The sequence below is a fragment of the Leptospiraceae bacterium genome (genome assembly GCA_024233835.1).
Taxonomy (GTDB): domain Bacteria; phylum Spirochaetota; class Leptospiria; order Leptospirales; family Leptospiraceae; genus JACKPC01.
On the sequence record JACKPC010000002.1, the window covers coordinates 1,123,085 to 1,180,755 of the forward strand.

52 protein-coding genes (1 of these 52 cut by a window edge) are annotated in these 57,671 nt (G+C 35.1%); 30 read left to right on the forward strand and 22 right to left on the reverse strand.

Annotated elements, in window-relative coordinates; translation table 11 throughout:
- Positions 1–56 precede the first annotated feature (56 nt).
- Complete coding sequence (locus H7A25_14215) at positions 57–320, reverse strand: hypothetical protein (protein ID MCP5501058.1); 264 nt, start codon at positions 318–320, stop codon at positions 57–59.
- 230 nt (positions 321–550) lie between these two features.
- Here H7A25_14215 and H7A25_14220 point away from each other — a divergent pair, with 230 nt between their 5' ends.
- The 8 genes from H7A25_14220 (at position 551) to H7A25_14255 (ending at position 13,628) form a co-directional block, all read left to right on the forward strand.
- Positions 551–1,240 (forward strand): Rpn family recombination-promoting nuclease/putative transposase, encoded by a 690-nt coding sequence (locus H7A25_14220; GenBank protein ID MCP5501059.1) that lies wholly within the window; start codon positions 551–553, stop codon positions 1,238–1,240.
- A gap of 372 nt (positions 1,241–1,612) precedes the next feature.
- Positions 1,613–3,127: an IS1182 family transposase gene (locus H7A25_14225; GenBank protein ID MCP5501060.1), complete on the forward strand. Its 1,515-nt coding sequence runs from the start codon at positions 1,613–1,615 to the stop codon at positions 3,125–3,127.
- A gap of 303 nt (positions 3,128–3,430) precedes the next feature.
- Positions 3,431–4,147: an Rpn family recombination-promoting nuclease/putative transposase gene (locus H7A25_14230; GenBank protein MCP5501061.1), complete on the forward strand. Its 717-nt coding sequence runs from the start codon at positions 3,431–3,433 to the stop codon at positions 4,145–4,147.
- Between the two features lie 451 nt (positions 4,148–4,598).
- Complete coding sequence (locus H7A25_14235; GenBank protein ID MCP5501062.1) at positions 4,599–4,913, forward strand: hypothetical protein; 315 nt, start codon at positions 4,599–4,601, stop codon at positions 4,911–4,913.
- Complete coding sequence (locus H7A25_14240; GenBank protein ID MCP5501063.1) at positions 4,913–6,370, forward strand: AAA family ATPase; 1,458 nt, start codon at positions 4,913–4,915, stop codon at positions 6,368–6,370. The genes H7A25_14235 and H7A25_14240 overlap by 1 nt, the downstream gene beginning before the upstream one ends.
- Entirely contained in the window at positions 6,371–7,795 is a 1,425-nt protein-coding gene (locus H7A25_14245; GenBank protein MCP5501064.1) for a hypothetical protein, read from the forward strand. It begins immediately after the preceding gene.
- Positions 7,796–7,797: 2 nt separating this feature from the next.
- The gene (locus tag H7A25_14250; GenBank protein ID MCP5501065.1) at positions 7,798–8,892 is read left to right on the forward strand and encodes an MBL fold metallo-hydrolase; all 1,095 of its coding nucleotides are present in this window, start codon (positions 7,798–7,800) and stop codon (positions 8,890–8,892) included.
- Complete coding sequence (locus tag H7A25_14255) at positions 8,889–13,628, forward strand: ATP-binding protein (GenBank protein ID MCP5501066.1); 4,740 nt, start codon at positions 8,889–8,891, stop codon at positions 13,626–13,628. The genes H7A25_14250 and H7A25_14255 overlap by 4 nt, the downstream gene beginning before the upstream one ends.
- A 16-nt stretch (positions 13,629–13,644) precedes the next feature.
- Here the strand turns inward: H7A25_14255 and H7A25_14260 are convergent, their stop codons facing one another.
- On the reverse strand, positions 13,645–13,977 hold the full coding sequence (locus H7A25_14260) for a helix-turn-helix domain-containing protein (GenBank protein ID MCP5501067.1): 333 nt from the start codon (positions 13,975–13,977) through the stop codon (positions 13,645–13,647).
- Positions 13,978–14,140: 163 nt separating this feature from the next.
- On the opposite strand from H7A25_14260, the gene H7A25_14265 reads away from it, so the two are divergent.
- Genes H7A25_14265 through H7A25_14275 form a run of 3 tightly spaced genes read left to right on the forward strand, consistent with a single transcriptional unit; the run spans position 14,141 to position 15,567 of the window.
- A complete protein-coding gene (locus H7A25_14265) occupies positions 14,141–14,395 on the forward strand; it encodes an addiction module protein (protein MCP5501068.1) in 255 nt (84 codons plus the stop codon).
- On the forward strand, positions 14,379–14,684 hold the full coding sequence (locus H7A25_14270) for a type II toxin-antitoxin system RelE/ParE family toxin (protein MCP5501069.1): 306 nt from the start codon (positions 14,379–14,381) through the stop codon (positions 14,682–14,684). Before H7A25_14265 ends, H7A25_14270 begins: the two co-directional genes overlap by 17 nt.
- Before the next feature lie 16 nt (positions 14,685–14,700).
- On the forward strand, positions 14,701–15,567 hold the full coding sequence (locus H7A25_14275) for a DNA cytosine methyltransferase (protein ID MCP5501070.1): 867 nt from the start codon (positions 14,701–14,703) through the stop codon (positions 15,565–15,567).
- Between the two features lie 135 nt (positions 15,568–15,702).
- Here the strand turns inward: H7A25_14275 and H7A25_14280 are convergent, their stop codons facing one another.
- Both H7A25_14280 and H7A25_14285 read right to left on the reverse strand, forming a co-directional pair.
- Positions 15,703–16,005 (reverse strand): type II toxin-antitoxin system RelE/ParE family toxin, encoded by a 303-nt coding sequence (locus tag H7A25_14280; protein MCP5501071.1) that lies wholly within the window; start codon positions 16,003–16,005, stop codon positions 15,703–15,705.
- Positions 16,006–16,007: 2 nt separating this feature from the next.
- The gene (locus tag H7A25_14285) at positions 16,008–16,241 is read right to left on the reverse strand and encodes a hypothetical protein (protein MCP5501072.1); all 234 of its coding nucleotides are present in this window, start codon (positions 16,239–16,241) and stop codon (positions 16,008–16,010) included.
- Between the two features lie 149 nt (positions 16,242–16,390).
- Here H7A25_14285 and H7A25_14290 point away from each other — a divergent pair, with 149 nt between their 5' ends.
- Positions 16,391–16,720 carry a helix-turn-helix domain-containing protein gene (locus H7A25_14290; GenBank protein MCP5501073.1) on the forward strand — a complete coding sequence of 110 codons (330 nt, stop codon included), beginning with the start codon at positions 16,391–16,393 and terminating at the stop codon, positions 16,718–16,720.
- 103 nt (positions 16,721–16,823) lie between these two features.
- On the opposite strand, the gene H7A25_14295 is transcribed toward H7A25_14290, so the two are convergent.
- Entirely contained in the window at positions 16,824–17,228 is a 405-nt protein-coding gene (locus tag H7A25_14295) for a type II toxin-antitoxin system VapC family toxin (protein MCP5501074.1), read from the reverse strand.
- Positions 17,225–17,497: a hypothetical protein gene (locus tag H7A25_14300; protein MCP5501075.1), complete on the reverse strand. Its 273-nt coding sequence runs from the start codon at positions 17,495–17,497 to the stop codon at positions 17,225–17,227. Before H7A25_14300 ends, H7A25_14295 begins: the two co-directional genes overlap by 4 nt.
- Positions 17,498–17,686: 189 nt before the next feature.
- Here H7A25_14300 and H7A25_14305 point away from each other — a divergent pair, with 189 nt between their 5' ends.
- A complete protein-coding gene (locus H7A25_14305; GenBank protein ID MCP5501076.1) occupies positions 17,687–18,019 on the forward strand; it encodes a helix-turn-helix domain-containing protein in 333 nt (110 codons plus the stop codon).
- Between the two features lie 70 nt (positions 18,020–18,089).
- Here the strand turns inward: H7A25_14305 and H7A25_14310 are convergent, their stop codons facing one another.
- Entirely contained in the window at positions 18,090–18,422 is a 333-nt protein-coding gene (locus tag H7A25_14310; GenBank protein MCP5501077.1) for a helix-turn-helix domain-containing protein, read from the reverse strand.
- Positions 18,423–18,678: 256 nt separating this feature from the next.
- On the opposite strand from H7A25_14310, the gene H7A25_14315 reads away from it, so the two are divergent.
- The 4 genes from H7A25_14315 to H7A25_14330 are packed head-to-tail and all read left to right on the forward strand — an operon-like array spanning position 18,679 to position 19,744.
- Entirely contained in the window at positions 18,679–18,945 is a 267-nt protein-coding gene (locus H7A25_14315; GenBank protein ID MCP5501078.1) for a hypothetical protein, read from the forward strand.
- On the forward strand, positions 18,896–19,222 hold the full coding sequence (locus tag H7A25_14320; protein ID MCP5501079.1) for a type II toxin-antitoxin system RelE/ParE family toxin: 327 nt from the start codon (positions 18,896–18,898) through the stop codon (positions 19,220–19,222). Before H7A25_14315 ends, H7A25_14320 begins: the two co-directional genes overlap by 50 nt.
- A gap of 19 nt (positions 19,223–19,241) precedes the next feature.
- Positions 19,242–19,529, forward strand: a complete 288-nt coding sequence (locus H7A25_14325; GenBank protein ID MCP5501080.1) for a hypothetical protein — start codon at positions 19,242–19,244, stop codon at positions 19,527–19,529.
- On the forward strand, positions 19,526–19,744 hold the full coding sequence (locus tag H7A25_14330) for a hypothetical protein (GenBank protein MCP5501081.1): 219 nt from the start codon (positions 19,526–19,528) through the stop codon (positions 19,742–19,744). The genes H7A25_14325 and H7A25_14330 overlap by 4 nt, the downstream gene beginning before the upstream one ends.
- Before the next feature lie 103 nt (positions 19,745–19,847).
- Here H7A25_14330 and H7A25_14335 read toward each other — a convergent pair whose 3' ends face one another.
- The 9 genes from H7A25_14335 to H7A25_14375 form a co-directional block, all read right to left on the reverse strand.
- Positions 19,848–20,021, reverse strand: coding sequence for a hypothetical protein (locus H7A25_14335; GenBank protein ID MCP5501082.1), 174 nt, complete (start codon positions 20,019–20,021; stop codon positions 19,848–19,850).
- A 24-nt stretch (positions 20,022–20,045) separates the two neighbouring features.
- Positions 20,046–20,363 carry a XisI protein gene (locus H7A25_14340; GenBank protein MCP5501083.1) on the reverse strand — a complete coding sequence of 106 codons (318 nt, stop codon included), beginning with the start codon at positions 20,361–20,363 and terminating at the stop codon, positions 20,046–20,048.
- A complete protein-coding gene (locus H7A25_14345) occupies positions 20,351–20,728 on the reverse strand; it encodes a fatty-acid oxidation protein subunit alpha (protein ID MCP5501084.1) in 378 nt (125 codons plus the stop codon). Before H7A25_14345 ends, H7A25_14340 begins: the two co-directional genes overlap by 13 nt.
- 83 nt (positions 20,729–20,811) lie before the next feature.
- The gene (locus tag H7A25_14350) at positions 20,812–21,849 is read right to left on the reverse strand and encodes a transposase (GenBank protein ID MCP5501085.1); all 1,038 of its coding nucleotides are present in this window, start codon (positions 21,847–21,849) and stop codon (positions 20,812–20,814) included.
- Between the two features lie 169 nt (positions 21,850–22,018).
- A complete protein-coding gene (locus H7A25_14355) occupies positions 22,019–26,086 on the reverse strand; it encodes a caspase family protein (GenBank protein ID MCP5501086.1) in 4,068 nt (1,355 codons plus the stop codon).
- A gap of 206 nt (positions 26,087–26,292) precedes the next feature.
- Complete coding sequence (locus tag H7A25_14360) at positions 26,293–27,216, reverse strand: methyltransferase domain-containing protein (GenBank protein MCP5501087.1); 924 nt, start codon at positions 27,214–27,216, stop codon at positions 26,293–26,295.
- 28 nt (positions 27,217–27,244) lie between these two features.
- Positions 27,245–29,467, reverse strand: coding sequence for a M48 family metalloprotease (locus H7A25_14365; GenBank protein ID MCP5501088.1), 2,223 nt, complete (start codon positions 29,465–29,467; stop codon positions 27,245–27,247).
- Positions 29,468–29,674: 207 nt separating this feature from the next.
- Entirely contained in the window at positions 29,675–31,342 is a 1,668-nt protein-coding gene (locus H7A25_14370; protein ID MCP5501089.1) for a tetratricopeptide repeat protein, read from the reverse strand.
- Positions 31,343–31,438: 96 nt separating this feature from the next.
- The gene (locus tag H7A25_14375; protein MCP5501090.1) at positions 31,439–36,745 is read right to left on the reverse strand and encodes a tetratricopeptide repeat protein; all 5,307 of its coding nucleotides are present in this window, start codon (positions 36,743–36,745) and stop codon (positions 31,439–31,441) included.
- Between the two features lie 243 nt (positions 36,746–36,988).
- Between H7A25_14375 and H7A25_14380 the strand changes: the two genes are divergently transcribed.
- From H7A25_14380 to H7A25_14390, 3 genes are all read left to right on the forward strand, one after another.
- Positions 36,989–38,731, forward strand: a complete 1,743-nt coding sequence (locus H7A25_14380; protein MCP5501091.1) for an AAA family ATPase — start codon at positions 36,989–36,991, stop codon at positions 38,729–38,731.
- A gap of 108 nt (positions 38,732–38,839) precedes the next feature.
- Positions 38,840–39,367, forward strand: coding sequence for a hypothetical protein (locus H7A25_14385; GenBank protein MCP5501092.1), 528 nt, complete (start codon positions 38,840–38,842; stop codon positions 39,365–39,367).
- Positions 39,368–39,465: 98 nt separating this feature from the next.
- Positions 39,466–40,521, forward strand: coding sequence for an SH3 domain-containing protein (locus H7A25_14390; GenBank protein MCP5501093.1), 1,056 nt, complete (start codon positions 39,466–39,468; stop codon positions 40,519–40,521).
- An 80-nt stretch (positions 40,522–40,601) separates the two neighbouring features.
- Here H7A25_14390 and H7A25_14395 read toward each other — a convergent pair whose 3' ends face one another.
- From H7A25_14395 to H7A25_14410, 4 genes are all read right to left on the reverse strand, one after another.
- The gene (locus tag H7A25_14395; GenBank protein MCP5501094.1) at positions 40,602–41,204 is read right to left on the reverse strand and encodes a hypothetical protein; all 603 of its coding nucleotides are present in this window, start codon (positions 41,202–41,204) and stop codon (positions 40,602–40,604) included.
- 148 nt (positions 41,205–41,352) lie between these two features.
- Positions 41,353–42,174, reverse strand: coding sequence for a hypothetical protein (locus H7A25_14400; GenBank protein MCP5501095.1), 822 nt, complete (start codon positions 42,172–42,174; stop codon positions 41,353–41,355).
- Positions 42,175–42,387: 213 nt separating this feature from the next.
- Positions 42,388–43,887, reverse strand: coding sequence for an outer membrane protein transport protein (locus tag H7A25_14405; GenBank protein MCP5501096.1), 1,500 nt, complete (start codon positions 43,885–43,887; stop codon positions 42,388–42,390).
- Positions 43,888–44,058: 171 nt separating this feature from the next.
- The gene (locus H7A25_14410; GenBank protein ID MCP5501097.1) at positions 44,059–47,319 is read right to left on the reverse strand and encodes a response regulator; all 3,261 of its coding nucleotides are present in this window, start codon (positions 47,317–47,319) and stop codon (positions 44,059–44,061) included.
- A gap of 237 nt (positions 47,320–47,556) precedes the next feature.
- Between H7A25_14410 and H7A25_14415 the strand changes: the two genes are divergently transcribed.
- The 6 genes from H7A25_14415 to H7A25_14440 all read left to right on the forward strand — a co-directional run bounded on the left by H7A25_14415 (position 47,557) and on the right by H7A25_14440 (position 51,085).
- The gene (locus H7A25_14415; GenBank protein MCP5501098.1) at positions 47,557–47,943 is read left to right on the forward strand and encodes a TRL-like family protein; all 387 of its coding nucleotides are present in this window, start codon (positions 47,557–47,559) and stop codon (positions 47,941–47,943) included.
- A gap of 2 nt (positions 47,944–47,945) precedes the next feature.
- A complete protein-coding gene (locus H7A25_14420; protein MCP5501099.1) occupies positions 47,946–48,263 on the forward strand; it encodes a TRL-like family protein in 318 nt (105 codons plus the stop codon).
- Between the two features lie 12 nt (positions 48,264–48,275).
- Positions 48,276–48,716 carry a hypothetical protein gene (locus H7A25_14425; protein MCP5501100.1) on the forward strand — a complete coding sequence of 147 codons (441 nt, stop codon included), beginning with the start codon at positions 48,276–48,278 and terminating at the stop codon, positions 48,714–48,716.
- Between the two features lie 406 nt (positions 48,717–49,122).
- Positions 49,123–49,371 carry a helix-turn-helix transcriptional regulator gene (locus H7A25_14430; GenBank protein MCP5501101.1) on the forward strand — a complete coding sequence of 83 codons (249 nt, stop codon included), beginning with the start codon at positions 49,123–49,125 and terminating at the stop codon, positions 49,369–49,371.
- A gap of 212 nt (positions 49,372–49,583) precedes the next feature.
- On the forward strand, positions 49,584–50,489 hold the full coding sequence (locus H7A25_14435) for a UbiA family prenyltransferase (GenBank protein MCP5501102.1): 906 nt from the start codon (positions 49,584–49,586) through the stop codon (positions 50,487–50,489).
- A complete protein-coding gene (locus H7A25_14440) occupies positions 50,486–51,085 on the forward strand; it encodes a UbiX family flavin prenyltransferase (GenBank protein ID MCP5501103.1) in 600 nt (199 codons plus the stop codon). The genes H7A25_14435 and H7A25_14440 overlap by 4 nt, the downstream gene beginning before the upstream one ends.
- Here H7A25_14440 and H7A25_14445 read toward each other — a convergent pair.
- The gene (locus tag H7A25_14445) at positions 51,082–51,768 is read right to left on the reverse strand and encodes a hypothetical protein (GenBank protein MCP5501104.1); all 687 of its coding nucleotides are present in this window, start codon (positions 51,766–51,768) and stop codon (positions 51,082–51,084) included. The genes H7A25_14440 and H7A25_14445 overlap by 4 nt on opposite strands.
- Before the next feature lie 156 nt (positions 51,769–51,924).
- On the opposite strand from H7A25_14445, the gene H7A25_14450 reads away from it, so the two are divergent.
- The 3 genes from H7A25_14450 to H7A25_14460 all read left to right on the forward strand — a co-directional run bounded on the left by H7A25_14450 (position 51,925) and on the right by H7A25_14460 (position 53,745).
- Positions 51,925–52,638 (forward strand): GerMN domain-containing protein, encoded by a 714-nt coding sequence (locus H7A25_14450; GenBank protein MCP5501105.1) that lies wholly within the window; start codon positions 51,925–51,927, stop codon positions 52,636–52,638.
- Positions 52,639–52,748: 110 nt separating this feature from the next.
- A complete protein-coding gene (locus H7A25_14455; GenBank protein ID MCP5501106.1) occupies positions 52,749–53,219 on the forward strand; it encodes a hypothetical protein in 471 nt (156 codons plus the stop codon).
- A gap of 121 nt (positions 53,220–53,340) precedes the next feature.
- Positions 53,341–53,745, forward strand: coding sequence for a helix-turn-helix transcriptional regulator (locus H7A25_14460; GenBank protein MCP5501107.1), 405 nt, complete (start codon positions 53,341–53,343; stop codon positions 53,743–53,745).
- 55 nt (positions 53,746–53,800) lie between these two features.
- On the opposite strand, the gene clpB is transcribed toward H7A25_14460, so the two are convergent.
- Positions 53,801–56,389 carry an ATP-dependent chaperone ClpB gene (gene clpB / locus H7A25_14465; protein ID MCP5501108.1) on the reverse strand — a complete coding sequence of 863 codons (2,589 nt, stop codon included), beginning with the start codon at positions 56,387–56,389 and terminating at the stop codon, positions 53,801–53,803.
- Between the two features lie 397 nt (positions 56,390–56,786).
- Here clpB and H7A25_14470 point away from each other — a divergent pair, with 397 nt between their 5' ends.
- A protein-coding gene (locus tag H7A25_14470) for an Rpn family recombination-promoting nuclease/putative transposase (GenBank protein ID MCP5501109.1) crosses the window boundary here: on the forward strand, positions 56,787–57,671 show its 5' portion. 90 nt of this gene lie beyond the right edge of the window; only the first 885 of its 975 coding nucleotides appear in the window; it begins with the start codon at positions 56,787–56,789; its stop codon lies off the right edge, out of view.

Here is a 57,671-nt window from a genome sequence, read left to right on the forward strand (position 1 = left end):
TACTGCATTCCTCCTGTGAATGTAGAACGAACCCTGTCTAATCGAAACTCCGGAAATTACAAAAACTTTGACAGCATTGTCTTTGTAAATAAGCGACGTATAACCCTGAGAACGATTCTAAAGGCTCTCTTAGCGTATTTCGACTGACCGGGTTGCTGTCCTTTAGCTTCAGTGAGGGAAAACCCATCAGTCCGTATGGGTATATATTCAGAAACTAAATGTGTAGAATGAAAGTGACCTACCACATCGAGACCGTTAAAGGGAAGCAATCGTTTGATTAGATCCATTATATATAGTATTTTCGTATACAAAGTTTTCATATATTAACCTTTTATTATATTTCACTGTGTTTTCCTTAGCCCACAACTTAAGTCGTAGGTTAAGGAAAGAAGAAATACATTTTCTGTTTTTCTTTTTTTTAAATCAAGTAAAAAAAGAAGATAAAGAATTTAGAATATTCATTTTTTTTAAATAATTAGGGAAAATATCCACTTTTCTCTTCTAACTCAGCCGGACACCCCGAAGCACGCTATGCTTCGGCGCGCTTTGCTTGCTCAGCAACCGCATCCGGCCGGGAAAAAAATATTCGGACTTAAAACCGGTTTATTCCGTTTCTTTTTTGAATTTCAAGCTTCTGGAAACAGAAAACTACCATTCCATTTTCCGGGTTCTGGAAACATCAGGTAGAGAAATTGCCTTGACGAAAGACCTTGAAATCCACATTTTAGAACTAAAGAAATTCCTGAATACATCCGGAACTCAGGAGTCTAATTTAGAAGATTGGATATATCTCATCCAAAAAGCCGAGAAATTAAAGGAAGAGGACGTGAAAAAGCTCAAAATCAAAAACCCCGTGATTCGTGAGGCTGTGGAAGCTCTTCAGGATATTTCTCTCGACAGAAAAACAAGAAATTACTACGAAATGCGCCTGAAAACAGAAAGAGACCATGAAGCCACTATCGAGTATGCTTTCGAGGAAGGACTCAAAAAAGGAGTGGAACAGGGAATTCAGGAAGGAAAAGAACAGGAGCGCCTGCTGGCAGAGAAAGAGATAGAGAAGGCACAGCGCCTTGCGAGTATTCGTGAAAAACGAGCCGAGCATAAAAAAGCCCTCAGGACTGCGATAAATTTAAAGAAAATGAATCTTTCCATTCAGGTGATTTCCACTGCTACCGAACTCCCGGAAGCCTATCTGGAAAAGTTTTTTATGCTTCGATCTCGCTATTCAGCCGGACGGTGAATCATCCGGCTGGGATAACGCTTTATATCTCATTGCAAGCTGGTAGTTTAGAAAAGGGCTTTAGCCCGATAAGAAAGGGTTTTCTTATATACAAAATGCATTTCAAGAACAGTCTATTAGATAAGTCTTATGATTTATGTCGTTTCCCGAGGGCGTGGGTTTAACCACGTCATCGGGTGAAAAGAACGGTCTGAATAGGAATGGTCGCGACCATTCCTTACCAATCGCTAATATCTAAACAGCCGGACGCTGTGCTTCAACTTACGCTCACAGACTGTGTGAAAAGTCTCGTTATTGAATATTTTTTGTTTGTCAGGAATGTAATGTATATAGAAAATTTCCTTATAACGATAAAGAGTTATAGGTGCAGCTATGAATTATATACAAGGAACTTCTCGAGAACAGATAGTATTATACAGTGAATGTTTGGATAACGTCATAAAAGAAGATAGTCCGGTAAGGGTTATTGATGCCTATGTTGATAATCTCGATCTTAAAAAATTAGGTTTTAAAATTCCAAAGTTAGAAACAGGTAAACCACCATATAATCCACATGATTTACTAAAAATATATTTATACGGATATATAGAACGAATCCGAAGTAGCAGAAAATTAGAGAAGGAATGTAATAGAAACCAGGAACTTAGGTGGTTAACAAAGAATCTCGCCCCGGATTTTAAGACAATAGCTGATTTTCGAAAAAATAATAAAGATGGAATAAAAAATATCTTCAAAGAGTTTTTATTCTTTTGCAAGAAAATGAATCTACTAACTCTTTCAATAGTTGGAATTGATGGAACGAAGCTAAGAGCACAGAACGGACAAAATAATGTATTTAAAAGAGAGCGTATTGAAAATATCGAGCAAAATATAAAATCCAAAATACAGGAATATTTGGAGGAATTAGAATTGAATGATATTTCCGAAGCAAATGAACTAAATCTTAAAGATGGAGATGAAGCCAGGGATGTATTAAATAAACTAAAAAGACTAACGAAATACAATGATAAAGTGAAAGGGATTCGGGAATTATTTGAAAACGACCCGGAACTACAGGTCTATTTTGCTAACGACACAGATTCAAGATTTCAAAGTGACAAAGGAAAAATTCGTCCTGGATATAATGCCCAAACTGCAGTGGATAATACAAATAAGTTGATTATTGCAAATGATGTATCGCAAAAGTCAAATGACCTGGAACAAATGACTCCTATGATTGAAAAAGTCCAGTCGATAAAAGAAGAACTTAAAATAGAAAATGAGACAAATGCAGTAATGGATTCCGGATATTTTAGTGAAAAAGAAATAATGAATAATAAAGATAAATCGGGGATAAATATTATAGTACCAGATACCAAATCTGCACTGGATAGTAATAATAAGCGTGAATGTAAAAGTAATCCTGATAAACTTCCTGCAAAAGGATATGAAATCCAGGATTTTGTTTATGATAAAGAGCGGGATATATACGTATGTCCGGCAGGAAAAGAATTAAATAGACAAAATGAAAATCCAAGACAGACGTCATACGGGATTTATGTAAATGAGTATAAATGTAAGGAATGTAAAGATTGTTTTCATAGAGCAAAATGTACCAATAGTAAAACTGGACGAACTATTCGGGTCTCGATAAACCGAGAGACAATGGATGATTTTAAAAAAGAGATGGGGAACGAGGAAAATAAAAAGCTAATTCGTAAACGTAAGGAGATTGTGGAACACCCATTTGGCACTATAAAGAGAAATTTGGGGTTCACTTACTTTATACAAAAAGGAATTAGAAGCGTTCAGGCCGAATTTAGTTTCATATGTTTTGCTTATAATTTTAAAAGAGTCATAAATATTCTGGGAATAAGGGCTTTTATAGATGCTGTAAATGCAAAATAGTAGGAATAATAGATTTTTATTTGATGGATAGCAATGAATTTTCTCTCTTTTATGACTTATAGTAAATTTATTTACTAAAAACCAATTTGGAATGATTGGTTTTTAGTTTTTTTAGTAAGAACCGAGTTCGTCAATATCTACAGGTTTTTTTTTGCTCACTTTTCACACAGTCTGTCAGCAACCACATCCGGCTGGGGAAAAAATCCAAAAAGTATCCCAAAAGTCCAGTTTGGCTTTCCATTTCATTGAAAATTTTTGTTCCATTTGTGCATTTTCAAACCCTTTATAGTAGGAGATCATAAAATGAAACAGAAAGATACGGAAAAACAGAACGGGCTTTTACCTTTATATAGCGATATCGTATTTAAGATATTTTGCATAAAGAAACCTCATCTCTTAGCAAGACTTTTAGATGCCGTTCTCGGATTTAAAGGAAGCGATAGAATCGAAAGTTTACAAATACTCAACCCGGAAATAGCCTTGACGAAAGATCTGGAAATCCATATAATAGAACTACCCAAATTTCTGAAACAGGTAGAAAAACTGGATACCGAACTGGAAAACTGGTTGTATTTCCTTGGAAAAGCCGAGCATTTGCAGGAAAAAGAGATGAAAGAGTTACAAGAAAGAAACCCGGTCATGGAAGAAGCAATAGAAGCTTTGAAAGATATTTCCCTCGACGATAAGACCAGGGCTTATTACGAGATGCGCTTGAAATCGGAACGGGATTTTATGGCGATGAGGCATTATGCCTACCATGAAGGACTCAAAAAAGGAAAGGAAGAAGGAATTCAGGAGAGCAGTGAAAAAGAACGCTTTCTAACTCAAGAGATAGAGAAGACGCAGCGCCTTGTGAGTATTCGTGAAAAAAGAGCTGAGCATAAAAGTAAACTCAGGACTGCGATAAATTTAAAGAAAATGAATCTTTCCATTCAGGCGATTTCTATTGCTACAGAACTTCCCGAAACTTATCTGGAGAAGTTTTTTTTACTTCGATCTCGCTATTCAGCCGAACGCTAAACCATCCGGCTGGGATAACGCTTTATATCTCATTGCAAGCTGGTAGTTTAGAAAAGGGCTTTAGCCCGATAAGAAAGGGTTTTCTTATATACAAAATGCATTTCAAGAACAGTCTATTAGATAAGTCTTATAATTTATGTCGTTTCCCGAGGGCGTGGGTTTAACCACGTCATCGGGTGAAAAGAACGGTCTGAATAGGAATGGTCGCGACCATTCCTTACGATAACAGCTATACCTCGTATTTTTAGATTATCATAATATTAGAAGAAACATTCTCTTAACCCCACGTTTCTACGGGGGTTGGAGAATAATAGCATTCCCCCAGGGCGGTCGTTTACGGCTGCCCGGCATTGAAAGCATGACTTTCCAAAAGAAAAACAAGCTCTGGAACCATTACTAATTCCTAATCCCTAAACCCTATTCTGTCCCGGCCATCTGCTATACTATTCCCGTGAATCTAAAAATATCCTACCTCTATCGAGACTCCGGAAACTACAAGACTTTCGGCACTGCTGTCTTTACAAACCAGCGGTGCATAGCCCTGAAAACGGTTTTAGAAGCCCTCAGAGCGCGTTTACTGGACGGAGAATGGTTTTATCCGGAAATGTTTGAACTCCCTACTCTTTTTGGGGAATTTTTTAGTCCTTTGGATGACCCAGGCTGGCATGAGTTTGAAAGCCTCGAAGAAACGGAGGAAGAAGCAAATTATGGAGATATTTGTTTTTTGATGGAAAAAATGGGGGATGGTAAGATAGGGTGGAAGTAATGGAAGCCTTACTTAATTTGATATTCAAAAATACTACAGAAAACTGGACGCTTGAAGCCAAAGAAGCGATTCATTCGGTATTTGGTAGTGGTAGCGGACGATACCCGGAAACAAATCAAAAACTATTCAGTCTTCGTAATCCAGAAAGTAAAGCGATGAAAGTCCCTTTCACGGCTCTGATTCATCCCTCGAATCCCGATTCGGGAGGATACGGTGGAATGAGTCTTGTTTTTTTCCCAGTTGAAGGAAGTAAGCCCTTGGTTGCTTTTGTAGTTGGAACTCAAGGAATTAGTCCTGATGAAATGATTTTAGGAAAGCCAGGACATAAGAGAAAGTTAAACGCTATCTGTTCGTTTTTAAATCAAAAGGCCAAGACTCAGGATAGACTTGTCGCTTGGAATAAGTTTGACCCTTTACGTATTGATATAGATTCTAAGCCTATTTTAAAAGAATACCCAGAATATCAGGATATTTTTTCCACTTACGGAAATGTAATTTATGCTTTCTTTGTTCCAAGGGATGATAAAAAATTTAACGAAGAAGCAATCAAGCTCTTTCTGGATTTTTATATGGAAGAACGTGGTGGTTCCGTTCTTAAAAACGTTTCTAAAGAGTTCATAGATTTAAAGTCACAATACTTGAATCACCTTTTTGTACAGTATACGGAAAAAGATATTTATAATATTCTAAAAAACAGAAGATTTTTAATTCTGCAAGGACCACCCGGAACAGGAAAAACGCGTTTAGGAAATCATCTTTTGAAAAATTTTTTCTCTGGGAATGGAGAAGTTTTTCAATTTCATGCAAATGTCAGCTATGAGAATTTCATTGGAGGCCTTTTTCCTGAACCCAAAAGCTCAGAGATGGGATTTCAATTCCGTCCTAAAAAAGGTGCTCTTTTAGAAGCAATTGAAAAAGCAAACCAAAACCCAAAAAAAGATTATCTTCTTTATATAGATGAAATCAACCGTGCTGATTTATCGAAAGTTTTAGGAGAGGCTATTTATCTTTTTGAAGAGAAAGACATTCAGGATAGAGAAGTAAAACTGAACTATGATTTTGCCGGTTCTATAGGAACGAATTTAAAAATACCTGAAAATTTTTATCTATTAGGAAGTATGAATACTGCGGATAAGAGCATTGCTTCCATTGACTTAGCCATCAGAAGACGATTTGGTTTTATAGATATTTGGCCTGATTTGTCTGTAGTGCAAAACGAACTTATGCGAAAGTTCTTTAACGAGTTAATTGAAATTTTTTTGGATTTTGCTAATGAAGATAGCTTTTCGATTATTCCAGGTCATTCCTATTTTCTGGAAACGAAAAACCCAATTTCCTTTTTAAAGATGAATCTTTTACCTCTTTTACAGGAATATAGAGCCCAAGGTTTAGTTTTGAGTTTTGTAGATAAGTTAGATTCTTATATGCAAAAAATTGCAAATTTAAAAGAAGCTTAGATGCATCCTCTACAAATTAGAAGCTCAACTATTGAACTCGAAGACTCAAGTCAAAGTTTTATAGATGCAGAGTTTTTAATTTCTGGAAGAAAACCCAGAGATATAAATGCTCTGAGTGGTAGATTAGCTGAGCAGTTCATCCGTTTTAATCTACAAAATTTTCAAAGGCTAAATCTTGTTTCTGATATAACTCAAAGAAATAATCAAGTTCTTATAAAACTAAAAACACAAAATTTCATAGGAGCGATTCCCTTATTTTCACCAACTACTTATGCCTATGACTATTCTCTTATAATCAAACCTCGATTTGGTTGGGCGGGAATGGGAAGTCTATTATCAGAAATGGGTTGGAAAGTGTTGCCGGAAATGCTCAAGCTTCCACAGCTTCCTCATTCGGAAAAGAAAATACCTCCCTGGGTGCTTTCTTCCGTGATTCTGTTTCGGATAAGAAATCTCTTACGAGAAATACATAAAAACTTTCAGTTTCAAACCCAAGAAACGAGTGTTCCCAAAGGTAAAATCCTCTGGAATCAATATATAGAGAAAAATGTAGTTAGAGGAAATTGGCTATCTATTCCCTGTAGATTTCCTGAACTTTCCGAAGATGAGAAATTAAAAGGAAATATACATTATATTCTTTTACAGCATTTACATAGTTTGCAGTCTCAATTAGGAGCAGGTATTTTCTTACATAGACTCATTGAAGAATGTAAGCTTTTGCTTACCTATGTGCGAGATACGCAAGCCAGTCTACACAATGAATATTATAAAAAGTTTATGCGTAACGTTTTTACGAAGAGTAAAAACATAGAAGAAGGAATTGAAGCCATTGATTGGACAGTTCAACAAAAGGGACTTGCTGGGCTCGGAGAAACCTCTGGACTGCCTTGGATTTTGAACATGGAAAGCTTCTTTGAGGCTTGGATTGAAAGTATAGCAGAAGCAATTTGCTTAAAAACCGGCTATCGCCTAAAATCAGGTCGCAAAAGAGAAACTATCACTTCAATTAAATGGGAACCTTCCTATCGTGGTTCACAGAAGTTTCTATTGCCTGACGTTGTATTAAGAAAAGAAAATAAAGTAATCATCATTGATGCAAAATATAAAGAGCATTGGATTGAGTTGAATCAAAAATCATGGAATTCTATAGATAAGGAGATACAAGAAAGACATAGGGAAGACCTTTTGCAGGTTCTGGCCTATTCGAGTTTACAATCGTCGGAAGAGCTTACTTGTATACTCATCTATCCTTGTGAATATGCTTTTTATAAAAGCTTAAAAGAAAAAGAAGAACACTACATCAAAGCCGAAATTTATGCTGAGTATAGAAAGATTCAGATTTATCTTTTAGCCGCACCTTTAAGCATGGGGATTGGTGAGATAAGTAAGGATGTGGTGGAGATAATAAAAAAGGAAACACAATAATTATGAATGTTAACTTAGATTTTTTACAAGCTGGATCAGGAGACTCATTTCTATTGAGTTTTTATGATAGCAATCATAAATATAATATTTTAATTGATTCAGGTACAAAAGGAATTTATGAACTAAGTTTAAAACATAGACTAAAAGCACTTTGTGAGAAAAAAGAAGTTATTGATTTATTGATTATTACTCATATAGATATAGATCATATTGGTGGTATTTTAAAATATGCAGAAAGAAATATGATGGACGGTAAATTTATTAAAAAACTTATTTTTAATTCAGGAGAAATTATCTCAAAACATTTTAACTCGAATATTGACCCTTCTCGTGAAACAAAAATTAATATTGAATCGACAGCTTCTCAAGTAATAAATACAAATTATAAACATGGAATAACTTTTGAAAAAGTATTAAGAGATTGTTTATCCAACCAATGGTATCAAGAACTAATTATCCAAGGAAAGGATATTGATTTAGGCAATGCTAAATTAACAGTTTTATCTCCAACATTAGAATCTCTAGAAGAATTGAATAAAAAATGGCAAAATGAAATTCCCAAAAATGACTCGATAAACTCATCTAACAGAAAACGTGATTGGGACAAAGAGATAGCTACTTTGTCAAATTTTAATTTTTTACAGGATAATAGTCTTCCAAATAAAAGTAGTATTGCATTTATATTTACCATTAAGAACACAACTAAACGCATATTATTTTTGGCAGATTCTCATATGGAAACTATCAATAAATCTCTAAAACTTCTTGGTTATTCCGAAAATAATCCTTTGAAAGTGGAGATGGTAAAACTTTCTCATCATGGCAGCAAAGGAAATTTAAATTACGAATTTTTAAATTTAGTTCGTTCACAAAAATTTCTTATTTCTACAAGTGGTATAAATAAGTTACCCGACAAAGAAGCCTTATCGAGAATAGTATGTAATTCAAAAAGGAATATTAGTGAAACAATAGAATTTATTTTTAATTATCCGAGTCGCAATTATAAAAATCTTTTTACCTCTGATGATAAAAAGAAATACAATTTCATTTGTTCATTTAACGAAAACAACTCTAAGTGGGCAAGTTTAAAAATATGAATACAGATGATATTCTTGCAAAATTATGTGTAAAAATTGAATCTAAATTTAACTCTGAAACCTCAGTTGGTTCTGGATGCATCTTCTATAATGGAAATGATGGAATTTATATAATTACAGCAGAACATTGTTTGTATGGAATAACTTATGATGAAAACTTTAATTATGAATTACGAGAAAACTTTTCACTGAATGATCTTTCCATTAAATATCAAATTGAAGAAGGAAAAGATTTTATTTCATTGAAACCATGTAAAATTTTATTTTCTTCAAAAATAACTGATGATATTTGTATAATAAAAATTTCTAAAGAAGAACTCATTAAAAATAATTTGTATTTTTCTAATATTCTTCCAATAAAAATTTTAAAAACACGATTTAAAAACAGGAAATATAAATTTAAAGGATATCCAGAAGCGACTTATAGCAATAAACAAATATCCCTTGAAGGAAAAGAAATCGATATTCCTGCAGAAAGAATAAGGTTTACACTCACTATAGATAATTTGGATGGAGGAAATTCATTTGAAAGTATAATAAATCATTTTCAAGGATTTTCTGGAAGTGGAGTATTTATAGTAGAACATGATTCATTATATCTTGTTGGTATTCAAAAAGGTTTAGATAATCCAAACGCTTATTTCAATCAAGTTATCTGTCATGGGCTAGATCGTATAAATGAAATAATGCTGCAAGAAATGCTTCCATTTCGTTATGCAACTTTGCCAGATTTAGAAAGAATAACAGATAGCAATATTGCAAGCAACTACAATTCTTCCATCGGAGTTAAATTACCAGATGGAAAAAGTATTAATGGTAATAGGGAGTATGTATTTTATAGAAAAGAAATTGAAAAAATCCTATCTTGTATAAATAATCCTACAAATAAAAAAATTATTTTTCTCACAGGTGAAGCTGGATCTGGTAAGACATCATTTTTACTATCTTTGGTGAATATAATTAGAAACGAGAAATATACCCTGTTTCTTCAATATCGAGATTATATATCTTGTGATAGTATAGAATCCCTTGCGAAAAAATTATATCATTATTGTGATGGAATACAGGATTTTATAGGAATGTTAAGAAATATTTCTGAAAGGTTCATAATAGTTATTGATTCACTTGATGTAATTTCTTGGAATGAAGATAAGTTAAATATCTTTATTGACTTTATTGAACATATGATTAATATTGAATGTTTGATAATAATATCTATTCGAACATTTGATTTAAAAAATAATGCTACATTAAGTCTATTTAAACCACAATCAGAGCAAGTGAATATCAATAAAATAGAAATAGAGGAATTAGAAAAGTTATTTGGAGCTTTGGATATAAAATTACCAGATGAAAAACAAACAGAAATATTTGATTTTTTGTCGCTTCCAATTAGATTAAATATTTTTTTTCAAATATATAAAAATGGCAAAGAGCTTAGTGGGCTGATTGATGAAATGTCTCTTCACAAAGAACTTTGGAATAAGTTTTTAGAAGATGAGCAGCAGAAGAAAAAAGGAGTATTAGAAAAGCATATCTTCCAATTAGTCGAATTAATTTTTGAACAGGAAAAATTAGATATTCCATATATATTGTTCCTTAAAAGTCCTGGCTTTAATGAGACTGCTTATAATATCTTAATTAGTAGTGGTTTGCTGTATGAAGCAAGAAATAAATCTCATATATCACTATTTCATCAAACATTTTTTGATTTCATTGCAACAAAATTTTTATATCAGAGTGGAATAAGTGTATTAGATTTTATTAGAAAAAAGCAGGGACTATATTTTTATCTGCCTACAATCCGATATTATTTCCAATTTTTGAGAGTTGAAGAAAATTCAAATTACCTTTTTGACTTAAATAAAATTCTTGAAAAAGAAGAGTTTGATATAATTATAAAAATAAATGTGATTCGATTCTTAGCCGAAGTAAAAGATCCATCATATAAAGAAATTCAGTATGTTATTGATATATTAGCTCGAGAACGTTATGATAAAGTATTTTTAAAGTTAGCAAACAAACATTGGTTTAAATACTTATATCAACAAGGATTCCATCGACAATTAAATAGAAAACAAGTTTATCCATTCTTGATTTTCACTAATCGTACTACTTTAAAAACTGAAAATTCTTTAATTGATATTATTATAGAACTTTTGAGATATAAATTGGAAAGTTATGAGTTATCTGTATTGTTGGAGATATGTAACCAATTTCCATTAAGTCTTTTAAAAAATATTTTTCCTACATTATATAAATCTCTTGTAGAAGTAGATAAAGCATATAATAAAAACTGGTTTTCAATTTCAGAAAAAATGTATAGGCACTTCCCTCATAACGTTTTGAAAGCATTGATGAATAATTTCATCAATCATGGTCGACTATCCAAGGAAGAACAAGAGTTAACCCAAAGTATTATCATAAAATTTCCTGATAAAATAAAAATTATAATAAAAGCTTTTGAAGAATTCGAAAATGAAAGAAGAAAAGTTTCAAATGAAACTTTTGATAGACAAACTAAAAATACAGATGAGTATTTTATATTTGATTCTGGTAGTATATGGAATTATGAAAGAAAGACTTTTTACTACGATTTTGAATCCGGTAACAGCCAAATAGTTCTTTATATTCTTGACCAAACTATAAAGATATTTTCTAAAAGTAATATTTTTGAATACGAAAAGGTGATTAGAGAGTTAACTAAAAGTAATTATGAGTCTTTAAACAGGATTGCTTTTCTTTCCGCTTTAGATAACGATTACAAGAAAGTCATATTGCATTTTATATTGAACAAAAAGTCATATTATGCTAGCACTATAAGTCACTTTATAAAAATTTATCTTGAAAAGATATGGAACATATTATCTCTCGATGAACGGCTTTTTCTTTCTAAAACAATTATTGAACGATTCGATGATATTTATCAAAAATTACCTGATGAAAGCAAATATTTAGCTTATGATTTTCTTTTAGAAATTAAGAACTCTTTTAAAAACATAGAATATCCAGAAATACTTTCTGAATACTTTTCTAAAGCTACAATGGAAATAAAAAAGCACTATGAAGAAAAAGGAACTACATTGCCAAAGGATGAAAATGAATTTATTCAATATTTTTCGCCTAGTTTAGGTGGAATTGGTGATGTAAAAACTGGAACTTCAAGTTTTACATCTGCTGAATTAGAGAATTCCACAAATGAAGAGAGACTAACTCTTCTAGAACGTTTTAAAACATATAAGAATCAAAATAATATAGGTTATTGGTGGGTAGAAGATGGAAGAAGACTCACTGAAGAAGTAGCAAGAGATCCAATTAAATATAAATCTCTTGCTAATGAAATTATTAAAAGAAATGATTTATTCAGATTTAGAGTATTTATTTTACGGGGATTGTTTGAGCATCAAAAGCAAAGAAAAGAGAATAAAATAGAGAACTTGCTTTCTTTCATTTCTACAGATGATATTGCTGATATTAATATAAGGTTAGTAAAGGGAGAATATCCAATTATTCAAGATAAAGATGTAGGCACACCAGACTTCGATTTTGTAAAATGGGTTGGGGAATTTTATGAACAGATTCCTATTATATATAGAAGTGAAGTAAAAAAGGAAGCAGTCAATATTATTAAAAAAAGTACTAAAAAGAATGGGTGGAAAAATTATCTATTAAATATACTTTGGACAATTAAAAAATTTTTCATATTTAAAATGGGAATAATCATTAACTCTAATATAATGGAAATAAATCAAGAAAAAAAAGACTATTTTGGTGCAGCCATTAATTCAGTAGATGGAATTGCGTTAGAAGCATTATCAATGATAATCTATCATGAGGTTGATTCTAATGTAGAAAAGGATATTTACATAAGGGCAGGAATAGACACTAACTTAAAGAATAGAGCAATTATTGGATACACATTAATAAATTTAAAAAATCATTATCCAGAAGATTGTTTAAAAATTTTGAAAATTTGGACAGAGGAAAAAGACTTTAATAGTTTAAAATATGGTGTAAGCTATTTTTACTATTATCGTAGAGAAGAAGTGCCAGTCATTATTTCTTTTTTGAGAAAATGGATAAATTTCTTTCAATTAGAAATTGAAAAATATGAAAACTTAAGTGCAGGTGCTTCTTTTTCTTCAAATTGCATATCACTTATAGTATTATTAGCAAAGAATAAAGAAGATGGCGTAGAAAAAATTTTACAGCAGTTAATAAATAGTACTGAAGAAAATTCAGAACAATACCAAATTTTAATCCCTCGTATTATAACAAATTTAATATGTAAAAAAGAAACGTATCAGGAAATACTATCTCCATATTTAGAAATGTTAGCATTATTAAAAAGTTCAAAAGTTAGAGATAATGTAATTTTTAGTGTTTCTAATATACCAACAAAATTTCTATCTAAAGAGAAAAAGCGAACTATCATTCTATCGGCTACACGAAATGGAGAATTTGAAAATTTCTCTTCATCGTATTCATTGACAAAAACATTACCAGAACTATATAATGATAATTTTCAGTGGTTTCTTGAATTATGCCAGGAATTATTTTTTAATAAAAAAGTAATCCCAATACCTTACTATGAATTAAATAATTATGGTAAAATATTAATTGATATCTATTTGAATGATTCTGGAAAAAGATCAGAAGTTGCAATATTAGTCAATAAGCTTATCGCTTTGGGTTGGGAATCAGGATTAAATGATATTTCTGAAATAGGGAGATAAAAAAAATCTACCACATTCACTTATAATTCTTCTTTAAAGACTCAATAATCCCCTTCAAAGTATCTAAGAGTTTTGGATCTTTTCTGACCTCGGATAAAAGCTCTTTCTCTTTATCCGTTAAAGTATCGCTGTTTTTAACCTCAAGCATGTCTCCTGTTCCATTGACTAGCCATTCAATACTGATATTATGTTCCTTATTTAGCCTTAAAACTACCTGAATAGGAAGAGATTTAGATCTTCCATTGACGATTTCACTGAGGTTGCTAGGTTGCATTCCGTATTTTTCAGCAAACTCCTTCTGTTTCAGATTCAGATAGGAAAAAAGATTCTTATAATCATTTTTTTTCATAAAACTACAGGATAATTGTATTTTCTTATTGATAATCCAATGATGCTGGATTATATGGTGATATATACATCGATACTGAATTTTTTAAAACCTGCGGTCAAGTAGAAACGAGAGGAATTTCGTGCTTGTCGCACTAATGAGAGGAAAAAACAAAGGAGAACCCATGCAAAGACTACTATTAGAGTTTATAGATGACTCAGACTATGAGCTAATTCTGTCAATAGCCAGGCGTCTCAACTGCAAAATCATTCCCAACGAAACGGAAGAAGAGCCAGCAAGAAATGGTACCGAGCTTTCACCGGAGAAAAAAGCCGAACTCGAAAGACGACTCACTGACTACCAAAACAATCCAAATGACACCTACACTATGGAAGACGTAAAAAAAGAACTGGAGGAGAAATTTGGCAGAAAAATATAGACTACGTCGGGAGGCAAAAGAAGAACTGGTATCAGCCGCAGAATGGTATGAAAACAAACAACCGGGGCTCGGAGAAGAGTTCTATAATGAGGCATTGGAGAAAATTGAAAAAATCTCTAATAAGCCAAATTCATACTCTACCTTTTTTAAAAACTTCCGCAAAGCCAGCCTGGAAAAGTTTCCCTACTGGATTGTCTATATTGTCCAGTCGCCTATTGTCTTAGTGCTATCGGTCTGGCATAAAAAAAGAGACCCGGAAGCATTACAAAAAAAGTTAGAGAAAGAATAAGCACAGGAAAAAAAATATAAACATCAACACCTATTTTTCCGGAGCCGGGCTTTTTGAAATCGGTCTTTTGCAAGCCGGGCTTGAAGTTCAACAGAGTTTCGAGATAGACTCCACATGTTGTAAGACACAAAGAAATAATTTCCAACATGAGGTTTCGGAAAGAGACATTTCCAAGAAGCTTGTCTTTGATGAGAAAGAATGTGATGTTATGCTCGCAACCTATCCCTGCACAAAGTATTCAACCGCTGCTGATATTAGCGGAACTCGAACCGGGGATGATTTATTCCTGCATTTCTTCCGGCATATTGCTATTAAGAAACCGGAAGTTTACGTGGTGGAGAATGTTCCGGGCATGAAGAAGTTTCCTGTTGTAATGGAAGCCATGACAAAACTACCTGAATATTATGTATCCGTTTTCTGTCCTGTTTATACCCACAAGTTTTTACCCCAGAAGAGAGATAGACTTATCCTCATTGGTTCCAAGAAACATTTTGCTTGGAGAGAGCCGGAAGTATCCAGAAAAGTATCTTTGAAAGAAATCCTTGAGAAAGATGTAAGTATTAAAATTCCGAACTATGTGTATAAAAGGTTAGATGGAAGCTATCGCGATAAACCTATCATCTCTGACCCGGAAGCAGGAGACATTGCACCGACCTGTGTAGCACATTATGCAAAGGATAGAGGCACAAGGCTTGTGAAAGATAAGTCTTTTCCTCGTGGTGTAAGACCCTATACAACCCTTGAGTATGCAAGACTTCAGGGAGTTCCTGATTGGTTTCAATTTCACGGGACAGAAAGTCAAGTTTATAAACAAATCGGTAATGGTGTTCCTACGGTATTCGGTCTCTGGATAGGAAAAGAATTGAAGAGATATTTTAAATAAATCATCTCTTACGATATTTCTATTGACTATAGACACTTGTTTTGTATTAACAAAACATCCGTTATAAAAAAAGGTGCCGGCGCTCCCTGAGCAAGCGAAGCGTGCCGAAGGGCAGCACCCTAAATGTAGATTATTTTATTTTCTTTTTTTCAATGTTTCCGGATTACGTTTATTATGCCAGACGGCAATAATCGAAATCCACTTTTCTTTAAAAACGTAATATAGGGAGAATGGAAAACGCTTTAGATAGGCTTTTTGCACCGACGAATCTTTTTTATCTCTACTTACTTTGCTAATCTCCCTTGCCTTATCGAAGACTTCAATAGCAAAGTCACGTCCTAAACCCTCTTTCTGTTTTTCATACCAGAGAAAAGAGTCTTCCAAATCGTTTTTCGCTTCCGGTTCAAAACGATAATTGTCCTCATCATATTCAGACATTTCTAAATTCCCCCCAAACTCTCTTCGATGTCCTTTCTTGTATAGCCATTATGTGGATTTTCTTCCATACGTTTTAAGCGTACTTGTAGCTCGGCCTGAGCTTCCGGTGTTTCAGAATCCGGTTTTTCGTCCAATACGATAACTACTGTATAGCTTCCGGGTTCTATTTCTTGTGGCAAAGTCGCTTTCAGGCTACCATCTTCTGCCACCTCTGCTCTTACTTCGTAGTGTTGCATAAATATGCTCCTTCTTGTTTTCCCGCTTTCCAAAGGTAAATACTTGACGTAAAAGCTCAAACGATGGAAAGCTTGGGTAACTGGTATGACCAATATATTAACGGTATTTCGGTAAGTCAATAAAATATACGAAAATACCGCATACATTTATGAAAAAAGAACAGTATAAAGAATTATTTTCTTACTTAAATACTACACAGAGGGCTTTTGCGCTGAAACATGAAATTCCCGTTTCTACTTTGAGCGACATAGTTAATGGGAGGATTAAATCTCTTCCAAAAGAAATTATAGAGAAGCTCCATGAAGAATACGGTATCCGTTATGAATGGTTGGTTACCGGCAAGGGAAGCATGACTTCGGTTGAAACCAATAATCTCACGGCAGATGAGGAAAGTATTATAGATGAACTTAGAAAAGACCCTAAACTAATCGGAGCTATAAAAAGCTTTATTAAAGCTTTGAAGGAAAACTATAAGTAATACCTTATATTAAGAATCTGTAAACCAAAACCGGACTGCGAAAGTTGTTTTCTAAAACTCCGGTGCAGTTTTACTTAGGAAAATTTCAGCTCTGAACAATTTTCTAATCAATCCAATTTTCAATTTGGATTCCCTGAATTCTTTCAAAATGTTTTACATTTCTTGTAACCAGAATCATTTGATTCGCAATCGCAGAACAACCTATAAGCAGATCAATTACATCCAATCTGGTTCCGGCTTTTTCTAAACGAGCCTTTTCTTTCGCAAAGAGTTCCATACAGTTGCTCAAAGGAACTATCTTAATAGAACTTTTAAAATCTTTGAGTTTTTGAGTATTTCGGTCTTTGTTATTAGAAGAACTTTTTTCTACACCATAGAGAAGTTCCGCCACCGTTAATTCAGATACATAACAATTTTCTAAACCTACACTCCGTATTTTCTCTGCAAGCTCATATAAGCCTTTTATGTAGTAGATACAGATATTTGTATCAAGAAGGTATCGGTTCATAAATCTACTTCCCTTTCTCTTTGAGTCCTCGAAGAATAAATCATATCAATGAGTTCATCAGCGGATTCTTCTGTATCCCAGGAACCAAAACAACTGTAGAATAGTTCTTCCTTTTTCTTTTCTTCGGTTCCTTGTTTTAAAATAGAATTAGAAATCCTTGATATAATCTCAACTTTTTGTCTCACTTCGTAGGTATCAATAATCTTTAGCAGGTTTTCTACCACTTCTTCAAATTGTTTATCTACCGGTTCTAAGATTTCATTTATCATGTGACACCTCCTATAGAACCTTTACTTTGCTTCATAAATCGTTTCAATGCAAGCTTTTTTAAAAAACTCAGCATAGGAATTGGCTTGACGCAAAGCTTCTTCCAGTGAAAAGATTAGATAGTTAATATGACCAGTATATGATCACGAATCAGGAATGTCAAGCCTCATTGATCATATTTCGATCACACAATGAAAAAAGAACAATACAAAGAACTTTTTGATTTTCTGAATCTAAGCCAGAGAGGTTTTGCCAGAGAATATAATATACCCGCTTCTACGATTAGTGAAATAGTAAACGGTAGAATCAAGAATCTCCCGCTTGAGGTTGCCTACCGCCTGCATAAAGAATGTGGAATCAGCTTGGATTGGCTTGTTAAAGGCGAGGGGGCAATGTTTGACACGAAAAATACAGATACTTTTAGCAACGAAGAAACCGAACTTTTCCTGGAACTCAGAAAAGACCCTAAATTAATCGGAGCTATAAAAAGCTTTATTAAAGCTTTAAAAGAAAATTATAAGTAAAGGCTTATATTCTAAATCTGCAAACCAAGGCCGAACTGCGAAAACTGCTTTTTAAAACCCCGGTGCAGTTTCACTTGTAGTTCTTCTTTAAAGAATCAATCAAATTCTTAATAGTATCCAGAAGTCTCGGATCTTTCCTTAATTCACCAAGAATCTCTTTTTCTTTATCACTCAAAGCATCTGAACCTTTTACCTCCAGCATACTTCCGGTTCCGCTTGTGAGCCACTCTATGCTGATATTATGTTCTTTATAGAGCCGAGCTACAACCTCTATAGGAAATTTCCTTCCTTTACCATTTACGATTTCACTTAAATGAGAGGTCTGCATTCCATACTTTGCAGCGAAATCTTTCTGGGTAGTATTTAGGTAAGAAAAGAGTGCTTTAAAATCTTCTTTATTCATAAATAAATTCTAAAAACAATAATTATTTATTGAAAATTCCATACATGGAATTTATTATAGTTATATATCAATTATAGAATTCAATCTATCCCTGTCACTAAGAAACAGGGTCTCAGATTCAACAGGAGAGCATTATGCAGGTGAACAAACACATCGAAACCTTCTGGCAGGGGGAAAGGACGATTTTTTTATTAACAAAAACATTTTGACAACTTAAAATATATCAATATTTATAATTAAAAAGGAGTGTAGAACATTGAAAACTTTAGTATTACAATTTGAAGAAGAACAGGACTTTGAACTAATCCTATCGATTGCCAGAAGGCTCAATTCTAGAATAGTTGAGACTGAACTACAAGAATTAGACAATGAAAATGCAGAGTTTTCAGAAGAGATGAAGGAAGAGCTCGAAAGGAGGCTTTCTCTTTATCAACTAAACCCGGAGGATACATACACCCTCGAAGATGTGAAAAGTGAACTGGAAGAACGATTTGGAAGGAAAATACAGGCACAAACTACGTAAAGAAGCCAGGGAAGAACTTTTATCCGCTGCGGAATGGTATGAAAGCAAGAAAGAAGGATTGGGAGAGGAGTTCTATAATGAAGTAGAGAATAAAATAAAGCAATTATCAGAAAAGCCAGATTCTCACTCAAAATTCTTTAAAGATTTTCGCAGAGCAAGCCTGGAAAAATTTCCTTATTGGATAATGTATATCTTTCAAGCACCTATTGTTTTAATATTATCTATCTGGCACAAGAAAAAGAATCCGGATACCTTGATTGAGAAATTAGACAAATAAAATTCAACAGGAGAGCCTTATGCAGGCAAACAAACACATCGAAACCTTCTGGCAGCACTGGCAGGGGGAAAGGCCGGAAAAAAGCCTTGTAGAACAAATAAACAAAGCTCTCAAGGAATCTCTCTATACTTCCGGTCTTATCAAACTCAAGGCCCTTGAATCATTAGACGGTCTGGTAACAGAAAATAAGGTTTACCGGGTTCTTCTAAAGAAGGATGAACATTTCCCGGAAGGAGAAGAGTGTATTCTTGCCGACAACCAGGAAGACTACATCACTCTTACCTGTTTTAAGAAGGAATTTCTATGATACTGGGTGAAATAGTTCTTCTATTCGCAGGTGTACTATTCATCGGGAAAGTCTGGGGAAAAATTCGTCCTATGGTAGAAATCAAGAAGGATGATGTTACCTATCACGCAGGTATCAGCCATACAGAAAAGAAAGGTATGATTCCTCTGACCAAAGAAGATCTGCTGAATGCAAATGGAAAACTAAAATCCAAAGTTGAAAAAAGGAGTAAGTAAAACCTTATATTCTAAACCTGTAAACCAAAACCGGACTGCGAAAGTTGTTTTCTAAAACTCCGGTGCAGTTTTACTTAGGAAAATTTCAGCTCTAAACAATTTTCTAATCAATCCAATTCTCAATTTGAATTCCCTGAATTCTTTCAAAATGTTTACCATTTCTTGTAACCAGAATCATTTTATTAGCAATCGCAGAACAACCTATAAGTAGATCGATTACATCCAATCTGGTTCCGGCTTTTTCTAAACGAGCCTTTTCTTTCGCAAAGAGTTCCATACAGTTGATTTAAAATGGTCTGTTTCAATTTGTATTTGTGGGAAGTTTTTGTTCGGGATAGGATAGTTTTAATTCCCGGATACCATATTCCTGAAAAGCTTCTTCTAAATCTACATCTGTAGTATTTCTTATAATGCTGAGGCTATTTTCTAAAAGGTGAAAATGGAAAATTACCCTATAAAACGGAATACTATTTTCAAAACCGGAAGCTATTAACAAAAAATGTAAGGAAGAAGGATCTATAACTTTATAAAAGGACATATCACCACCCTCCGGTTTAGCTTGTTCATAATACTCTAAAAAGTTAATTAAGGCTTTTATTACATTTTCTACTGAATCCACTTATAAATTTCCTCTACTTCCGGTTTAAAGACTATCATCGGGATTTTATTTTTCCTGAGAATAGTTTGAATAAATAGCTTCTGGAAAAAACTGGAATATTTTTTATATGGAATGGCAAGGAATAATTTCCTATTTTTTCCTTCGAGTGCTTCTTTATATGCAATATACTGCCCTATAGCAGTATAAAACTCGTATATATTCGATAAATTACCAAAAGTTTTTATTTCTACGGCTATTTTTTGATTTCCTTTTTGTGCAGTCAATAATTTTTCAGCACCAATATCTATAAAGAAATCCATATCCTCAAGAGGAATATAGAGGGGATCATGAGTGATTTTCCATCCATCTTTTTGAAGTGCTTTAATAAATTGAAAATGGTATTTAGGGGTTCCTGAAAAAGTTCCTTTGTTGTATTATTCCAAACGTTATCTTTTTTTAGAAAAGTTTATTAAATTAATAATATATTACTTTTATAGAGTATTAGGCTTTCAGTATAATCGAAATGCCGAATAGCTTTGTTTGTTTTATCTCTATAATACATAAAAAAACGATAAAAAAGAAGCCTTAGCTTCTTTTCCAAATTCATTACCAGGACTATTAAGGCTATAACTGTTTTTCCTGTTTTAGATAATTTAGCCATAATCCTATCCATCCCGTATTTTCTCTTTCCCTCTCCAAACTTACCTTCAACTGAATTTCTAATTGAAGCATTCTCCTTTTCGTAATCCACTCCTTTTAAGGGGCGGCCAAGTGGTTTACCTGCCATTTTAATTCCATGTTCTTTACAAAAATCTCGATTTTCTTTATTCCTAAATATTTTATCTACATGAACAATAGATGGATAGTGTCCATTTGTATTTTTATAGTTTTCTAATATTGAGATAAACAAGACTCCTTCATTATAACTGTTCCAATCACAAATTTCAATCCTACTAAACCCTTCTGTCATTGATATTGTTAACTTTGCACCAAATTCAGTCTTGGCAGCATCCTTGCCTCTTTTTATCGGACGAATATGTGGCTGCGATATACTTACTATTCTATTATCCACACGGCGGGTATTATTTTCATACATTTCAAGCTGTTGTCTGTATACTTCATGAATCACTAATAAACACTTATACCAGTACCTGTTTAAATCTTCGAGCTTAGAGCCATTTTGAAGCAGTTCTGAGATTGTTTGAAGGTTCCTCCTTATATAGTTTAACTGTTGCTTGATTGCCTTTCTTAACCCTCTTCCTCCTTTTTGTTTTCTCCTGGTATATGATAAAAATTGTTTTCTTGCTCTTTTTCTATATGTACGGGGCTTTTTTATTTTGCCTACCAGCGGCTTAAACAATTCATCGATGATATGTTCTGTTTTTTCTCGTGCTTCATTCAATATGGAAATATCTGTTGGATAACGAATATCCTTGTCTAACTTTCCATCAAAAGGTAACTTGAAATTTTCAAATTCTGGTTGGTTTTTAGATGTTTCTCTATACATATTTTTCCTGGAGGTGAAAGGGTTTTGGACTTTTTTTAATATTTCCTTGCACTTTACTTTTGAAGATCCTATAAATACAAGTATTTTATTATACTTTAAAGCCGGTTTCGCAATATTCAGGAAGCCCTAAATAGGATATTTTACTTTACGTTTTTACTATTTACTTTCTTCAGTCTTCTCTAAACAACACATAATCCCTGCCAGCGATGTCTCTCGTCACCATAGGCGTTTGTTTTCCCTTTGTCAGCGGTTCTACGTTTTCCAGTATATACTGCCTGAAAGATTTGGCAGTGATGGACTTTTCCTTTTTCGCTTTGTCGTTTAAAATGGCATCCTTGATAGTGAAGGTAAAGGCTCCGTTCTTCCAGTCTCCTGATTCCAGGGCTGCCTGACTTCCCGAAGCGGCACTGATTTCCATAGTTCCGTTGCCTCTTCTGAGTTCGGGAAAGAGTTTTAGAAGTTCCTTTTGTTCTAATAGATAAGCCTGCCTGAGTTCTTTTCTGCTCAGACCTGTTTTTTTATCTATCTTCCTGTCTTCGGCTTCTTCCTGTAGATCACCTTTGAATACGACTCCTCTATTATGTAAGGACTTTGAGGAGGTGACTTTATGTTTCTTTATTTCAGCTGCAACTTGGGAACTTGGTTGGTAATCTCTCAATTCCGGTTTTTCTCCCGACTGACAGCTATCAATGAGAAGTAGCTTTTGCCTGGCCTGAATACCATCTAAGGCATAACGTATGGCTTCCATGGGAATTCCTTTTTCCCAGGGTTTATTAGAGTATGAGTTATAAGTCATATAGTAATATACGTCCAAAACACTTTTATTCTGAGTTAAATCACCGATTGTGTGCGGAATGTTCAATTCTTTTTGGAGGTTTTTTATTTCTTGGACTGAAGTATTGGCACGGACTCCGTGACCGGAAAGGAAGAACACTACTGTATCGTCCACGCTTGTTTTTTCTAATTTCTTACGTATGTCCTGTATGATGCTTCTGCTGATTTCTTTATCCTTATAGCTCAAATGAATGATTTTGTCGTAACCTTTGTTTTGCCTGTTCTTTTTTTCAAAGAGATTTTCTAAGTCTTTTGTATCTTTGATGGAATAGTGTAAATTAGAGAGGTCGCTTTCTCCGCTGGATTTATATTGCTCTGTTCCGAGTGTAACTACATACAAATTCTTCTCTCTTCTTTTTTTGAATTCGTATTTCATTTCAAACTTGTAGCGGTTGGACTCGATACCATCTTCCGTATAACCCACGAGTTCAATCCAGTTATGACCCGGGTCGTCACCTACATCCGGTAGGGTGGAGAGGGTAATATCATCAGCTACAGTTTGAACTTTTTTGGATTTGGGAAACTTCTTCATGAGTTGTCCGTGAATGGGAACACCTCTTACAAATATCTTGTAGCCTACCACATCTAAGTTCGATTCTTTCTCATCCTGAATTTGAAAGGAGAGTTTTATCTTTGGATTATTTGTGGTGAAATCGTAGTTTTCTGCCTCCACGTCTTTACCGTCCACTTTTACCTTGGTAATATTAGCAGAGTGGACTTTGTTTTCACTGCTGAGTTGTTCCGGTTTGAATCCATTTTTTATTACACGGTTTTCGTAGTAGGTTTTTATAAGACTGATTCTGTTATCATAATCCTGAGATCTTGTTTGGTAGTCTTTTTCTGATTCGTTCTCTGCCTTTTTATCCAACAAAAATCCTTTCAGTCTTTTTAAAATAATATCAGGGCGATTGAACTTGAGGTCAAATTGATCAAAGTCATAGACTTTGCCTTCTTTCTTAAACGAAACATAGTTCAAGACAGATTCGTTTGTTACCATGTAGTAGTTTTCGGGTGTGTAGTACATAGAATGACCATCATTGAAGAGGAGTTGGGTTACGAGCAGCTCGCCAGTGTCGGTATTCCAGTAGCGGATGGAGGAATCTTTAGAAAAAGAAATTAATAGATTGAATTCTTCTTTAAATATGTATTTTATAATTTCTGATGAAAAATGTTCGAAAGAATGAAGAAGTTTTCCTGAGTCAATACTCCAAATTTTAATTTTTCTATCATAAGAATAAGATATAAGTTTCTTCTCACTTTTTGCTAATTGAACTCTAAGGATAGCAGATGTTCCTTCTAAGGTTGTTTGTAATTCTCCTGTTTTTATATTCCAGATTTTTATTGTTCCATCTGCAGAATAGGAAATAAGTTTATTTTCGTCTTTTGTTAATAGTACTCCATTTATATTACCAGTATGTCCTTCAAAAGATTGCAATAATTTTCCGCTTTTATTATTAAATATACTAAAAATACTCCAATATTTAATATCCCATATTTTCACTATGCCAATCATATATCCTGAATAAGAAATAAGTTTTTTTTCATCTTCGGTTAAAAGAACACCATTTGTATATAATACATGTCCTTCTGTATATTTGGTATGTCCATTTAGGGATTGCAATAGTTTTCCTGATAATATATCCCATATTTGTACGGAGTTATTATCCCTACAGTAAGAAATAATTTTTTTTTCGTCTTTTGTGAATATTAATCCAGATAATGGTTCTTTTATTTCTAAAGATTTTAATAATCTTCCAGTTTCCATATCCCAAATTTTGATTGTTCGATCATTAGAATAAGAAATAATTTTTTTTTCATCTTTTGTTAATTGAACTCTTTTTATCCAATTAATGTGTCCTTCCAGGGAATGGATTAACTTTCCTGATTCCATATCCCAAATTTTGATTGTTTTATCATACTCAGAATAGGAAATGATTTTCTTTTCATTTTTAGTTAATTGAACTCCACTTATAGGATCAGTATGTCCTTCTAAGGAATGGATTATTTTTCCAGTTTCCATTTCCCTGATTTTGATCGTATATTTTTTATTTATTAAATTTCGGACAGTATAAATGAGTTTCTTTTTGTTTATTTCAAATTGAGCTAATTCTATTATACTATTATGCCCTTCTAGGGAATGGATTAACTTGCCTGTCTTTATTTCCCAGATTTTTATAGTTCCATCTGCAGAATAAGAAATGATTTTCTTTTCATCTTTTGTTAATTGAACTCCTTCTACCCTATTCGTGTGTCCTTCCAAGAAATGGATTAACTTTCCTGATCCAACTACCCATATTCTTATTGTATCATCCCAAGAATAAGAAATGATTTTCTTTTCATCTTTGGTTAGTTGAACTCCACTTACTCCATTAGTATGTCCTTCTAAGGAATGGATCAATTTTCCAGTTTCCATTTCCCAGATTTTAATGGTGTTATCTCCAGAATAGGATATAAGCTTTTTTCCATCTTTGCTTAATTTTACTCCACTTACTCCATTAGTATGTCCTTCTAAGGAATGGATCAATTTTCCAGTTTCCATTTCCCAGATTTTAATGGTGTTATCTTCAGAATATGATATAAGCTTTTTTCCATCTTTACTTAATTGAACTCCACTTACTCCATTAGTATGTCCTTCTAAAGAATGAATTACTTTTTCTGATTTAATTTCTATTATTTCTATTACTTTACTATATGAATATGGAATAATTTTTTCTTCATCAGCTGTTATTTGAATCCCATAAACAAAAGCATACCATTTCAACGATTTGATTAGCTTTCCTGTTTTTAGTTCCCAAATTTTAATTGTTGCATCATGTGAATAAGAAATGAGTTTCGTTTCGTCTTTTGTTAATTGAATTCCATTCACATAATTAGTATGTTCCTCTAGAGAATGTAATAGTTTTCCTGATGATGTTTCCCAGATTTTTATTGTGCCATCCATAGCGTAAGAAATAAGTTTACTATTATCTCTAGTTAAATGAATTCCGGTTATCCACCATGTATGTCCTTCTAATGAATACAATAGTTTTCCCGATGATGTTTCCCAGATTTTTATAGTTCCATCATCAGAATAAGAAATGAGTTTCTTTTCGTCTTTTGTTAATTGAACTCCCTTTATACCCCCAGTATGCCCTTCTAGCGATTGTAATAATTTCTCTGTTTTTATATCCCAAATCTTTATTGTATAATCAGAAGAATAAGAAATAAGTTTCTTTCCGTCTTTTGTAAGCAGAATCCCGCTGACGCTTGAGCTATGCCCGTTCTGGATCATGAGTTCCACTTTATTTTTATCTACAGAGGTTTTTTGCTTTGTGGAGTTCATCATACCCGACTTTTTCTTCACAGGTGTCTGGGATAAGAAGATGAATAATAAAATAAATATATATAATATTTTAAATTTCATAATCGTTTGTTTCCTTTAATAAAGTAATATAATATTTATCTTCTCAAAAATCAGTAACCCCGCTCTAAAGAACAGGGCTAAGATAAGGTAGAACTTGTTATGCTCTGCATATTGTAGAGTCCACAGTTTTTAAACCAGACTTTACAGATCAGGCTAAAGCCCTCAAGCCTCTATCTTCCATTCTCAATCCTCTGCCATTCTTTCTCCTACTTCCTAACCTTAATCAAAGTCCTGTGCCATTGATCTTTTCTAAATTCATTTAGATCCATTTGGGATAGCTTATTTCTTACAGTTGAATAAAATAACTTCAAATCCTCGGATGCAAAAAAAGCTTTAAAACCCGGCTTGGTAAATGCTCTTAGAAATCCAGTAATATCCTTCGGATTATCTTCTGTTAATTCCTGATTAAACGACTTTTTCTCTATTTTCCCTTTATTAAATCCGGCTTGAACAAAGGCATGGATTATTTCGTCTTCAGCAGGATAGTAAAGCGGGAAGTTGATTTTAGCTTTATATTTTTGAAATTTAGCTTCATTCAATACTTCCTGAATCAAATCCCATAACTTCTGAAGTTGCCCTTCATGACCGAATTGCACTACTACAATTCCATCTTTTTTTAAAACCCTGTATATATTCTGAATAGCTTTAGTAAAATTTCCAATAGCCCATGATTTGTATTTTTCTTTCTCCTGCCCGGATAAATGCGAATAAATTATTTCATCCATTTTATAGGGTGGTTGCCAGTGCAGGCCCTCATTCGATGTTATAATATCCATGCTCTCCGGTTCGAGAGGCAATTCAAAAAAAGATCCGACAACGCCTTTTATACTATTTTTTGATCCATCTATAAGAAGCTTAACATTATCTTCCGTATAATCCAAACCGGTCATGTTAATTTTTGTATTGAGATATTCTTTTTCCAACCTCTGTTTTATCCCAATGCTTAGATTACCCGGGCCGCAGGCTAAATCAACGACGCTGAACTCATTGGATTCTTTTAGATATAACTTTGCATATTCAACCAAAGACTCCAGTAGTATCCGACCTATTGCTTTTTGTGAAGAGGAATATTTTTCATATTCTTTACCCATGTGAAAATGTTCGTCTGTTTTTTTGTTTTCTGTATTCATTAGTTTTCTCTAAAATACTCCTATATCATTATCTCACCAGATAAATCTCTGTCAGAATATTATCCTGAAATCGAAGATAAAAAACGGATCGATTGCTCAAAGTATATTTGCGAAAGCCTCCCTGATTCTGGTATTTTTTCCCCAGGATTTTCTCTACTGCTTCTATATTCATACCCGTCTTCAGGTTGTTATTTGTCTTGAGGTTTGATTCATGTAAAAAATAGATTTCACGAACCTTACCCGAACACACTATTACACGTGAGTTTTTCTTCTTATAATACATTGCCTCACAGTCTAAATTTTTTTCATTGTCCAACTCGTCTTTGATTGTAAAAGCAGTTGTTACCTCAGGGTCTTTCCACTTCTTACTCACAATGCTTTTATCATCTCCCATTTTAATTCCTTCAATACTGACTTCAATGGAAAGGGGTTGAAATTTTGTTTTTAAACCCAATTCTTCTTTAATATAAGCTGCCCATTTGGACTCAGAATCAAAATCACTTAGATAGTATTCACCTAATTTTTTTGCGTCTTCCTTTTTCTTATTGGCACGGGCAATTAAAACCGAATTCAATAAAACAGTTGTTGTTTCAGGAATATAGTAAGGATCAAAACTCTTCCTAATACTTGCCTTCTCTTCCATTTGTTTAATGTACTCATTATCACTATACTCTGATTTGAAACCTAATGCCTGGATTTTCAAACCGGTTGATATATTTATTAACAAACTCATGATTAGATTGAGTGCTTCTTCTTTTTTTTCCGCAATCAAATAGACAACCGCTAAATTATTAATGGTTTGGATTCCACCCGCTCTTGCAGCGAATTCGGATAATACCACGGCTCTATCCCTTTCTTTTTTTTCATAGACAATCAAACTTGCATAATTGGAAACAAAAGCAGGATCAGGAACTGACTTATCAAAAACTTCTTTATACGCATCCTTGGCTAAGTTATATATATCCTCTTCACCCGGAATCCCGTTGAATAATCCTTTCGTTCCTTCTTTATTTACTAACATACTATCTTTAAAAGAAGGCATATCTAAAAGAGAACGTGCTCTTTTATCATCTACATTCACCGTATTAAGCCAGATCTTATGGATACATATTGCTTTTGCTTTTAATAAATCCACATTATTCTTATAAGTTTCCAATTCTAATGCAGTATCTATTGTTTTTAAAGCATTTCCGAGTCCATTTCCCAACTGTATATTAGCAAAAGCAATTTCTAATTCAGACAATAGTTTATAAAACGTTTGCTTATCGCTCGAAAACTTAGAAAGCCTATCGTTAGGCGAAGGATGGGATGCAAAGTAAGGGTTGAGGTCGTCTTCATTGTTTGTAGTTTTTTGGAAATCGGAGTGTATCTCTTTTAAAATATTAAGCATCTCTAACATCCATGCTACATCATATCCGGCTTTTTGCATGTACATCGAACCTGTCATGTCCGCGTCTATTTCAGCCTCCTGACCGAAGCGAATGTTATTGACTTCCTGAAATTGTTCTTTTTCGCTTAAAGGATCCGCCTGACCGATGACTCTCTTCATAAATTTATAGGAATGCTTATTATAGTAGTGGGCCAGTTCGTGGGCTAAAATCGGTGCGAGGAGATTTTCTTTCACAACTTCATCTCTCAGCTTTTTTTTCTTAAAAAGTTTTACTTTATCATCCAGGGTATCGAGGGTTTTGGTGTGTATAATAAATTGTCCTCCGGGAAACGCAGCTGCATTAAAGTCAGGATTTTTTAATATTGCATATTGATATTTATAGGGTTCGTTACCGGATGCTTTAATCAATTTATTGATAATTCGTTCAACGATTTTATTCCAGCCCTTATAATTTTTAATTTTTCCACCCTGAGTCTTTACATACTCCTTAAATGCAACCTCGCTATTTTCTGACATCTTCACCCAGAGAGAATCGTATAAAGTGCGAACCCCTGCAGATGTTTCTGAATGCTTTGTAATCTCGATTAAGCTATTTTTAGCCAGACTATCCTTCGGGACAAGAGTTTGATTTCCCTGTATTCTATATCTTTGCTCTTGATAAACGAATTCAAGCCTGCCATCCTTTCCCGTTTGGATTTTTGCCGTATCGGGTATTGTATTTCCGGCTACGGGATTGAGGGTTTTTCCATCATTCGTGATTTGAACTTTGCCTGTTTTGAAAGTTACGGTTGCTGTTTGGGAATATAGCTGAATGCTAAAAAAACATACAAAAATTAGAAATAAATTTCCTTTCCTGTTCATGAGTCATTCCTTTATTATAATTACATAATTATAACAAAGGAATATTTCTTTTCAAGAAGTTTTTGCTCATCAATTTAAAATTACACAACCCATTCTTAACTCCCAATCCTACCCCTCTCAATTTCCAAGTGAGCTATTCTCCATATAACACAAAGGCTGACCAATAATAAGGGTCTTTGTATTTGTTATCTTTTTTATACAAGCCTTTTAGTGCATCAACCCTGTCTCGGGATGCTCTTTGCCAAGGGTTTTTAAACGGATTTTCAGTGATTTATTATAATATTCGATTGCCTTGTCGGCTTCACCTTTGCTGTCATACGTTACTCCAATATTGTTGTAAACAGTGGCTGTAGATGGATGATCTTCGCCTAAGGTTTTCAAACAGATTTCCAGTGATTTATAATAATACTCGATTGCCTTATCATATTCCCCTTTTTGTCTATAGGCTTCTCCAATATTATTATAACTTGTGGCTGTAGATAGATGCTCTTCGCCAAAAGTTTTTAAATTGACTTCCAGTGATTTATTATAATATTCGATTGCCTTGTCGTATTCACCTTTACTATCATACACTGCTCCAATATTATTGTAACTGCTAGCTGTAGATGGATGCCCTTCGCCCTGGATTCTAAGAAAGATTTCAAGGGCTTTATTCAAATACCCGAGTGCCTTATCATATTCCCCTTTTTGTATATACACTGCTCCAATATTATTGTAACTGTTAGCTGTTTCCGGATGTTCTTCTCCTAAGGTTTTTAAACAGATTTCCAGTGATTTATTATAATACTCGATTGCCTTATCGCATTCGCCTTTGCGATCATACACTACTCCAATATTATTGTAACTGCTAGCTGTAGATGGATGCCCTTCGCCAAAAGTTTTTAAACAGATTTCCAGTGATGCTTCAAACTTTTCTATGGCTTCATCATATTTTCCTGTATTAAGGAGTTTAATGCCTTCCTGGTTTAACCTATCGGCTTCGTTGTTTTTTGGTGTTGGAGTAGTGCTTTCTGCTCCTTCTTGGATATTATCTGTTTTTGCAATTGATTTATCATCGTTCTTTTTTGTATTCGAAGCAAAAAGAGATCCAAAATCAAAGTTCATTAGTGGAAAAAAGGGTAACCAGTTTCCTCTTGCGTAGTTGATTAATCCAATTTGCAACCACGACTTTCCAGTAGAGTAGTTGATAAGTCCAAACTGAATTCCTTTTGTATCTTGAGAATAATTTAGTCCACCGATGGATACTCCTTTTACATTTTTGGCTCCACTGATGATGCCTAATGACAGCCCATTTAGGTCTTCTTTCTGGAAACTAGTTAGAGCCCCAAATGATATTCCGGTTGTATTTTTTGAAACACTGAATAAAGCTACGGATATTCCGGTTGTAATTTCATTGGAACCACTAACCAACCCTCCAATGGATAACCCCATTATGTTTTTATCTGTAATTGTTCCAAATCCTCCTATTGATATTCCTGCCATCTCATCCGGGTTTTGTCCTAAAATATTCACCGTTACACCACGCATTTTGGATGATCTTGTTTTCCCATCCTCATAAATTCCATTTATAAATTGAGTTATTCCGAGTCCAAGATTTAGCCCATACACATCTTTGGTTTCACCGTATAAAAAGTTCATTTGCAAAACTTTAGGATTGGAATCCCGGTTAAAGGATGTATTACTAGACCATAAACCAAAACCAAATTTATTAAAAAAGCCGGGAGTATATTCAGGTCCGTATAATTCATACGAATTATTACTACCACCCTGCCAAAATACTCCATTCTCCGGGTCTATTGTTTGGGCAAGGAGCGGAAGTGTGGTTGATAATTGAATAAATAGCAAAAATAGTATAGTAAGTTTTTTATATAACATGAACTTCCTTATAATGAAAGCATTTCAATTCTTTTCAAGAAATTTTTCTTCACCAACTAAAAATTCCACAACCTCCATTCTTAATTCTGAAGTGAGCTATTCTCCATATAACACAAAGGCTGACCAATAATAAGGGTCTTTATATTTATTATCTTTTGCATACATCCGGGACTGGGTACGTTGCAGGGAGCGGTTGGCAATTAAGCTTACTTTTTGAAGAAGGTAGTATTTGTAGAACTTTTTGAAAAACTCCATAGTACCCTTATCATCTACCGACCATAATGTAGCGAGAGTGTTTTGAGAGCCTGCCATAAGAAAGGCCTGTGGAAGTCCAACCATTCCCTCGCCGGCCTTTTCTGAACCAAGTGATGTCTCGCAGGCACTCATTACGACAAGGTCACTCTTGATTCCGAGGTCAATTACATCACCCATTTTTAAGAAGCCATCCTCCGGCACCTTTTTCTTGTGCCTGGTTTCATACTGCTTTAAAGCTTCGGCATTGAATTTTTCAACCTTTCCTCGTGCTGTAAGTGCCAGTGAGTTCAATTCTTCTGCATCGGGAAAGAAAAGACCGTGAACAGAAAAATGCACTGTCTTATAATTTGGCTTTCGTTCGGGAAAGCTATCCCTGAGTTCCTGCTTATTGGCGGAAATTCTCTCCTTGATATGTTTCGAATTTTCCTGATGGTATATTTCCTTTTTTATATATTTGATTTCCTCTGCACTTCCCGGTAAATTGTCTAAGGGAAGTTCGCTCAAAGCCCCACTTTTTGTTACAGCACGCATGTCGGCAGCACGGACTCCTTTGCTTTCTGCATATTTATCAGAGTAAAAAGGATTTCCCATTGCAAAGATAGGATAGGAATACTTTCGATTTTTGGACTCTCTGAGCTTCATCCAAATACTCGCAGAGTGAATCATCGAAAGAGTGACTTTTTCATTCCAGTATTTTCCGTCTTTGTCTATTAAAGCAGAAAAGGGGATGGTATAAATCGAGGCGTCAGGAGAAATTAAAATGTCTTTTGTTTTCAGAAGGTTTTTGTCGTATAGGGGCTGGATACAGATGCTATAAATTTCTTTTAGATACCGGGGTAGGAAGTCATTGGTAACATCGTCAGTATAAACGGTCTTCTTTTCTATTGTTGCAAACTTCTTCCAGCTTACCTTTGCTGCATGATTTGTATCTTTTGTTTGCAAGATATTCTTTTCTTCCTGCAACTCTTTTCTATAAATTTCAGTTCCCTTTTTAATTGTTTTGCAGGAAGTTCTCTCGGTTTCATTCGGATTTTTGCAGGAGTATTCTTCTGTTTTTAAGTCGGATGTGGTGAATAAAATATCCTGATTGTCTACAGTTTTTCCGAGGATAAAATACCTGCTACGCGGTCTTTTGGAAATAATCCTTCTCAGGTTTTGGATTTTTAAGGAAAGGTCTAAATTCGTTCCGAGAGAAATAGCCTGAAATCCATTTTTGGAAATGACAAAGGCAGTTAAACTTTCCTTGCCCTTTTCGTCTTTGTTCAAAGTATATTCGATAAGAGTCTTATTGGCCTCGCCTAACTGCTTTTGCAGGCTTGGAATGTCCGGAATTTGAATTTTGCGATTTTTAGCATAGAGTGGATTGGACTTTTCAAGGCTTTTGTCCAGCCTTTCGAGTTCTCTTTCTTCAGTAAGGATTTTATCTTTTAGGCTTTTCGCATAAACCTGTCCTTTTTCACCCTGTCGCAGAACAGCGGAGTATTCGGAATAGTGAGACTCAATTTCACCTTTGCGCTTGAGCATATCGTTGGCAAGCTTCCTATCTACACCGGATTCTTTAAGTGCATACTGCAACTGAAAGTTTTCTAAAAGCGAAAGTCCGCGCATTTTCTCTGTAATTTTGAAAGCTTTATCGTATTGACCTGTTTGGTTGTATAGCTCTACGAGTTCTTTAAAAAGATGAAAATGCCTGGTCATAAATTTCCCTTTGTCTTTTCCATAAATATGTAAGCGGGATTGAAGAATTAAACCTACTGTTTTTTGGAGGGTTTCAATTGCTTGGGGTATTTGTCGATTGACTATATATATTAGTTTAAGATGTGTATATGCACCAATAAGAATATCCCTTTCTTCCGTTTTTTCTAATTTTTGGATTGTTTTTTTATAATAATCTATAGCCTTATTATATTCACCTTTGGAATAATAAATACCACCTAAATTACTATAAAAAATAACAGTACGTAGATGATTTTCACCTAGAACTTTTCTACTAATAGTATATGATTTAGTAAAATATTTTATAGCTTTATCGTATTCTTTTTTTGAATAGTAAGCATGTCCAATATTGTTATATGAACCAGCAATATCCGGATGATTTTTTCCTAGTATTTCTAATCTTATAGATAATGATTTCTTATAATTATTAATAGCTTCATCATATTTTTCTATTTGGTCGTAAACCATCCCTAAGCTATTATAAGAGTTTGCAGTATCTGGATGTTTTTCTCCGTGAATTTTTAAACGAATACTAAGTGCCTTTGTAAGATATTCTAAAGCTTTATCATATTCTCCTATATTGTGATATATTCCTCCCAGGTTATTATAAGAGCTTGTAGTATGAGGAGTATTTTCTCCTAAAACTTTTAAACGAATATCAAGTGCTTTTTGAAGATATTTCAAAGCTTTATCATATTCTCCTTTGCTAAGATAAGCTGCACCAAGATTATTATAAAGAAGAGCAACATATTTATTATTTTCTCCCAAGAGTTTTAACTGAATAGTAAGCGATTTGTTGTAATTTTCGATCCCTTCCTCATATTGTCCTTTTAAGACATAAGCTAAACCAAGGTTATTATAAGAAATAGCTGTCTCCAGATGATTTTCTTCTAAAGTTTTTAGCTGGATCGCTAACGATTTATTTAAATACTCAATAGCTTTATCATATTCCCCTTGATAACGATATGCTTCTCCCATATTATTATAAGAAATAGCTGTCTCCGGATGATTTTCTCCTAAAAATTTAGTTCTGATTTGCAAAGCAATTTGAAAGGCTTTTTTTGCATCAGTATATTTCCCAACTCTAAGATACCTAATGCCAGTATAATTCATAATTCCTGCTGATTTCAAATGTAGAGTTCCAAAAAGTTCTTTTTCTTTTTTAAATACTTCTTTTGCTTTCGTGCGATATGTTTCAGTAGTTTTGGAATCTTGCCATGCTTGATAAGATAATTCTAATTCAGCATATTTTTTAACTCTATCTAAATTATCTTTAATTGTTTTTACTGCTGGGTGATTTTCGCCTAGCCTTTTTGAACTATTAAATGCTTTGTTTAAATACTCCAAAGATTTATTATATTCCCCTTTAACAAAAAGAACTTCTCCAATATTACTATAATTCATTGCTGTATCTAAATTCATTTCACCTACTGTCTTAATATAGATACCCAATGACTTCTTATAATACTCCATTGCCTTGTCTATTTCACCTAAACTTCTATAAGTTGCCCCAATGTTATTATAGTTCATTGCAGTCAATTCATGATTTTCACCAACTGTTTTTAAAAGAATTTTTAAAGATTTATCATAATATTTAAGTGCTTTGTGATATTCTCCTTTTTTCTTATATACTAATCCAGCATTACCGTAACATACTGCATAATTAGGATCTTCTTCACCATAAATTTCTTTTGCTAGTTCGAGAACTTTTTCAGCTTCTATAAGAGCGGTATTATAATCTCCTTTTTGGTTTAAGGCATCATTGTACACATTATAATGTTCCATCAGCAAAGCTTCTTTATTAGTTTGAGTATTTTTTTTATCTTTTTGAGTTGTTATTGTTGTTTTTAAAGTAGAAATATTGGCTTTTATTGCTACTACATTGGGATGATCTTCTCCCAGAATTTTTATCTTAATTTTTAATGATTTCTCAAAATACTCTATACCTCTAACAAATTCTCCTTTAGCCACATATCCAAGACCTATATTATAATAACTTATCGCTGTATCAATATGGTCTTCGCCTAAGGTTTTTAAACGGATTTTCAGTGAAGCTTCAAACTTTTGGATGGCATCATCGTATTTGCCTGCTTGATAAAATTGAACCCCTTCCCGGTTTAATCTATCGGCTTCACTGGTTTCTGGTGTTGAAGTTGTGCTTGTGTTGTCTCTACTATTTTTTTCAATCTTTGCTTGAAGGGCATTAATTATTTGTTGTGTTTTTACAGTATCAGGGTGTTCTTCGCCTAAGGTTTTTAAACGGATTTTCAGAGACCTGTTGTAATACTCTATTGCTTTATCATATTCGCCTTTGTTCTTATACACATCACCAACATTATTGTAGGTTGTGGCTGTATATGGATGCTCTTCGCCTATCGCTCTTAAAATGATACTCAAGGCTTTATCCAAATGCTCGATAGCCTTATCATATTCTCTTTTGCTGCAATACGCCACACCAATATTATTGTAGCTCCCCGCTGTGTATGTATGTTCTTCGCCAAGGGTTTTTAAACGGATTTTCAGAGACCTGTTGTAATACTCTATTGCTTTATCATATTCACTTTTGTTCCTATACACATCACCAATATTATTGTAAATTATAGCTGTATCAGGGTGTTCTTCGCCAAGGGTTTTTAAACGGATTTTCAGAGACCTGTTGTAATACTCTATTGCTTTATCATTTTCGCCTTTGTTCTTATACACATCACCAATATTATTGTAACTTTGTGCGATATCAGGATGTTCTTCGCCAAGGGTTTTTAAGCGGATTTTCAGTGATTTATTAAAATACTCAATTGCCTTACCATATTCGCCTTTGTTGTAATACGCATCTCCAATATTATTGTAGGTTGTGGCTGTATCGGGATGCTCTTTGTCATGGATTGTCAAACGGAGTTTCAGTGAAGCTTCAAACTTTTGGATGGCTTCGTCGTATTTTCCTGCTTGATAAAGTTGAACCCCTTCCCAGTTTAACCTATATGCTTCATCAGTTTTTGGTGTTGAAGTTGTGCTTGTATTGTCTCCACTACTTTTTTCAATCTTTGTTTGAAGGGCATTAATTATTTGTTGTGTTTTTACAGTATCAGGATGGTTTTTACCTAAAAACTTTTCTCGAATTTGTACTGCAATTTTAAAACGATCTAAAGCCTTATCCAACTTTTCAATTTGTAAATTCACTGTCCCTAAAATGAAGAATATTTCAGCAGTTTTTAAGTGGGGTTCTCCAAAAATTTCTTGTTCCAGACCGATTACAATATTCATCTCTTTTTGGAAAGTTTCATTATCTTTTGCGTTGGTAAATGCCTCGAAGTGGACTTCAAGTTCCTTGTACTTTGGATGTGCCTTTTGCTCTGCTGTCTGGGCCAGAACCGGTACTGCGGTTGATAATAGAACAAAAATAAAAAAAAGGGTGGTAAGTTTTTTAGTTAGCATGGTTTTCTCGAAGCAAGATTTTTCTTGAGCTGAAAGTCTGTCAATTGCTTTTGCAGCAAAAATAAATAAAAAAATTTGGCTGATTGTTTAAGCAAATCCTGTAATTCTTAAAAAAAGGAACTATTCCAATAAGGCGAAATATCAAAATCCCGGATAGGACAGTAGTAAGTTTGGGTAAAAACGGGATCAAGAGCTGTATGAATAACCATTGACAGACACGGCTATATCTTCTACACTGTCTCTATGTTAAGCATAGGCTATGGCGAAGGGAATTTTGAAAATTTAAGAAATAGCAAGAATCTATTCATGGATAAAACCCAGTTTATTCCTAAAATGGAGAGTATTAAAAAGTTTTTCTTCATCCGCCCACGTCGTTTTGGTAAAAGCCTGTGGCTAAGCCTCCTGAAATCCTACTACGATATCAATTCCAAAGACAAGTTTGATAAACTCTTTGCCGATCTCTACATCCAGAAGAACCCGACTGAATTACGAAATACTTATCTTACACTTTATCTCAATTTCTCAGGAATTCGGGGTGATAATGAGGAGGAACTAAGGAAAAGTTTTAACCGCAGTGTTTCCACTTTTATAGAAATATTCTTAACAGCATATAAACGTTTTTTTCCAGAAAAAACTCTGGAACAGGCTCAGGAACTTTTTATGGAAATTCCTGCTGCCGATATGATAAGTTTTATCTTAAAAAAGCTCGAAGGTAGCCAGCATAAAATCTATGTTCTAATCGATGAATACGACCACTTTGTAAATACGCTTGTAGCAGAAGGAAGGGATGCCACGCCGCTTTTCATTTCCCGAGAGAGTGGTGGTGAACGTTCCGGTTTTGTCAGGCATTTTTATGAAAAACTTAAAATTGGTAGCGATTCGGGAGTTCTGGAACGTTTCTTCATGACCGGTGTTTCCCCCATCATGCTCGATGAATTATCCAGCGGTTTTAATATCATGACCAATATGACAACGGACATGGATTTTAATGAAATGCTTGGTTTCACGACAGAAGAAGTGAATTCTATTTTAGATCAGCTTCCACCACATTGTTACAAACAAAACAATCGAGAGAAGGTCATCTCAGATCTAACTTACTTCTATAATGGTTATCTCTTTTCGCCTTCCAGCAAAACAACTCTTTTCAATACAGATATGGTATTATATTTTATTGAGAAATTTCAAAGGCATGGTTATCCGGAAGAGATTCTCGACATGAATGTAAAGACTGATTACGAAAAGTTACAGGGGCTTATTGTCGGGGTCAGTGGAGAAGAAGAGTTGCAAAAGACAATTGAAAGCCTGATTGCGGAACAGACGGTGAGGTTCAATCTGGTGGAAAGATTTACATTTAAGCACAGGTTCGGTCACCAGGAATTAAATTCTTTACTTTTCTATCTCGGACTATTAACAAAATCTAAGATCCCCAATACATTTCAGGTTCCTAACTATGTGATTCAAAAACTGTTCTGGGAATATTTACAGATGTTTTTACGAATCGAGAAAAACATTGCTTTTGATGTAAAGCTATTGCATGATGTGATAGCTGACATGGCAGAAAGTGGAACCATTGATAAACTGAAGCTTCTCATTTCCGAGTTCTACGGAAAAAAGCTTTCTAATTATGATTTCTCCGACCATTCTGAAAAACACATTAAGTTTATGATGGTAGCGTATTTCACATTCAGCGGTTTGTATAATATTATTTCGGAAAGGGAACTCCCTGGTGGTAAAAGAATCGATCTTTTATACGAAGGCAATCCGGCATTCTATGATTACGTAAAATATCACTATATTATAGAATTAAAATATATTAATAAAGAAAAAAGTCACAGGGCAGAAGAGATTCGTTCTAAAGCAATTGAACAGGTAAAGGATTACCATAAAATCTATGTAGAAAACTTCCAGCCTAAAAACAAAAACACAAAGGCCCTTGTGGTAATCGTTAATTATACCAAAGAAAGTGAGATTATCGAGGTAATTTAATCAACCCCTATTTCTCCATTCCTACTATTTTTAATAGAGTTTCCGGCTCAGCTTCAACTCTCTATAAATTTGGATTGCTATCTGAATCTCGTTTCTGAGCATGACAGTATGGAAGATCAAAATTTTGAATTTCATCTAGACTATTTACCCTTTAAAAAGCGAGTTCTCGAAAAATCACAACTTTTTCTCGTTGTAATGAGCATTCAGGCTGTAGTAGTATTTGTCATCTGGCTTTTTACAAAAGCTGATTTCTTTCTTTTCGGAACGATTGTTGTTATGATAGGACTTCTGGTAAATGAATTCATCTTTTACAGGCGTGCCATTTTTTATATGCAGAGTATACGTCTGAAGGCCAATGATTGGCTGAGCATGGAAATTTTTTATAAAGACGAAAAGAAAATTCTCGAACTATCTTTGCAAGAATTCCATCTTGAGTTGAAAGTTAATGTGGGAAAAGGTCGTTATAGTAGTTTAGTTTTTTATCAAAACCAGAATAAACTGGGTACCTTGTTCGACAATAGTATCTGGACTCATGAAAAATTAGTTCAACTTTTCACTGAGTATAAAAAGCATAAAAATGAGTCGATTACATCGAGTGAGCAGAAGATGATAGACAGAAAAAGCTTACTCTGGTAGAACTCCGTTCGGCACTTTCAAAGGTCTCCAAAAAAAATTGACACCTTTTCAGTAGAATCTTCTTATGAAAAAAACGATTTTAAAGGATACAACCAGATATGAAACAAAAACTGATTTCTATCACATTACTTTTGAGCCTAACACTCATTACTACCGTCTGTAAAAAAAACAAACCCCAAAAAAATGTCGAGACTCCTCCTTCCTCTTCTTCGAAGAAAGAAGAAGCACCCTCGAAGAAAGGAAGCACATACATTTCAAGTCAAACGGAAAAAGAAAAATACCGCTATGTAAGCACTAAAAGCGGTTTATTCATGAGATCCGAAGCTTCAACTTCAGGAAAAAAACTTGGTCTGATTCCCTATGCAGCCAAGGTGAAAGTTCTGGAAAAGAAATCGGAAACCCAGACAATTTCCGGAGCCACCGGCAAGTGGATGAAAGTGCAGTATCATAAGCAGGAAGGCTGGGCTTTCGGAGGCTTTCTCGTAAAAACGATACTCGAAGAAGATGTAATGAAAAATCTGGAGTACCTTGAAGAGGCCGCGAAGGAGTTTAGCAATGCAACTGAGAAAAAGAATTATACCGAAGCTATCAGTAATTATCGAAAAGCCCTACAAGTCAGAAATAATTCCCGCGAAAAAGCTATCACCCTATTCAAGAAGTCAGAAAGCCTTCTGGGTGAAATCAAGCAAAGTTCCGGGGATGATGAAAACTCTCGTTCCAAATATTATCTTCTGGGTGATTTAAAGTTTCAGATCTGCAAAGAGTCTTTAAAACTGGAAAGTTGCAAGGGAAAAAATGAAAAACCTATGGAGTTTGCCAATGCCAATTTAGCTATTTCCTTTATAAAAACCGCTATACAGAAAAAAGATGCAGTGGCTCTAAGTAACCTTTCCGGTTGCGTCTTAAGGTTTGGTTGTTTTTGTGGTGCCGGTCCTGAGGTTGCAGGAGCAAAATCTGCCTTTGAAGAAATGCTGAAAAAAGGAGATTTGAGTTCTGAAAAAATGACTGTAGCGGATTTTGGTGCTGAAATGAAGATTTTTGAATCAACAGGGATATCACTTGTAATCGAGCAAAATGCAAATAAAAAATGGTCTTTTCGAATGGTAGATAAGATCGAATCAGATTACGCACAGTGCTCCGGACCGGGTGAATAAACAGTAAACAAAACAGACAGGAGAAAGAAATACTCTTCTGTCTGCTAATGTTCTTATAGTAGAAGATAATTTAGGAATGATTATTCTGATTCAGTTTTATAATGGCTGAATGAAATCCAGGGATCAGAGTACCCACCCCATTTTTTTTCAGAAGGAAGTATATATAAATTTCCTTTTTCTTTCACGATCAGAAATTGAACTTTATACCAGAATACTTGAGAATGAGACCGACTTCCCAGCAGTGCCGTAACAATACCATTCTCATAAGATAAAATTTTATAGTCAGAAGCCGTAAAAGAATTAATTTTTAATCTATTATAAAACACATCATTTTCTTTTATAAATTTGGGAGAGACTAAGTTTTTCATCTCTGTTTGATTTGTTGCCAGCATATATCCAATAAAATCCTTAACTAATTTTATAGGAATCTTAGCCCCTGCATCTCCCGGTAAATCTTTGTACAAATGAAAAGCAGGTTCTAAAGCAGAAGATGGCTTGAAATAAAAAAATCCTAGTGCTACTACCATGCAGATCAGAAGAAAAAAAACAGATACAAGAAGAACAGGCTTCTTTGCCTTATGCAGATTGGGATAAGTTGAATTACAAAATTCACAAATTAGATGTTCTTTATTGGCGGACTCTTTCAAAAGGCCACCACAATTTTTACAATTTGTTTCGTACATGTTCATATATACAAAAGAGAATTAAATTTCAAGCAAGCTTAATTCGGGGTAATGTAATAATTTCATTTGTCTCCGTACATAAAAAAGGTGAAGCGATTGCTCCACCTTTTCTTTCTCTTTCGTTTGTTCCTATTATCTTCTGTTCTTCTTATCTCCAGCCATCATTTTTGATTTCGCTGTGGTTTTTGTAAAGACCGGCGGAACCAACAGAAGGAGCTCTTGTATGTCCGCTAAACTGCTTGTAGGTTTTGTTAGAACCAAAAGGCCAGATTCCCTCATACTGAGTTAAAGAACTCTGACATTTGCTTAAGCCACCGGCAGTATTATATCCGCAGGAAGAGTGATAAGCTACAGCGTAGTCATCTTCACCGGGAAGGATAGCAGAAGCTCCAAACATTCCTTTGTATCCGGGAACATGGGCTACAGTTACTCCGGCTGTGTCATTGTGATTGAAAGAAGATCTGGCTGTATTTACAATCAGAGACTTATCCATTGCATTTCCGGCAAAGCCAAAGGTGAGTCCATTCAGAGCACTGGCCAGTTCAGAACCACCGGAAGCAGCAGCAAGAGCTGTAACTCCGGATATCTTGTAGCCTTTACTTGCAGCACTGGCACCTAACTTATCTAACCAGTATTCAGTTGCATAACATCCGGCACTGTGGCAGATAATTTTACAGGTATCAGCACCCTTACATCTCTGGTTCATTACAGTTGTGAGGTTGGTTTGCGCCCTGGCAGTTCCATAGGTGCGAGGGTCGGTTGTTCCATCATAACCTACAAAATACTTGGTTCCACTGACTGCATTTGCAGAACTTCCCCAGTAACCATTTACATCGGTAGTTCCTGTTCCGTTATGGTTTTTATCAGATTTTCCATGAACGAATACATAAATAGTTCCGGCTGAGAGGGAACTGGCAAAGAAGAGTCCAAAAGCCATTAGGGTGATTAGTTTTAATTTTAAAGTTTTCATTTTCTTTCTCCGGTTATTTCATTTATTTACTTTTTCCGCAGGAAGAAAATTCCCTCCCGCTGTATACTTCTACTCTAACATTTCCTGACACTGCGTTCAAATTTATTGGGACGGATGGTGATATAGGGGGATGAATGGTTAAAAAAATGAAAAATTGCAGGCGAGAACAAAAATACTCACCTGCAATGTAGCTTCTATATACCCGGAGGAATATTAAAATTTATATCGTATACCCACCTGGGTTGTAATCTGCTCCATTTTCACACTGTGGTTATAGTATATGTTCTTAAAAGCAGCCAGAAATTCCTGGGTGCCCGGGGTCGAGGCACCAGGAGTCAGATAAAATGCATGCAACATATCCCAATCAGACATGTCATTCCCTTTTACCGTATTCGGAAACGCATACTCAACAGCTAAATCCAGTTCCAGGCCTCCAAACGTAAAACCCAGTCCTGTAGAAGCATGGTGTTCGGAAACCGCAGGAAAAAGTGGGTTAATCCCATCTGCAGTTACAGGGCTTCTTCCGTAATTGTAACCCAACCTATAAGCAACAGAATCCTTAGAAGGTTTATACTCAAACCCGAGAGCAAAAACAGTTTGGTCTCTCCATTTCATATTAAAGGCTAATTCAGAAATCTTGTTTCCCATGGGAGTGGATATATAAGGCATAGGAATTTTAAACTCAACCGTATTAATAGCACTAGCCCATTTTATATACGAAACATTAAATCCGATAGTTAAACCGGTTCCGTCTCCCCCGGTATTATAGGCTATTCCGGTAGCATGTCTTTCGGGATAGTTTAGATACATGGAAACGGGAACCAGACCGGCCTGGGTAGCATCCGCATTTCCTGCATTTACGCTGATCTTACCATTCAAATTAAGCTTAGCACCTGAACTATAAGCATAAGCTAATGAAAGGTGATCACTCAGATCGTATACAAAACCTATTTTACCAGCATAACCTAAGGCCACATCACTTTTATAACGATACCCGGCACCCGGAAATTCCATCATTCCGAAAGGATCGCTGAAAGTCCATCTCCATTCCATCTTGGCCATCCCCACATCGAATCCGAGACCCACACTTAAATTACCAAACTTCATAGCAAATCCGGGTGTAATCTTGGCATAACCAAAGTTAGAATAGGTGCTTTCACTCATCTGCCTTAGATTACCAATCATAGGAAGGTTGACCGTTGATCCTGTCATACCGCTCATTACTTCATTCAAGGTTCCCCGGTTCGGAGTATTACGTAAATTATTCTTAAAGTGAGCCCCCATTCCTCCCTGTGCATAAAAGGCAATCCCCCAACCCATATTATCACCGATTGCCTGCGCAAAACCTCCATAAGGCATAGGGAAAACAGCCGGCTCTGATTTTCTACTATTGGTATAAACAAGTCCGCTATTGGAATTATCATCAAACTGAGAATCTTTATAGTAAAGTTTTGGAATAAGAGCCGCAAAGCCTCCTTCCAAAATCGCAGTACTACCGGTAGTTTTTTTTATCCTGGCTAAGTGAGCCGGATTGGACTCCAGGTCCATTATAGTCCCACCAATGGCAAGACCGGCACCACCCATCCCTGCATATTTTGCACTATAGGCAGTCATTAACATTCCATTAGTTGCAAACAAAGGAAAGGAAACAAAAATAAATACTATACTCAAAACAAGTTTTAATGTCTTACCAAATATTGTTCTTAATATCATGGCTTCCACCTTCTGTTATCAATGTAATATAGGTGCAAAACACAAAAGTTAGTCTTTTACACCTATACATCGAAGGAGAAGCATAAAAATCGATTTTTTAAACAATAATTCCCCTCTCATAATATGTTTTTTATCACTGATAAAAAGCATACTATCAATTAATAAGCCAGCCTATTTTGTATGATGCTCAAAGCTTCCATCCCAATCTTTTGGTATACCCTTTTGTATAATCTCAGCAATTCTTTCCTGGTAGATTTCTATAAGCCTATCTTTTTTTGGGGACGTATTTAATTCTTTGAAAACTTTTAGAGCTTCATCATATTCACCCTCTAAATAGAATTGAATACCTTTATCATAATCACGCATAGTATCAAGTTTTTGCTGTTCCATAGCAGGATCTCCACCTGTAATAAGTTCATAAATTTTTACGGGTTTTGTTTTTCCTTTAGCTCTAACTTTGTCTAAATAACGAATGGGATATAAGGATTTATTCAAAATTTTAGTATATATGTATTCACTAATAATTACAGTACAATCATAGAACTTGGTCAAACCTTCCATTCTGGCTGCAAGATTTACAGTATCAGAAATAACATTGCCAGATTTACGATATTTACTCCCAATGATACCGAAAGCAACTTCTCCATAGTTGATACCAATTCCAACACGTATGGCTTCTTTTCCTTCTTCTTCCAATTTCTTATTAAATAAGCGGATACCTTCTAAGACCGATATTGCAGAATGAACTCCCGTTTCGACAGCCCCGGGAAAAATTATCATTAAACCATCACCCAAATACTGATTCACAAGTCCTTCATTATTTCTTATGGCCGGAGTGATATACTCAAGAAATTGATTAATGAAGGTAAAATTCTCTTCGATATTCATTTTCTCCGAAATACTCGTATACGATCGAATATCAATAAACATGATAGACATATCTTTCTTAATATATTTTCCCAATTGTATATCCAGTACGCTTGAGAGTGATAAAAATTTCAAATACTCCTCAGGAAAAAATTGATTCGTCATTTTAAAGACTTTCGTTAAATGTATATGGGTAGTTACACGTTGTCTTAGTTCATCTTTATTAAAGGGTTTTATCATATAATCATTCCCTCCCTGTTCAAAACCATGGATGATAGCTTCCATTTGAGACTTCGCAGATAAAAAGATAATCGGTAACTCGTTTGGTTTATATATCTGCCGTAATTTTCGGCAAACTTCATACCCGGAAAGGCGAGGCATCATTATGTCCAAAAGAATTAAATCCGGTTGAATTTCAGGTATCATCCTTAAAGCCTCTTCTCCACTACTCGATTTATATACAATAAAACCATGTAAAGAAAGTTGGTTTTCGATGACCTGTAGATTGACAATTTCATCGTCTACAATCAAAATTTTAGCCACATTACCTTCTATTTTTACTATATCTTTTTTTCGTAATATATCAGTTATTGATAGTTCCCTATACTCTACATTTTCTATATATTTTTCGGTTTCCGAACCATCCTCCGGCTTTGCAGCTATCAAAGAAAAAATAAATTTAGATCCTTCTTTTAACTTCGATTCTACATGAATTTTTCCTCCATGAAGTTCCAGTAGTTGCCTGCTAATAGATAAGCCTATACCGGTTCCACCATATCTTCTTTCTATAGAAGCATCCCCCTGCTCAAAGGACAAAAAAATTGCATCGAACTTATCCTCCGGAATTCCGATACCTGTATCGACTATTGCAAACTGATAAAACTTTTTATCTGAATCCTGAGGCAAATATAAAGCTTCGATTTTTCCTTCTTCTGTAAACTTGATTGCATTTCCTGTCAGGTTATGCAAAATTTGTTGTAAACGATTTTCATCTGCTCGCACATAAATATTTTCCGGTATGCAATTCAGAAGCTGAATCGATTTACTTCCAATAAGAGGTCGGGATAAAAGAAATACTATATCCACAATATCTTTAATTCTGATAGTTTTCCATTGTAATTGAATTTCGTTGTTTTTTAACTTATTGAAATCTAATATATCATTTACAAGACTCGAAAGTCTTTTACCGCTATGAATAATTATAAACAAATTGTTCTTTGCTGATTCATTTAATTCTCCCGCAATACCATCCACCAGGGATTCAGCTATGCCAATAATACCATTTAGAGGGGTTCGTAGTTCGTGCGAAGTATTAGAAAGAAACTCATCTTTCATTTTATCCAGGGTGCTGAGTCGAAAGAAAGCTTCTTCCTTTTCCTTTTTCAATACCTCAATCCTTTTAGCAAGAGCAATAGAAAAGAGTACTGCTTGAAGTATCATACCTATATATAGCGAATATTCCGTTATGAAGTTAATCGGTAACACTCCAAGGCGTTGCAGAGTTATAAGAATGATAGACAAGAGTAAAGTTAGCCAGGCAAGAACAAAAAAACCGGCAGGCTTATAATCCTTTAAAAGAGAAATAATTCCTGCTAAAATAGAACTAATTATGGAAAGGATGGTTAAGGAAGGAATTAACTTCCTGAAATCCTGTTGTCCGAAGACTAATACAGAAATAACGTAAACTACTAAAATACTAATTAAGAGATTCAACCATTTAAATAATCTTGGTGCATATTCTTTTATTTGTAAAAAACGAAGAGTGAAGAGAAGCAGGTTTATCATACTCAAACCGAAGGTCACAGCGAGTCCCCTGTCAATCCACCAGATAGAATCCGTCCAAATATATTCATTACCCAATCCGGTAAAATTCATAAAAAACAAGGTGGAAAAAAATGTGAGTAATACATAGAGTAAGTAATTTATATCCCTTATACCGATAAAAAGAAAAAAATTATAAATGCACATTACAGACATCACAGCAAAAAATCCGCCCCAGACAAAACGTTCATTCTTAACGGCAATCCAAAAACTCTCAGGTTCCCAGATATACAAAAGAAATTGTATAGGACTATCTGATTGAATTCTCATATAATAGGTTTTCGTTTGAGCTGCTTCCAGGTTCAAACGAAATACAAAATTTTGATAAGGAATTTCTCGACTATTAAAAGGCTTCTTTAAACCGGTGTGCACAACCTCAGGTTCTCCATTTACGGAGAGACGGAAAAAATCAATATAATCTAAAGATGGAGACGCTAATTCCAATAGACGTTCAACTTTTTGTTCGCTTTCATTGTAGATAGTAATTTTTATCCAATAAATAGAATTAGAAAAACCTATATTATAATATTCATATATACTTTTTTGAAATGCTCTACTTTTTTTATCACTTAGAATTTCCTCAAAACTTAATTCCCCGGTTTTATCTTCCAGTATCTCGATTGATTTTCCAATGGTTATTTTCCCCTTATTTTTTTGTAGATGAATTATCGGTGAAGCAAATAGAGGAAATAGTATAAAAAGAAAAATATAAACGAAAGTAAGTTTACACATTATTCTGAACATTTTAGTAGGTACTCATATATCTGTATTGTGTCGGGATTTATTTGTATTCAGGCGAACTATCGGACTCGCTTGCTTTTTAATTCCATATTCTTTACAACAATTTATTTACAATTTAGAAATAATGTCCAGCGTAATTTTTAATTCTCGATAAAAGAAAGTTCAGTTTCTTTTAAGCATAAATCTAAAAAATATTTTACAAAAAAAATATCTTCTATAAAAATCAAGTTAGGAGAATTTATGAAAACCTTAATTTTTAGTATCATTCTTTTGTTCTTCTGGAATTGTACAGGAGTAAATCTTATGTCAGGGGTCCTGCGCTGGACTTCCAACACCCACCCGGTTCCGGATTATGCGGGTGCCTATGCTTACGAAATCAGAGGAGGAGCCCTGTACTACAGCGATACGGTAGATGGACAAATCGGCGATAAGGTAGAAAAAGCTACACTTAAAGGAGAAGCCTGCTCCAGTTCCATTTTATGGCTAATCAGTCTTGGAGATTCCAGTATTCGAACCGCAAGAAGAAATGCAAAGATTACAAAGATAAAATTTGTATCTCATAAAATTGAAGCTTTCTTTGCCGGCTATATCTACCAGAGTCACTGCACGATTGTCGAAGGAGAATAATCATGAAATTCAAAAGCTATCTTTTCGCTTTCCTATTTTCTATCGGTATAAGCCACTGTGCAATAGGCCCTACCCATGGCTTACTATTTACTTCCAATTCCTTTGCGGGGGAATATAATACCAACAACGATGTAGAATACAAAAAAGAAGCTACGGGCTGTCAGAAGATGATACTCGGAATCGTATCTTTTGGTGACGCTCAGGCAGGTAGTGTAGCTAAAGCCAATAACATTACCAGAATCGCAAGTATTGATTATTCCACTATGAGCATATTCACATATCTCTATTCGGATTTTTGTGTAATCGTAAGCGGAGAATAAAAGGAGAATATTATGAAACTAATAAATAGATTTTGGCTTACAGCCTGTCCTAAAATAAACTTATCTATTAAAAAAAGGCAAGCTGCAAGAGCCTGTAGCTTCATTTTCAGACAGGCTCTTATAGGGTTTATTGCCCTGGGATTAAATGCCTGTTATGGTCATTACAGTACCTCTCCCTATATGGCAGTTCTTACAATCGATACAGGCCAGCACCTGCGTTCGAATACAAATACCAAAACTCTGGGTTCAGCAAAACTGGAAAAAAAAGGAGAAGATTGCATTGAGAATTTTCTCCTTCTGAACACTCTGTATCATTCGGGAAACCCGAGTATCAAGAAAGCTATGGCAAACGCCGGAATTACTAAAATTGCCGTCGTGGATCACTATTCTACCGAGATTTTTCCCATCTATACTTTGTATTCCAAAGACTGCATTGTCGTCTGGGGAGAATAGCCACCTGCTGAATACCCTTAAAAGCTCTTGATAACCCTGTAAATCATAAGTTAAACTTATGATTTACAGGGTTATATAAAAAGAAAGCTGGAAGAAATTTTTCCGAACTCCGTATAAATAATTCCCCAAAAATCGGCATTTAAACCAAATTTCTCTGTCACACTTTTTGGTTCTGCTTTCAGGAAAATACTCGCTCGACAGGCGTAAAACGCTATTAAAGGCCATAATAAGGAGTCTCTGATTTTTCAGTTTCCATTTTTTATAATTTTTTTTAGAAATATTATAAAAAAGTACTTGCATTTTATCCCATTTGTGGTATATCCCATTAATGGGACAGAAAGAGAAAGAGGAGATCTTTACAGACTTAAAAAGCCTCTCAAAAGCAGTAAGAGAAAGGCTAAAAAAAATGAAATTATCAGTATACAAACTGGAGGAACAAACAGGAGTTTCTAAAACTCATATCCACCGAATACTGAAAGGAAGCGGAAAAGTTAGCTTAAAATACTACATCAAGATTGCGAAAATACTTGATATAAAATACTGCTTCACTAATGTTGAGCAAATTTTTTCAGAGTTTTTTAAGCCAGATGAATATGAGATAATTGACTCAAACAAAAAAACTACTAAAGAAAGGAAGAAAAAAAATGAACAATGAGTTTTTTAACATAGCACTTTACTCCACAATCGCTCTGTTGGTTGCTTTTCCCTGCATCCATGGGTTTTTATATCTCATGAATCAAAGAAAAAGACAACACTAAGAGGATAGCCTCTAGCCCCGGCTGAAAAAGCCGGGTATAAACCAATTTCTACTTTTCAAATAATCACCTTCTAAAAACTGGTAAGCAGGGTCTCTTTTAGGAGCTATCTATGACTACCGGTGTATTCACCTCTATTCGTGATTATAGTAAAATGATCAAACTTTCTCACAGCCTTTTCGCCCTGCCCTTCGCCGGGCTTTCGGCTGTAATGGCTCTAAGCCAATCCAATCTTACTTTAGAAGAAGCTTTAAAACTTTTATTCTGGATTGTTATCTGCATGGTAAGTGCCCGAAGTGCAGCCATGGGCTTTAACCGTTATGTTGACAGGGAATTCGACAAAAAAAATGAAAGAACGAAAGTTCGGGAACTTCCCTCCGGCAAAATCAGTGAAAAAGCAGCCCTCGCCTTTATAATTTTCTCCTCCCTTCTCTTTCTCTTTGGCTCATACATGATAAATTTTAAATGTTTCCTCCTTTCCTTTCCGGCCCTCTTTATCATCCTTTTCTATTCACTCAGTAAACGTTTCACCTTTCTCTGTCATTTCATTCTTGGCCTCGGAATCGGAATTGCTCCCTCCGGTGCCTGGATAGCCATTCTCGACAAGTTAGAGCTGGTACCTGCCCTCTGGTCTTTCGGCCTGATGTTTCATATTGCCGGTTTTGATATTTTATATGCCATGCAGGATATGGACTTCGATAGACAGGAAGGTCTCTACTCGATTCCAGCCAAATTTGGACTCGATACCTCTTTCTGGATTGCCAGATTATCCCACCTCTTCTCCTTCAGCCTGCTTCTACTCGCAGGTTACTATGCCGGACTCGGAATGTTTTACTACATTTTTCTCGGTATTGTTGCCGTATTATTCCTTCTGGAACACTCCATGGTTTCCAGGGAAGATTTGAGTAAACTTCCTATCGCCTTTTTTCATATTAACGCTTCCATTAGTATTATATTATTTCTTGGGATTCTCCTCGATAAGGGCGGTCCTCTTCTACAAAAGTTTGGTCTTCTATGAAGCTGGTTATAGGTATAGCAGGTGCCAGCGGTTCTATTTATGCAAGCAGATTCATCCGCGCTCTTTCACAGGTAGAAGGCACAAGTTACTTGATAGCCAGCCCGGCTGCTATCCGGATCTTTCGAGAAGAATACAATTGCAGGGTAAATAACACGGAAGAATTACTGGACTACGTTCTGAGTGAAGAAAAATCTCTTCATCACGAATTTCGAATACGTCCTTTTAAAGATATAGGTGCCGACATTGCTTCCGGTTCCAATACCTGGAAAGCCATGGTGATTGTTCCCTGTTCCATGAAAACAGTAGCTTCTATTCATTCCGGGATTACAGAAAACCTGATAGAGCGCTGTGCTGACGTCAGTTTAAAAGAAAGAAGAAGGCTTATTCTCGTTCCGAGAGAAACTCCCTATAATCGGATACATCTCAGGAATATGCTGGAATTAGATGAAGCAGGAGCCATTATCCTACCCGCTTCACCGGGCTTTTACCAGATGCCAAAATCCTTAGATGATCTCGGAGATTTTATAGCCGGAAGAATTTTTAACCTGCTGGAACTGGATAATACTCTCTTCCCAGTTTGGAAACCGGAAGTCTAAAAGGAAGCGTCGTACTCCAATTTCTCAATTTGCTTTTTTAAAAGAAAGGCAGTTTCATAATTTTCTTCCGAAATGGCAGTGAATTTTTTAATGTATAAACTCGCCAGTTCATCCCCTTTTTTACCGGGATAAGTAATAGCATTCATATAATTATCCAGATCCAATTGGGGGAATCGAACTGCAAATTTGTCAACCAGCCTATCCACCTTCATCCTCGCAGCTTCCCTGGCAAGGCCTTCCGAATTTCTATATTGAATAGAAAGCCGGGCTAAAGAACTCATATATTGATCAAAACTTTCGGATTGAAACTCGGGCTCTGTTTTTTTATCCTGGTTTCTGCAAAATTCTACATATTTCATTACTACACTATTGTATTGTTCCATCCGTTCCTGAATATACCGATTTCCCTCTTCTTTGCCTTCCGGCATGTGGAAATCAGGAAGACGGGCTACATCATGAATATCTCCCGTTTCTATTAAAATCTTCTTGAGATCTTCTATGCCGGGAAAGGAAACAGGAGGAAAGGTAACTACCGGAAAATTATCATTTATTTTTAAATAACTTACTACCACATTGGAAGCTATAATTTCACAGCCGGATTGAAACGGATTTTCGCCGATAACATAGCAGTAAAGAATAAGATTTCCTGTTGGATTTTTTTCAGATCCTTTTTCTAAAAACATAACTCTCCTCCTAGATCAGTTTAATACGCCTACTTACTAATAGACGGTTTAAATTCCTATTAGAACCTAATTTCAGGTTTTTTGGATATTAAATCAAAAGAAAAAAGGAATTCAATAAAATTTTATTCCAAAATAAAAAACAACCGAAAATATACTGTGTCAGAAAAGAGAAACATAGGTAAAAACTTGCTGGCATACCTATTTGTATGTTTTGTAAGCCTGGTTTTAGTAGAGAAGAGCCTGAAGCCCGGGAAAATTCCTTTTTTCAATACGACTCCCCCTTCAGATATACCAACATTTTCGGAATCTGAGATTTTCCGAAAACCTGCCCCTTCTTTATTTCAATCCGATCCTCAAAATCCAGAACGAATTTCTACTTTTTCCGAACAGGTTCCGGTTTCTAAAAATAAGGGAATCTATAAACGAGAATACATTGATGTTTACTATCTTAAATTCTATGGAAAGGGTGATAAGACCCGCTCTTACCTGGTTCGCAGCAAACGGAAAAGTAGAGGAAGTCTTAAAAAGGATATACTTCTAGCTCTTCGTTCCTTAATCAAAGGACCCAATGAAGCAGAACAGGAAAAAGGAATCCTGAGTACCTTTCCGGGAAATTTAAAAGTTTCCAGAAAAATGAGCCTGAAAAATGGTATACTATACATCTCCTTCAATAAAACTTTTGAAAAAGGAGCCGGTCCTGAACTCATGAAAGATAGATTGGATCAACTCGTTTACACCCTGACTTCTTTAGGTGTAATAGAAGGAATATCCCTGCATATCGGCAACAAAAAGCTCCGCTACTTAGGCCCTCATCGGATTCAAATTCCGGCGATTCTAGAAAAGAATCCGAGACAGGTTATCGATTTTTAAAACGAAGCCGATCCTGTGACCAAAAGTAAAAAAATATTTTCGTTTGCAAGGAAAGTCTATTAACAGAGGATAGTAAAAAATATAAAGCTTTGTTTATTCTGGTGGAAAAAATGCTAAGAAAAGTAGCAATCATATCAATTTATATACTAGTTTTTCTATCCCTACCCCTAATATCAGAAACAATTATTCTTAAAAATGGAAAAGTGATAAAAGGGCAGGTAATTGATCACGATGCAGAATCCATTAAGATAAAAACAGATGATAAAGTTGAAGTCTATTCCAAAAGTAAGGTCTATAAAATTGTTTATTCCAATAATCAGGCTGTAGTAAAGCGTATCCTCGAAAAGGAAAGTTCCAACCTTGCCAGAACTCAAAAACAAATAGAGAATGAGCTAAAAACGGAAAGAAAAGCAATTGATAACCGTTCTTCCAAACAAAAGAAAGAAACAGATGTAACTATCATTCGTCTCAGTAAGAAAATTGAGAAACTGGAACAAAAGATTAATCGCTTAAAAGTTAAAATCAAGCGGCTTCAGAAAACAATTCGTGACAGTAAGGGAAAAAATCCATCCTCTAAATAGGATACGTTAAGTCGAGGACATTTAATAAATTTATTATTTCTGGAAATTTTTTCTTGAATAAAAAATATGGCCTTCTGACAATGTGAGTAAAAGAGGTGGAATCATGAAAAATCATATCTATATGCTCCGCAAGAAAAGAAGTATCAAACAATATGATATGGCCAGGGCTCTCAGTGTTTCTCCAAGTTATCTCTCTAAAATAGAAACGAATAGCCAGGAGCCTACAGAAAAATTCAGAGTAAATGCAGCTAAGTATTTAAAAACTACGGTAGATAAGCTCTTTAATGAAGAGCCGATTGAAACTGTATTTCCGGAATTCAGCGAAGGTCTTGTAAACAAACTCTGGGCAAAGAGAAGAGAATTGGGCATCAAGCAGTATGACATGGCCAAGAAATTAAAAGTTTCAACTCCCTTTCTTTCTAAAGTAGAACTCGGTCTTATCGAGCCAACAGAAGAGTTCAAGCAATTAGCTTCTAAAGTTTTCAAAATGGAACAGGAAGAACTTTTCCTGAGTAAAGCTGACTAAACAGCTTTGAGGTTCTGCAAGCGAGGCTGCAAAACCTCGCTTCAGTCAAATCGACTTATATTTTATTAATAATTATCCTGCCTGCAGGGTTCAGATCTACTTCGATTTCTTCGCCTGTTTCAAACTCTCCTTTTAAAATATATTCGCTTAAAGCATTACCAAGTAGCTTCTGAACCAATCTCTTTAATGGCCTCGCACCATAATCCGGATCGAAGCCAATTTCAGCCAAATGAGTTCTTACCCTATCAGCAAACTTAACTTTTAAACCGGAATCAGCTACCCGCTTTGTCAGGTCTTTTAATTGTAAATCGACAATTTTGGATAAAGCCTCCCTATTAATGCTTTTGAATAGTACCACTTCATCGAGTCGGTTCAAAAACTCCGGTCTAAAAAACTTCTTAAGTTCCGATTCTATCCTGTTTTCTTTTTCCTCTTCGCTTAAAGAAGAATCAGTTAATAAATGAGATCCTATATTAGAAGTCATGATAATAACCGTATTCTTAAAATCCACCTGCTTTCCCTTAGAATCTGTCAAACGGCCTTCATCAAAAATTTGTAGAAAGATATTAAAAACTTCCCGATGCGCTTTTTCTACTTCATCAAAAAGAATCAGGCTATAAGGTCTTCTTCTCACCACTTCCGTCAACTGTCCGCCTTCATCATAACCTACATAACCCGGCGGTGCTCCAATAAGTCTCGATACAGCATGAGATTCCATATACTCACTCATATCAATGCGAACCATGGCCGACTCATCATCGAACAAAAATCCGGCGAGAGCTTTAGCAGTTTCTGTTTTTCCTACGCCGGTCGGTCCCAAAAATAAAAATACTCCGAGGGGTCTGTGACTGTCAGCCAGACCGGCACGAGATCTCCGAATAGCTTCTGCTAACAAAGAGGTAGCATGTTCCTGTCCAACGACTCTCTCGTTTAATACATCTTCCATTACGAGCAGTTTGGACTTTTCACTCTGTAACATTTTACTCACAGGAATCCCCGTCCAGCGGGAGACAATATTGGCTACATCTTCTTCCGTAACTTCTTCACTCAATAGTCTTTCTGATTCAGAAACTACTTTCAATTCTTCATAAGCTTCCCGTAAACTTTTATCCAGCTCAATTAATTTCCCGTATCGAATCTCGGCTACCCGGTTTAACTCTCCATTTCGTTCTGCTTCTTTTTCGAGGTTTTTGTATTTTTCAATCTCAAGTTTGATTTGTTTTATACGACTTATCTTTTCTTTCTCATGATTCCATCTGGCAGAAAGGTTAGAGAACTCTTCTTCTAAGGTTTTTAACTCCTGCTCAAGATCTTTCAGTCGACTTTTGGAAGCCACATCTTTCTCTCTTTTTAAGGCTTCTCTCTCTATCTTTAAGGACTGGATTTTTTTCATCATCCTATCCATGTTCTCCGGCATACTATCCACTTCGATACGCATTTTACTTGATGCTTCATCGATTAGATCTACCGCCTTATCCGGTAAAAATCTGTCACTGATATACCGCTGAGATAGTGTGGCGGCTGCAATAATCGCCGAATCGGTTATCCGTATGCCGTGATGCAGCTCATACTGACTCTTTAAACCCCGTAAAATAGTAATAGTTTCTTCTATCGTGGGTTCTTTGGCGTAGACCGGTTGAAACCTCCTCTCGAGAGCAGCATCTTTTTCAATATACTTCTGGTATTCTTTTAGAGTAGTAGCCCCGATACAACGTAGTTCTCCCCGTGCAAGAGCCGGTTTTAACATATTCGAAGCATCTAAGGCTCCTTCTGTTGCACCGGCACCGACCAGGGTATGGATTTCATCTATAAAAAGAATGGCATCTCCTTCTGCTTCTTTTACTTCATCCAGAAGAGCCTTTAGCCTGTCTTCAAACTCTCCCCGGTACTTAGCTCCCGCTATCATAGAGCCTAAATCCAGGGCATAAATCGTCTTTGACTTAATTCCATCCGGTACGTCACCCGCAACTATCTTTCCGGCCAGGCCTTCTACGATCGCTGTCTTTCCTACGCCCGGTTCTCCGATTAACATCGGGTTATTTTTAGTCCTGCGGCTTAAAACCTGGACTATCCTTCTAATTTCCTCATCCCTTCCAATCACAGGATCCAGCTTGCCCTTTTTAGCCAGTTCATTCAGGTTTTTGGCATATTTTTTCAGGGCATCGGCTTTACTTTCCGGAGAATCATCCATAATTGTTTTTCCTTTCCTCAGTTCTTGTATAGCTTTTTGTAATATAGTATAATTTAATTGATTTTTTAAAAACTCATCCCGTAAAAAAGATTTACTTCCCGATAAAAATGCAAGTAAAACGTGTTCAGTAGATAAATACTCATCTCCCAGTTTTTGTCTTTCAGAATCTGCATTCTTAAGTAGCTGAATCAGACTTCTCGAGGGTGGCCTTTCTTCCACACCGGCTCCCTGTAGTCTCGGTAAACGTGATATGGCCGATTCTAAGATACGAAGATAGGTTTCCGGTTTCAGACCTAAGTGTTGAAGAAGAAGTAAAACCATACCCTCCTTTTGTGAAAAAAGGGTATATAAAAGGTGTTCTTCTGCCTGCTCCGAATTCTGCTTTGATTCAGCTAAAGACTGAGACAGAGAAAGTGCTTCCGACATCTTCACTGTCAACTTATCCAGCTTCATGTCCCCTCCCATAGTGTTTCTATAAATATTGACTTTAGATAAGTGATTTTGGTTTTAAGAATTCTTACCGTTTGTCTCTAAAGGTATATTGTAATTGCTGTTTAATCACTCACCCTGAGACATTTCATTGAAGCAGAATATAAGCTATTTTTCCACCTGTGTCTTTTAGAAATTTTCATGAAGAAAAGCAGCCTTTTCTTAGCTAAAAAGGGAAGAAAACGCTTTTAACAGATTCGACACCCCAGTTTTTACCTATCCCCCGGCCCGCCCCCCCCGGCTTCGGCTTTTTAAAAAAGTTCCAAAAAGTATCCCAAATGTCCAGTTTCAGTTTCCGTTCTATAGAAAATTTTTGTTCCATTTGTGCATTTTTAAACCCTTTATAGTAGGAGATCATAAAATGAAACTGAAAGATACAGAAAAACAGAACGGGCTTTTACCCTTACATAGTGATATTGTATTTAAGATATTTTGCATAAAGTATCCGCACTTGCTTGCTGACCTTTTAAACTCGGTTCTGGGTTTTGAAGGTAACCAAAAAATCACCCGGTTAAAAATATTAAACCCGGAAATTCCCGGAGACCTTATGAGTGATAAATTGTCGGTTCTCGATATACATGCAAAGAATAAAAATAAACAATATTTCGGAATCGAAATGCAGGCCTTTCCCCAGAAATTTTATGGAAAAAGAATTCTGTATTACTGGGCAAAGCTTTATTCTCAGCAAATTGTTCGAGGAAAGAAATATTCGGACTTAAAACCGGTTTATTCCGTTTCTTTTCTTAATTTTAATCTACTACAAATAGACAATTTTCATTCGACCTTCCAGCTATTGGAAAAAGAGAATCCAGAAATAGCCTTGACGAAAGACCTCGAAATCCATATTTTAGAATTGAAGAAATTCCTGAATACATCCAGAACTCAGGAGTCTAATTTAGAAGATTGGATATATCTCATCCAAAAAGCCGAGAAATTAAAGGAAGAGGACGTGAAAAAGCTTAAGATCAAAAATCCCGTGATTCGTGAGGCTGTGGAAGCTCTTCAGGATATTTCTCTCGACAGAAAAACAAGAAATTACTACGAGATGCGCCTGAAAACAGAAAGAGACCATGAAGCCACTATCGAGTATGCTTTCGAAGAAGGACTCAAAAAAGGAAAGGAAGAGAGCATCGAAAAGGAACGCTTTCTAACTCAAGAGATAGAGAAGACGCAACGCCTTGCGAGTATTCGTGAAAAAAGAGCCGAGCATAAAAGTAAACTCAGGACTGCGATAAATTTAAAGAAA

Coding starts and splice junctions, on each gene's coding strand:
- H7A25_14355 (MCP5501086.1), bottom strand. CDS start 26,086: ATGAAATTTAAAATATTATATATATTTATTTTATTATTCATCTTCTTA.
- H7A25_14405 (MCP5501096.1), bottom strand. CDS start 43,887: ATGATATTAAGAACAATATTTGGTAAGACATTAAAACTTGTTTTGAGT.
- H7A25_14420 (MCP5501099.1), top strand. CDS start 47,946: ATGAAATTCAAAAGCTATCTTTTCGCTTTCCTATTTTCTATCGGTATA.
- H7A25_14255 (MCP5501066.1), top strand. CDS start 8,889: ATGAATACAGATGATATTCTTGCAAAATTATGTGTAAAAATTGAATCT.
- H7A25_14330 (MCP5501081.1), top strand. CDS start 19,526: ATGATACTGGGTGAAATAGTTCTTCTATTCGCAGGTGTACTATTCATC.
- H7A25_14285 (MCP5501072.1), bottom strand. CDS start 16,241: ATGCAACACTACGAAGTAAGAGCAGAGGTGGCAGAAGATGGTAGCCTG.
- H7A25_14290 (MCP5501073.1), top strand. CDS start 16,391: ATGAAAAAAGAACAGTATAAAGAATTATTTTCTTACTTAAATACTACA.
- H7A25_14310 (MCP5501077.1), bottom strand. CDS start 18,422: ATGAATAAAGAAGATTTTAAAGCACTCTTTTCTTACCTAAATACTACC.
- H7A25_14365 (MCP5501088.1), bottom strand. CDS start 29,467: ATGAACAGGAAAGGAAATTTATTTCTAATTTTTGTATGTTTTTTTAGC.
- H7A25_14385 (MCP5501092.1), top strand. CDS start 38,840: ATGGAAGATCAAAATTTTGAATTTCATCTAGACTATTTACCCTTTAAA.
- H7A25_14440 (MCP5501103.1), top strand. CDS start 50,486: ATGAAGCTGGTTATAGGTATAGCAGGTGCCAGCGGTTCTATTTATGCA.
- H7A25_14335 (MCP5501082.1), bottom strand. CDS start 20,021: ATGGAACTCTTTGCGAAAGAAAAGGCTCGTTTAGAAAAAGCCGGAACC.
- H7A25_14390 (MCP5501093.1), top strand. CDS start 39,466: ATGAAACAAAAACTGATTTCTATCACATTACTTTTGAGCCTAACACTC.
- H7A25_14400 (MCP5501095.1), bottom strand. CDS start 42,174: ATGAAAACTTTAAAATTAAAACTAATCACCCTAATGGCTTTTGGACTC.
- H7A25_14455 (MCP5501106.1), top strand. CDS start 52,749: ATGCTAAGAAAAGTAGCAATCATATCAATTTATATACTAGTTTTTCTA.
- H7A25_14230 (MCP5501061.1), top strand. CDS start 3,431: ATGAAACAGAAAGATACGGAAAAACAGAACGGGCTTTTACCTTTATAT.
- H7A25_14460 (MCP5501107.1), top strand. CDS start 53,341: ATGCTCCGCAAGAAAAGAAGTATCAAACAATATGATATGGCCAGGGCT.
- H7A25_14225 (MCP5501060.1), top strand. CDS start 1,613: ATGAATTATATACAAGGAACTTCTCGAGAACAGATAGTATTATACAGT.
- H7A25_14395 (MCP5501094.1), bottom strand. CDS start 41,204: ATGTACGAAACAAATTGTAAAAATTGTGGTGGCCTTTTGAAAGAGTCC.
- clpB (MCP5501108.1), bottom strand. CDS start 56,389: ATGAAGCTGGATAAGTTGACAGTGAAGATGTCGGAAGCACTTTCTCTG.
- H7A25_14350 (MCP5501085.1), bottom strand. CDS start 21,849: ATGTATAGAGAAACATCTAAAAACCAACCAGAATTTGAAAATTTCAAG.
- H7A25_14305 (MCP5501076.1), top strand. CDS start 17,687: ATGAAAAAAGAACAATACAAAGAACTTTTTGATTTTCTGAATCTAAGC.
- H7A25_14325 (MCP5501080.1), top strand. CDS start 19,242: ATGCAGGCAAACAAACACATCGAAACCTTCTGGCAGCACTGGCAGGGG.
- H7A25_14410 (MCP5501097.1), bottom strand. CDS start 47,319: ATGTTCAGAATAATGTGTAAACTTACTTTCGTTTATATTTTTCTTTTT.
- H7A25_14360 (MCP5501087.1), bottom strand. CDS start 27,216: ATGAATACAGAAAACAAAAAAACAGACGAACATTTTCACATGGGTAAA.
- H7A25_14280 (MCP5501071.1), bottom strand. CDS start 16,005: ATGTCTGAATATGATGAGGACAATTATCGTTTTGAACCGGAAGCGAAA.
- H7A25_14425 (MCP5501100.1), top strand. CDS start 48,276: ATGAAACTAATAAATAGATTTTGGCTTACAGCCTGTCCTAAAATAAAC.
- H7A25_14435 (MCP5501102.1), top strand. CDS start 49,584: ATGACTACCGGTGTATTCACCTCTATTCGTGATTATAGTAAAATGATC.
- H7A25_14445 (MCP5501104.1), bottom strand. CDS start 51,768: ATGTTTTTAGAAAAAGGATCTGAAAAAAATCCAACAGGAAATCTTATT.
- H7A25_14415 (MCP5501098.1), top strand. CDS start 47,557: ATGAAAACCTTAATTTTTAGTATCATTCTTTTGTTCTTCTGGAATTGT.
- H7A25_14215 (MCP5501058.1), bottom strand. CDS start 320: ATGAAAACTTTGTATACGAAAATACTATATATAATGGATCTAATCAAA.
- H7A25_14430 (MCP5501101.1), top strand. CDS start 49,123: ATGAAATTATCAGTATACAAACTGGAGGAACAAACAGGAGTTTCTAAA.
- H7A25_14295 (MCP5501074.1), bottom strand. CDS start 17,228: ATGAACCGATACCTTCTTGATACAAATATCTGTATCTACTACATAAAA.
- H7A25_14380 (MCP5501091.1), top strand. CDS start 36,989: ATGTTAAGCATAGGCTATGGCGAAGGGAATTTTGAAAATTTAAGAAAT.
- H7A25_14375 (MCP5501090.1), bottom strand. CDS start 36,745: ATGCTAACTAAAAAACTTACCACCCTTTTTTTTATTTTTGTTCTATTA.
- H7A25_14245 (MCP5501064.1), top strand. CDS start 6,371: ATGCATCCTCTACAAATTAGAAGCTCAACTATTGAACTCGAAGACTCA.
- H7A25_14265 (MCP5501068.1), top strand. CDS start 14,141: ATGCAAAGACTACTATTAGAGTTTATAGATGACTCAGACTATGAGCTA.
- H7A25_14370 (MCP5501089.1), bottom strand. CDS start 31,342: ATGTTATATAAAAAACTTACTATACTATTTTTGCTATTTATTCAATTA.
- H7A25_14240 (MCP5501063.1), top strand. CDS start 4,913: ATGGAAGCCTTACTTAATTTGATATTCAAAAATACTACAGAAAACTGG.
- H7A25_14300 (MCP5501075.1), bottom strand. CDS start 17,497: ATGATAAATGAAATCTTAGAACCGGTAGATAAACAATTTGAAGAAGTG.
- H7A25_14250 (MCP5501065.1), top strand. CDS start 7,798: ATGAATGTTAACTTAGATTTTTTACAAGCTGGATCAGGAGACTCATTT.
- H7A25_14260 (MCP5501067.1), bottom strand. CDS start 13,977: ATGAAAAAAAATGATTATAAGAATCTTTTTTCCTATCTGAATCTGAAA.